Annotated in this window: 55 protein-coding genes; 15 read left to right on the forward strand and 40 right to left on the reverse strand. The window is 51.2% G+C overall.

Annotation, left to right across the window (positions count from 1 at the left end):
- Positions 1 to 286 precede the first annotated feature (286 nt).
- From hemG to ACF8PK_RS13900, 3 genes are read right to left on the reverse strand one after another with little or no spacing between them, the layout of a single operon-like run.
- A complete protein-coding gene (gene hemG / locus ACF8PK_RS13890; protein ID WP_238809745.1) occupies positions 287 to 811 on the reverse strand; it encodes a menaquinone-dependent protoporphyrinogen IX dehydrogenase in 525 nt (174 codons plus the stop codon).
- 10 nt (positions 812 to 821) lie between these two features.
- Entirely contained in the window at positions 822 to 2279 is a 1458-nt protein-coding gene (locus ACF8PK_RS13895; protein ID WP_004728698.1) for a TrkH family potassium uptake protein, read from the reverse strand.
- A 33-nt stretch (positions 2280 to 2312) separates the two neighbouring features.
- Positions 2313 to 2936 carry a YigZ family protein gene (locus ACF8PK_RS13900; protein ID WP_004728699.1) on the reverse strand — a complete coding sequence of 208 codons (624 nt, stop codon included), beginning with the start codon at positions 2934 to 2936 and terminating at the stop codon, positions 2313 to 2315.
- Positions 2937 to 3153: 217 nt separating this feature from the next.
- Between ACF8PK_RS13900 and fadB the strand changes: the two genes are divergently transcribed.
- The gene (gene fadB / locus ACF8PK_RS13905; protein ID WP_392441863.1) at positions 3154 to 5325 is read left to right on the forward strand and encodes a fatty acid oxidation complex subunit alpha FadB; all 2172 of its coding nucleotides are present in this window, start codon (positions 3154 to 3156) and stop codon (positions 5323 to 5325) included.
- Positions 5326 to 5350: 25 nt separating this feature from the next.
- On the forward strand, positions 5351 to 6514 hold the full coding sequence (gene fadA / locus ACF8PK_RS13910; RefSeq protein ID WP_004728701.1) for an acetyl-CoA C-acyltransferase FadA: 1164 nt from the start codon (positions 5351 to 5353) through the stop codon (positions 6512 to 6514).
- A gap of 54 nt (positions 6515 to 6568) precedes the next feature.
- Here the strand turns inward: fadA and punR are convergent, their stop codons facing one another.
- On the reverse strand, positions 6569 to 7474 hold the full coding sequence (gene punR, locus ACF8PK_RS13915; RefSeq protein ID WP_392441865.1) for a DNA-binding transcriptional activator PunR: 906 nt from the start codon (positions 7472 to 7474) through the stop codon (positions 6569 to 6571).
- 153 nt (positions 7475 to 7627) lie between these two features.
- On the opposite strand from punR, the gene punC reads away from it, so the two are divergent.
- Positions 7628 to 8830 (forward strand): purine nucleoside transporter PunC, encoded by a 1203-nt coding sequence (punC, locus tag ACF8PK_RS13920; protein ID WP_004728703.1) that lies wholly within the window; start codon positions 7628 to 7630, stop codon positions 8828 to 8830.
- 91 nt (positions 8831 to 8921) lie between these two features.
- Here punC and ACF8PK_RS13925 read toward each other — a convergent pair whose 3' ends face one another.
- Entirely contained in the window at positions 8922 to 9695 is a 774-nt protein-coding gene (locus tag ACF8PK_RS13925) for a transporter substrate-binding domain-containing protein (protein WP_143680898.1), read from the reverse strand.
- 93 nt (positions 9696 to 9788) lie between these two features.
- Here ACF8PK_RS13925 and ACF8PK_RS13930 point away from each other — a divergent pair, with 93 nt between their 5' ends.
- On the forward strand, positions 9789 to 10526 hold the full coding sequence (locus tag ACF8PK_RS13930; protein WP_014204196.1) for an amino acid ABC transporter permease: 738 nt from the start codon (positions 9789 to 9791) through the stop codon (positions 10524 to 10526).
- Positions 10527 to 10560: 34 nt separating this feature from the next.
- Here ACF8PK_RS13930 and glmU read toward each other — a convergent pair whose 3' ends face one another.
- The 23 genes from glmU to ACF8PK_RS14045 form a co-directional block, all read right to left on the reverse strand.
- Entirely contained in the window at positions 10561 to 11922 is a 1362-nt protein-coding gene (gene glmU / locus ACF8PK_RS13935; protein WP_041942460.1) for a bifunctional UDP-N-acetylglucosamine diphosphorylase/glucosamine-1-phosphate N-acetyltransferase GlmU, read from the reverse strand.
- 153 nt (positions 11923 to 12075) lie between these two features.
- Positions 12076 to 12498, reverse strand: coding sequence for a F0F1 ATP synthase subunit epsilon (locus ACF8PK_RS13940; RefSeq protein ID WP_004728707.1), 423 nt, complete (start codon positions 12496 to 12498; stop codon positions 12076 to 12078).
- An 18-nt stretch (positions 12499 to 12516) separates the two neighbouring features.
- Positions 12517 to 13920, reverse strand: a complete 1404-nt coding sequence (gene atpD / locus ACF8PK_RS13945) for a F0F1 ATP synthase subunit beta (RefSeq protein WP_004728708.1) — start codon at positions 13918 to 13920, stop codon at positions 12517 to 12519.
- A gap of 34 nt (positions 13921 to 13954) precedes the next feature.
- The gene (gene atpG, locus ACF8PK_RS13950) at positions 13955 to 14821 is read right to left on the reverse strand and encodes a F0F1 ATP synthase subunit gamma (protein ID WP_004728709.1); all 867 of its coding nucleotides are present in this window, start codon (positions 14819 to 14821) and stop codon (positions 13955 to 13957) included.
- A gap of 43 nt (positions 14822 to 14864) precedes the next feature.
- Entirely contained in the window at positions 14865 to 16406 is a 1542-nt protein-coding gene (gene atpA / locus ACF8PK_RS13955) for a F0F1 ATP synthase subunit alpha (protein ID WP_038152645.1), read from the reverse strand.
- 13 nt (positions 16407 to 16419) lie between these two features.
- Positions 16420 to 16953, reverse strand: a complete 534-nt coding sequence (gene atpH / locus ACF8PK_RS13960; protein ID WP_004728711.1) for a F0F1 ATP synthase subunit delta — start codon at positions 16951 to 16953, stop codon at positions 16420 to 16422.
- 15 nt (positions 16954 to 16968) lie between these two features.
- Positions 16969 to 17439, reverse strand: coding sequence for a F0F1 ATP synthase subunit B (gene atpF, locus ACF8PK_RS13965; protein WP_041942459.1), 471 nt, complete (start codon positions 17437 to 17439; stop codon positions 16969 to 16971).
- 78 nt (positions 17440 to 17517) lie between these two features.
- On the reverse strand, positions 17518 to 17772 hold the full coding sequence (gene atpE, locus ACF8PK_RS13970) for a F0F1 ATP synthase subunit C (protein WP_002540812.1): 255 nt from the start codon (positions 17770 to 17772) through the stop codon (positions 17518 to 17520).
- Positions 17773 to 17831: 59 nt separating this feature from the next.
- Positions 17832 to 18644, reverse strand: a complete 813-nt coding sequence (atpB, locus tag ACF8PK_RS13975) for a F0F1 ATP synthase subunit A (RefSeq protein ID WP_004728713.1) — start codon at positions 18642 to 18644, stop codon at positions 17832 to 17834.
- A gap of 8 nt (positions 18645 to 18652) precedes the next feature.
- Positions 18653 to 19042, reverse strand: coding sequence for a F0F1 ATP synthase subunit I (locus tag ACF8PK_RS13980; RefSeq protein ID WP_038152649.1), 390 nt, complete (start codon positions 19040 to 19042; stop codon positions 18653 to 18655).
- Between the two features lie 187 nt (positions 19043 to 19229).
- The gene (locus ACF8PK_RS13985) at positions 19230 to 20111 is read right to left on the reverse strand and encodes a ParB/RepB/Spo0J family partition protein (RefSeq protein WP_014204192.1); all 882 of its coding nucleotides are present in this window, start codon (positions 20109 to 20111) and stop codon (positions 19230 to 19232) included.
- A gap of 23 nt (positions 20112 to 20134) precedes the next feature.
- Entirely contained in the window at positions 20135 to 20908 is a 774-nt protein-coding gene (locus ACF8PK_RS13990) for a ParA family protein (RefSeq protein WP_014204191.1), read from the reverse strand.
- Between the two features lie 15 nt (positions 20909 to 20923).
- On the reverse strand, positions 20924 to 21559 hold the full coding sequence (rsmG, locus tag ACF8PK_RS13995) for a 16S rRNA (guanine(527)-N(7))-methyltransferase RsmG (RefSeq protein ID WP_392441870.1): 636 nt from the start codon (positions 21557 to 21559) through the stop codon (positions 20924 to 20926).
- Positions 21559 to 23454 (reverse strand): tRNA uridine-5-carboxymethylaminomethyl(34) synthesis enzyme MnmG, encoded by a 1896-nt coding sequence (gene mnmG, locus ACF8PK_RS14000; RefSeq protein ID WP_004728718.1) that lies wholly within the window; start codon positions 23452 to 23454, stop codon positions 21559 to 21561. Before mnmG ends, rsmG begins: the two co-directional genes overlap by 1 nt.
- A 488-nt stretch (positions 23455 to 23942) precedes the next feature.
- The gene (gene mioC / locus ACF8PK_RS14005) at positions 23943 to 24377 is read right to left on the reverse strand and encodes an FMN-binding protein MioC (RefSeq protein ID WP_392441872.1); all 435 of its coding nucleotides are present in this window, start codon (positions 24375 to 24377) and stop codon (positions 23943 to 23945) included.
- Positions 24378 to 24674: 297 nt separating this feature from the next.
- Positions 24675 to 26036 (reverse strand): tRNA uridine-5-carboxymethylaminomethyl(34) synthesis GTPase MnmE, encoded by a 1362-nt coding sequence (gene mnmE / locus ACF8PK_RS14010; protein WP_004728720.1) that lies wholly within the window; start codon positions 26034 to 26036, stop codon positions 24675 to 24677.
- Positions 26037 to 26130: 94 nt separating this feature from the next.
- Positions 26131 to 27753, reverse strand: a complete 1623-nt coding sequence (gene yidC, locus ACF8PK_RS14015) for a membrane protein insertase YidC (RefSeq protein ID WP_004728721.1) — start codon at positions 27751 to 27753, stop codon at positions 26131 to 26133.
- Positions 27754 to 27755: 2 nt separating this feature from the next.
- The gene (yidD, locus tag ACF8PK_RS14020; RefSeq protein WP_081454181.1) at positions 27756 to 28013 is read right to left on the reverse strand and encodes a membrane protein insertion efficiency factor YidD; all 258 of its coding nucleotides are present in this window, start codon (positions 28011 to 28013) and stop codon (positions 27756 to 27758) included.
- The gene (rnpA, locus tag ACF8PK_RS14025; RefSeq protein ID WP_004728722.1) at positions 27980 to 28303 is read right to left on the reverse strand and encodes a ribonuclease P protein component; all 324 of its coding nucleotides are present in this window, start codon (positions 28301 to 28303) and stop codon (positions 27980 to 27982) included. Before rnpA ends, yidD begins: the two co-directional genes overlap by 34 nt.
- Positions 28304 to 28349: 46 nt before the next feature.
- A complete protein-coding gene (rpmH, locus tag ACF8PK_RS14030; RefSeq protein ID WP_004728723.1) occupies positions 28350 to 28487 on the reverse strand; it encodes a 50S ribosomal protein L34 in 138 nt (45 codons plus the stop codon).
- A gap of 254 nt (positions 28488 to 28741) precedes the next feature.
- The gene (locus ACF8PK_RS14035; protein WP_004728724.1) at positions 28742 to 29479 is read right to left on the reverse strand and encodes an amino acid ABC transporter ATP-binding protein; all 738 of its coding nucleotides are present in this window, start codon (positions 29477 to 29479) and stop codon (positions 28742 to 28744) included.
- Positions 29476 to 30147, reverse strand: coding sequence for an amino acid ABC transporter permease (locus ACF8PK_RS14040; protein ID WP_004728725.1), 672 nt, complete (start codon positions 30145 to 30147; stop codon positions 29476 to 29478). The genes ACF8PK_RS14035 and ACF8PK_RS14040 overlap by 4 nt, the downstream gene beginning before the upstream one ends.
- Before the next feature lie 72 nt (positions 30148 to 30219).
- A complete protein-coding gene (locus ACF8PK_RS14045) occupies positions 30220 to 30966 on the reverse strand; it encodes an amino acid ABC transporter substrate-binding protein (protein WP_004728726.1) in 747 nt (248 codons plus the stop codon).
- Positions 30967 to 31276: 310 nt separating this feature from the next.
- Here ACF8PK_RS14045 and dnaA point away from each other — a divergent pair, with 310 nt between their 5' ends.
- The 6 genes from dnaA (at position 31277) to ACF8PK_RS14075 (ending at position 38987) form a co-directional block, all read left to right on the forward strand.
- A complete protein-coding gene (gene dnaA, locus ACF8PK_RS14050) occupies positions 31277 to 32683 on the forward strand; it encodes a chromosomal replication initiator protein DnaA (protein WP_004728727.1) in 1407 nt (468 codons plus the stop codon).
- A gap of 63 nt (positions 32684 to 32746) precedes the next feature.
- Positions 32747 to 33847 (forward strand): DNA polymerase III subunit beta, encoded by a 1101-nt coding sequence (gene dnaN, locus ACF8PK_RS14055; protein ID WP_004728728.1) that lies wholly within the window; start codon positions 32747 to 32749, stop codon positions 33845 to 33847.
- A 17-nt stretch (positions 33848 to 33864) separates the two neighbouring features.
- Positions 33865 to 34944 carry a DNA replication/repair protein RecF gene (recF, locus tag ACF8PK_RS14060; RefSeq protein ID WP_004728729.1) on the forward strand — a complete coding sequence of 360 codons (1080 nt, stop codon included), beginning with the start codon at positions 33865 to 33867 and terminating at the stop codon, positions 34942 to 34944.
- 18 nt (positions 34945 to 34962) lie between these two features.
- The gene (gene gyrB, locus ACF8PK_RS14065; RefSeq protein WP_038152652.1) at positions 34963 to 37380 is read left to right on the forward strand and encodes a DNA topoisomerase (ATP-hydrolyzing) subunit B; all 2418 of its coding nucleotides are present in this window, start codon (positions 34963 to 34965) and stop codon (positions 37378 to 37380) included.
- 342 nt (positions 37381 to 37722) lie between these two features.
- Positions 37723 to 38139, forward strand: coding sequence for a GreA/GreB family elongation factor (locus ACF8PK_RS14070; RefSeq protein ID WP_014204170.1), 417 nt, complete (start codon positions 37723 to 37725; stop codon positions 38137 to 38139).
- Between the two features lie 410 nt (positions 38140 to 38549).
- Positions 38550 to 38987 (forward strand): Hsp20 family protein, encoded by a 438-nt coding sequence (locus ACF8PK_RS14075; RefSeq protein ID WP_038152653.1) that lies wholly within the window; start codon positions 38550 to 38552, stop codon positions 38985 to 38987.
- 40 nt (positions 38988 to 39027) lie between these two features.
- Here ACF8PK_RS14075 and ACF8PK_RS14080 read toward each other — a convergent pair whose 3' ends face one another.
- From ACF8PK_RS14080 to glyQ, 3 genes are all read right to left on the reverse strand, one after another.
- Positions 39028 to 40278, reverse strand: a complete 1251-nt coding sequence (locus tag ACF8PK_RS14080) for a valine--pyruvate transaminase (protein WP_158107899.1) — start codon at positions 40276 to 40278, stop codon at positions 39028 to 39030.
- Positions 40279 to 40464: 186 nt separating this feature from the next.
- Entirely contained in the window at positions 40465 to 42531 is a 2067-nt protein-coding gene (glyS, locus tag ACF8PK_RS14085; RefSeq protein WP_158107900.1) for a glycine--tRNA ligase subunit beta, read from the reverse strand.
- A 14-nt stretch (positions 42532 to 42545) separates the two neighbouring features.
- Positions 42546 to 43463: a glycine--tRNA ligase subunit alpha gene (glyQ, locus tag ACF8PK_RS14090; protein ID WP_004728737.1), complete on the reverse strand. Its 918-nt coding sequence runs from the start codon at positions 43461 to 43463 to the stop codon at positions 42546 to 42548.
- Between the two features lie 418 nt (positions 43464 to 43881).
- On the opposite strand from glyQ, the gene ACF8PK_RS14095 reads away from it, so the two are divergent.
- Positions 43882 to 44436, forward strand: a complete 555-nt coding sequence (locus tag ACF8PK_RS14095; protein ID WP_004728738.1) for a TMEM165/GDT1 family protein — start codon at positions 43882 to 43884, stop codon at positions 44434 to 44436.
- A gap of 141 nt (positions 44437 to 44577) precedes the next feature.
- Positions 44578 to 44838 (forward strand): hypothetical protein, encoded by a 261-nt coding sequence (locus ACF8PK_RS14100; protein ID WP_014204166.1) that lies wholly within the window; start codon positions 44578 to 44580, stop codon positions 44836 to 44838.
- Positions 44839 to 44872: 34 nt separating this feature from the next.
- Here ACF8PK_RS14100 and tusA read toward each other — a convergent pair whose 3' ends face one another.
- Positions 44873 to 45121: a sulfurtransferase TusA gene (gene tusA, locus ACF8PK_RS14105; protein WP_004728740.1), complete on the reverse strand. Its 249-nt coding sequence runs from the start codon at positions 45119 to 45121 to the stop codon at positions 44873 to 44875.
- Positions 45122 to 45258: 137 nt separating this feature from the next.
- On the opposite strand from tusA, the gene ACF8PK_RS14110 reads away from it, so the two are divergent.
- Positions 45259 to 45444, forward strand: coding sequence for a hypothetical protein (locus ACF8PK_RS14110; RefSeq protein WP_038152659.1), 186 nt, complete (start codon positions 45259 to 45261; stop codon positions 45442 to 45444).
- 103 nt (positions 45445 to 45547) lie between these two features.
- On the opposite strand, the gene ACF8PK_RS14115 is transcribed toward ACF8PK_RS14110, so the two are convergent.
- Both ACF8PK_RS14115 and ACF8PK_RS14120 read right to left on the reverse strand, forming a co-directional pair.
- Positions 45548 to 47044 carry a diguanylate cyclase gene (locus ACF8PK_RS14115; RefSeq protein WP_392441878.1) on the reverse strand — a complete coding sequence of 499 codons (1497 nt, stop codon included), beginning with the start codon at positions 47042 to 47044 and terminating at the stop codon, positions 45548 to 45550.
- The gene (locus ACF8PK_RS14120; RefSeq protein WP_392441880.1) at positions 47041 to 48231 is read right to left on the reverse strand and encodes a diguanylate cyclase domain-containing protein; all 1191 of its coding nucleotides are present in this window, start codon (positions 48229 to 48231) and stop codon (positions 47041 to 47043) included. Before ACF8PK_RS14120 ends, ACF8PK_RS14115 begins: the two co-directional genes overlap by 4 nt.
- A gap of 476 nt (positions 48232 to 48707) precedes the next feature.
- Between ACF8PK_RS14120 and ACF8PK_RS14125 the strand changes: the two genes are divergently transcribed.
- On the forward strand, positions 48708 to 48848 hold the full coding sequence (locus tag ACF8PK_RS14125; RefSeq protein ID WP_199244850.1) for a hypothetical protein: 141 nt from the start codon (positions 48708 to 48710) through the stop codon (positions 48846 to 48848).
- A gap of 173 nt (positions 48849 to 49021) precedes the next feature.
- Complete coding sequence (locus ACF8PK_RS14130) at positions 49022 to 49978, forward strand: LysR family transcriptional regulator (RefSeq protein WP_038152669.1); 957 nt, start codon at positions 49022 to 49024, stop codon at positions 49976 to 49978.
- Positions 49979 to 50012: 34 nt separating this feature from the next.
- Here ACF8PK_RS14130 and ACF8PK_RS14135 read toward each other — a convergent pair whose 3' ends face one another.
- The 6 genes from ACF8PK_RS14135 to ilvG form a co-directional block, all read right to left on the reverse strand.
- The gene (locus ACF8PK_RS14135) at positions 50013 to 50993 is read right to left on the reverse strand and encodes an MDR family oxidoreductase (RefSeq protein ID WP_004728747.1); all 981 of its coding nucleotides are present in this window, start codon (positions 50991 to 50993) and stop codon (positions 50013 to 50015) included.
- Between the two features lie 160 nt (positions 50994 to 51153).
- Positions 51154 to 52686 carry a threonine ammonia-lyase, biosynthetic gene (ilvA, locus tag ACF8PK_RS14140; RefSeq protein ID WP_004728748.1) on the reverse strand — a complete coding sequence of 511 codons (1533 nt, stop codon included), beginning with the start codon at positions 52684 to 52686 and terminating at the stop codon, positions 51154 to 51156.
- A 6-nt stretch (positions 52687 to 52692) separates the two neighbouring features.
- Positions 52693 to 54534, reverse strand: a complete 1842-nt coding sequence (gene ilvD, locus ACF8PK_RS14145) for a dihydroxy-acid dehydratase (RefSeq protein WP_004728749.1) — start codon at positions 54532 to 54534, stop codon at positions 52693 to 52695.
- A gap of 12 nt (positions 54535 to 54546) precedes the next feature.
- Positions 54547 to 55488 (reverse strand): branched-chain-amino-acid transaminase, encoded by a 942-nt coding sequence (gene ilvE, locus ACF8PK_RS14150; protein WP_004728750.1) that lies wholly within the window; start codon positions 55486 to 55488, stop codon positions 54547 to 54549.
- Positions 55489 to 55499: 11 nt separating this feature from the next.
- On the reverse strand, positions 55500 to 55784 hold the full coding sequence (gene ilvM / locus ACF8PK_RS14155; protein ID WP_004728751.1) for an acetolactate synthase 2 small subunit: 285 nt from the start codon (positions 55782 to 55784) through the stop codon (positions 55500 to 55502).
- 11 nt (positions 55785 to 55795) lie between these two features.
- Positions 55796 to 57442, reverse strand: coding sequence for an acetolactate synthase 2 catalytic subunit (gene ilvG, locus ACF8PK_RS14160; RefSeq protein WP_392441883.1), 1647 nt, complete (start codon positions 57440 to 57442; stop codon positions 55796 to 55798).
- Positions 57443 to 57671 lie beyond the last annotated feature (229 nt).

A 57671-nucleotide genomic window follows, 5' to 3' on the forward strand; every position in this document is an offset into this window, starting at 1 on the left:
TATTGTTAAAGAGCTTTGCTTTTCGAAGCTTTCTTCTCAAAGCGGACGGCCATTTTAGCGAGTTAAGTTTTAGTGTCAACCACTTTTTTCAAAACTTTTTTCATCACATTTGATGAAGCTAAATGACCTGCTAATCAAGGACTTTTCTAACGAACCGTTCCCGTGTCAGCGAGGCGGCATTATAGGGAGACCTTGATTTTTGGCAATAGTTTTTTTGCCTAATTTTATGCATTTTTTATCGTTCGACTAAAAAAGAGTCAAAAGGCCACAAATCTGCTGGTTTTCTTTACATCTTTTTAAATTTTAGCGCGAATTGACTCACTTTTTCCCAATTGGTGTACTCCACTTCTTTGGTGGTGTCCGTTTCGCCCCCAGTCATGCTCATGATGAAACGAATCATCATTTTGTCGAAGAAACGGTATCTTGGGTAATACAGCGCCCCTGCAAACACGCCAATCAGTGCAGGCTGCCAAGGTGACTTCTTCAGAAAGGTTTGGATATAGACACTGCCTTCCGGCGTATCTTTACCTTGCTCTTCTTTACGTGCCGTCAGATTCACACAGAAGAAAGCGGCTTTGCTTTGCGTCAGTTGCGTTAAATGGCGTGTGATGAAGTGATAGAGCTTTTTGTTTAGGTGACCGTAACGAATAGACGCCCCAATCAAAACTTTGTCGTACGCAGCGAAATCCACGCGCTCACATTCGTGCAGATTCTGAATGTCACACTCATACTCGCTCATCTGCGCTGCGATGGCGCGAATGATTTTTTGGGTTTGCCCTTCTCGGCTGGAATACAACAATAATGCTTTCACAACTTCTTCCTTAGCTACGCCAGAACGTTGGCGTCAGCAATATTAATAACGTGAAGATCTCTAAACGCCCAAACAACATCGACACCACCAGAATCCATTTGGCCGTATCGTTGACGTTGGCAAAGTGCATTGAGACTTCACCCAAACCGGGGCCAAGGTTATTTAGCGTTGCCGCGACTGCGGCAAATGCGCTCAATTCATCCATCCCCGTCGCAATGAGTGCCAACATGCACACCACAAATACCAATGCGTAGGCAGAGAAGAACCCCCACACCGCATCCACGACGCGTTGTGGCAGCGCACTATCGCCAATCTTGATGTGATAAATCGCGCGCGGGTGCACCAAGCGCTTCATTTCACGTGCGCCTTGCAGGGTCAGTAGGAACACACGAATGACTTTCATGCCGCCTCCCGTCGATCCGGCACAGCCACCAATAAAAGAAGAGAACAACAGTAGCACGGGTAGAAACAGTGGCCAGTCCGCAAACCCTGTCGTAGTAAACCCTGCAGTGGTTGAAATCGACACGGTTTGGAACAACGCCTGGTCAAAGGCATCGTAAAGCGAATCGTAGGAGTGATGTTTGAGTAACATCAAAAAGCAGATGGCAAACAAAATCGCTTGAATCACCACAAAGGCGCGAAACTCTGGATCTTTCCAGTAGTACTTGGGATGCACACCCCCCGTCGCAAAAGCAGCGTAGTGCAACGTGAAGTTACACGCGGAGATCAGCAAGAACACCACCGTAATCATGTTGATGGCATAACTGTCAAAATAACCAATGCTGGCATCGTGCGTGGAGAAGCCACCAATCGCAATGGTCGAGAAGCTATGACAAATCGCATCAAACAGCGTCATTCCCGCCATCCAGAACGAGCCCGCACAAGCGATGGTTAAACTTAAATAGATGTACCACAGCGCTTTCGCGGTTTCCGCGATCCGCGGCGTCACTTTATTATCTTTCACCGGGCCGGGGATTTCGGCGCGATACAGCTGCATTCCCCCGATCCCCAGTACGGGTAAAATAGCCACGGCCAAGACGATGATCCCCATCCCGCCAAACCATTGTAAGAACTGACGATAAAACAGTATTGCCTTGGGAAGGTTATCCAAGCCGACGATCACCGTCGCGCCGGTGGTGGTCAATGCCGAGAAGGATTCAAAAAAAGCATCGGTGACCGAAACATTGGGATTGTCGGCCAGCAGAAATGGCAGTGAGCCAGCGCTACCGATAACCGTCCAGAACAGCACCACAATCAAAAAGCCATCGCGGGCTTTGAGTTCATGACGGTGACGTCGATTGGGAAACCAAAATACGCCACCGCACAACAGCAGCACAAAGAAAGTCGATACGAAAGGAACGCCAGCGCCGTCGCGATAGATCAAAGCCACCAGCGCAGGGGCCAGCATCGATACGCTGAACAAAGCGAGCAACAGCCCGACGATTCGAATAATTGAACGAAATTGCATGAATAGACTTAACGAAGCTGTGCTTCTGACTTCCTAATTGTTTTCCACACGGGCCACCACAATTTTGGCGCCGCTCTTATTGATCAGACTTTGAGTAAAGTCTTCGGCATGAAGACATTCCAGTTCCACCGTCAGTTGAACGCATTCTCCATACTGCGCGTCCACTTCCACCGCGTCGAATTGCGCCATGATCGATTGCGCCAATGCAACTAATCCGTAGTCTAGCGTCAGGTGTCGTTGAGTGGTGATTTTTTTCTCAATAGTTTGAAGCAACTTAAGCGCTTGTTGCACACCGCCCCCATACGCTTTCACTAAACCGCCGGTTCCCAGCCGAATTCCGCCATAATAACGGGTCACCACCGCAGTCATTTCCCCAACGCCCGATCCCGACAACTGCGCCAAAATCGGTTTCCCAGCCGTGCCCGAGGGTTCGCCATCATCACTGAATCCCCACAACATTGAGTCTTGTGGCCGCCCGGCAACAAACGCCCAGCAGTTATGACGCGCGTCCGCATGGCGCGCTTTGATCGCATCCACAAACGCTTTGGCAGCTTCCATATTTGGCGTATGCGCTAAATACGTAATAAAGAGGCTCTTTTTGATTTCTTCTTCAAAACGAACCGGAGCCGCAGGAATGAGATAAGGCTGAACGTTCATATTTCTCGCGCCGTGGTGAAAAGGTCGGCAAGTGTATCACGAGCTGGCAAAAAATGACCTAGGATTGGGATGAGCGCACAATGTTAAACAGATGTTTAAAAAATGTATTGAAATTAACCAATCTCAAGTTCACACTGAGTTTACTGGTCAAACCAGAACATTAATACAACAAAAACTCTCACACACAATCGCGGATTGTATGTCACGGAGATAGACAATGATTTACCAAGCCAAAACCCTACAGGTAAAGGAATTACATGATGGTATTGCGGAGTTAAGTTTCTGCTCACCCGAATCCGTCAATAAGCTTGACCTCGCCACCCTGCAATCGCTTGATGAAGCGCTGGATGCCCTGAGTGCGCATGCCGGACTAACCGGGGTTGTGTTAACTTCAAACAAAGACGCCTTCATCGTCGGTGCCGACATCACCGAATTTCTCGGCTTATTTGCCAAGCCAGAATCCGAGCTCGATGACTGGTTGATCTTTGCCAACCGTATTTTCAATAAGCTGGAAGATTTGCCCGTTCCCACCTTATCCGCACTGAAAGGCTTCACGCTCGGCGGTGGATGTGAGTGTGTACTCGCGACCGACTTCCGCATCGGTGATCAAACCACCAGCATCGGTTTACCAGAAACCAAACTCGGCATCATGCCTGGCTTTGGTGGCACAGTTCGTTTGCCACGCCTTGTAGGCGCAGACAGCGCGATGGAAATCATCACGCAAGGAAAAGCCTGCCGCGCAGAAGAAGCCTTAAAAATCGGCCTGCTAGACGCGCTGGTCGACAGCGACAAACTACTGGAATCAGCGCTGGCGACGTTAACACAAGCCATCAATGAAAAAGTCGACTGGCAAACGCGTCGTCAGCAAAAAACATCGCCGCTGACGCTCAGCAAGCTCGAAGCGATGATGAGCTTCACCATGGCCAAAGGCATGGTCGCGCAATTGGCAGGCCCACATTACCCGGCACCAATGACTTCTGTCGTGACGATTGAAGAAGCCGCTCGCTGCGCGCGCGATGAAGCGCTGGCGATCGAACGCAAACATTTCATCAAGCTGGCGAAATCTCAGGAAGCACAAGCGTTGATCGGTATTTTCCTCAACGATCAATACATCAAAGGCCTGGCGAAAAAATCCGCCAAAGCAGCCAGCAAAGCCACAGAGCGTGCAGCGGTACTGGGTGCCGGCATCATGGGTGGCGGCATTGCTTACCAGTCTGCCAGCAAAGGCGTGCCGGTACTGATGAAAGATATCGCGCAGACATCACTAGATTTAGGCATGACCGAAGCATCCAAGCTGCTGAATAAACAGCTGGCACGCGGCAAAATTGATGGTTTTAAAATGGCTGGCGTTCTGGCTTCCATCACGCCAAGCCTGCATTACGCAGGTATCGAACAAGCCGATGTGATCGTCGAAGCAGTGGTGGAAAATCCAAAAGTTAAAGCTGCGGTATTGAGCGAAGTGGAACAAAACGTCTCTGCTGAGACCATCATTACGTCCAACACCTCAACCATTCCAATTAATCTGCTGGCCAAATCGCTGCAGCGCCCGGAAAACTTCTGTGGCATGCATTTCTTCAACCCGGTACATCGCATGCCGCTGGTTGAAATCATTCGCGGCGAGCACACCTCTGAAGACACCATTAACCGCGTTGTGGCTTACGCCGCCAAGATGGGTAAATCGCCGATTGTGGTCAATGACTGTCCGGGATTCTTCGTCAACCGCGTGCTGTTCCCCTACTTTGGCGGCTTTAGCCTGCTGATGCGTGACGGTGCGGACTTCACTCAGGTTGATAAAGTGATGGAACGTCAGTTCGGCTGGCCCATGGGTCCGGCGTACCTGCTGGATGTAGTCGGTATCGATACCGCGCATCACGCGCAGGAAGTGATGGCGCAAGGTTTCCCGCAACGTATGGGTAAACAAGGCCGTGACGCGATTGATGCCCTGTATGAAGCGAACAAATATGGTCAGAAGAACGGTTCAGGCTTCTATCAGTACACAATTGATAAGAAAGGCAAACCGAAAAAAGCGTTCTCAAGCGATATTCTGCCCGTACTGGAAACCGTGTGTGGTGAGAAAGCGGCATTTGACGCACAAACCATTATCGCTCGAATGATGATTCCGATGATCAACGAAGTCGCCCTGTGTCTGGAAGAAGGCATTATCGCCACAGCACAAGAAGCGGATATGGCGTTGGTCTACGGCCTCGGTTTCCCTCCTTTCCGCGGCGGCGTGTTCCGTTACCTCGACAGCATTGGCCTGGCTAACTATGTCGCGATGGCGAAACAATATGAACACTTGGGTGCCATGTACCAAGTCCCACAACTGCTGATCGACAAAGCGGCAAAAGGCGAAAGCTTTTACCAGTCACAGCAAGCCAGCTCGCTATAACCCCGTTTGGAAAAGGAATGACAAAATGAATAATGTAGTGATTGTTGATTGCCTTCGTACTCCGATGGGTCGCTCCAAAGGCGGGGCATTTCGCCACCAGCGTGCGGAAGATTTGTCGGCGCATCTGATGAAAGGCCTGCTGTCGCGTAACCCTCAGGTAGACCCGCACGACATCGAAGACATCTATTGGGGCTGTGTACAGCAAACTTTGGAGCAAGGCTTCAATATCGCCCGAAATGCCGCGCTGCTGGCGGGGCTGCCGATTGAAATCGGCGCGGTCACCGTCAACCGTTTGTGTGGTTCATCCATGCAGGCGCTGCATGATGCCACGCGTGCGATCATGGTCGGCGATGCGGAAATTTGTATCGTTGGCGGTGTTGAACACATGGGTCACGTCCCGATGACCCATGGCGTGGATTTCCACCCGGGCATGTCGAAAAACGTCGCCAAAGCCGCAGGTATGATGGGTTTAACAGCAGAAATGCTGGGTAAACTGCACGGCATCAGCCGTGAACAGCAAGATGCGTTTGCCGCCCGCTCTCATCAACGTGCGCAGGCAGCAACACTGGAAGGGCGTTTTAAAAACGAAATCCTGCCAACTGAAGGCCATGCGCCAGACGGCACGCTGTTCACGCTCGATTACGATGAAGTGATTCGTCCGGAAACCACCGTGGAAGGCTTGTCGGAACTGCGTCCGGTGTTTGACCCGGCCAACGGCACCGTGACGGCGGGCACCTCATCGGCATTATCGGATGGTGCATCTGCGATGCTGGTGATGAGTGAAGCCAAAGCCAACGCACTGGGCCTAACCATTCGCGCACGCGTGAAGTCGATGGCCATTGCGGGCTGCGATCCCTCCATCATGGGCTACGGCCCAGTTCCAGCGACGAAAAAAGCGCTGCAACGCGCCGGTCTGAGCATCGACGATATGGATGTGGTGGAACTCAACGAAGCGTTTGCAGCTCAATCGCTGCCCTGTGCCAAAGACCTCGGCTTGTTGGACAAGATGGATGACAAGGTGAACCTCAACGGCGGTGCGATTGCGCTCGGCCACCCGTTAGGCTGTTCCGGCACACGCATCTCCACCACGCTGATCAACCTGATGGAAGCCAAGAACGCCAAATACGGCTTGGCGACCATGTGTATCGGCTTGGGCCAAGGCATTGCAACCATCTTTGAACGCCCATAAGCGGCAACTGAAAAGCCAGCAAACGCTGGCTTTTTTATTTCCTGTGATTCTGGCTCAATACGCCTGCAACCAATCTTGATGTAGCTGCTCACTGCTGCCGAGATAGTTCACCATCCACTCAATCAATTTGTGATTGTCGTCTTTACGCCACACCAAGCAACATTGGCTGAGCGGCAGTTCATCCGGTAAGCGTTTTTCCACCAACTGACCGCTGGCCAATAACGGCTGCGCCATATGCCGCGGCATATACCCGACACCCACACCATTTTTCAGGCATTCAATGGCACTGTACCAATTGGGCAGCAGCAGACGTCGCTGCTGCGGATAGTGACCCGTATGGCGTTTGGGCAACACACTCGAAGTATCATCAAGGCAGATCGCCGGAAACTGGCTGACAAATGCTTCAGTGAGCGCTTGCTCACGCACACACGGATGCGCAGACGACATCACAAATGCCCAATCCAAAACGCCCATGTCACGCACTTCGAAATCGCCCCCCACCGGTACGGCTGACGTTGCGCCGATCACGATGTCAGCGCGCCCTTGAGAAATCGCTTCCCATGAGCCGTTGAACACCTCCATGTTGATTTGCAACTCAGCAAATTCAAACGTGCGGTAGAAGTCTTCCACCATCGGCTTCATCCGATCCAATTTCACCACATTGTCTAACGTGACCTTGAGCGTTTTTTGCCAACCGTGCGCCGCCCGCCGCGTTTGCGCTTTCAGCTCTTCCATCTGCCGTAACAGTTGCCGAGCCTCTTGCATAAACAGTTCACCCGCTGGCGTGAGTGCCACCTTACGGGGCAAACGGCGAAACAGCACCACACCAAGTTCAGTTTCAACCTGTCGCACGCTGTAGCTGATCGCAGAAGGCACTTTATGTAGTACATCCGCCGCTGCGGTAAAGCTGCCTAAACGAGCCACCGTATCGAGCAGCTCCAGCGAGGATTTAGAAAACATGGCTTTTACCTATCAAATTTTTTGAACGATAACTAACAAATTTCGCGTTTCATTTCATCTTAAACCAAAAATAAAATAATGACGCTTAGAAATCCTGGTTGGCGCCCAAAGAGACAGGATCAAATTGAATTAATTTTTTTGATGAGAAGAACAATGAAAGTATCGCCATTACAACTGTTTTATTTAGCCGCGCTCTCCATGCTCGGCTTTATCGCCACCGACATGTATCTGCCGGCGTTCAAAATCATGGAACAAGACTTTGCCACCGGGCCGGAACAAATTGCGCTCTCTCTGACGGTATTTCTGGTTGGGATGGCTTCTGGCCAATTGCTCTGGGGCTTGGCATCGGACAAATTCGGTCATCGCAATACCCTGATCACCGGGTTGTTGGTGTTTACTCTCGCGTCGGCAGGCTTGGCGTTCTGCGATCAAGTGTGGCAGCTGCTCTCTTTACGGTTCGTGCAAGCGATCGGGGTTTGTGCGCCCGCAGTGATTTGGCAAGCCATGGTGATCAAACGTTACCCAAGCCAAACCAGCCAACAAATTTTTGCCACCATTATGCCGCTGGTCGCGCTGTCTCCGGCGTTGGCACCTCAGTTAGGCGTGGTGTTGGCGGATCATTTTGGCTGGCACAGTATTTTTATCGCCCTGACAATCATTGGCCTTGCCTTGGTGATCAGTACTGGCATGCAAAAAAATGTCATCAGTGAACCCAAAACGACATCCATTACACAAGACATCAAACACCTGTTGAGCAGTAAATCTTACCTTGGCAACGTGTTGATGTTCGCCACTGCATCCGCCGCGTTTTTTGCCTACCTTACTGGTATGCCAGAAATCATGGCGCAGTTGGGCTATGAAGCAAAAGACATCGGTTTGAGTTTTATTCCGCAAACCATCGCGTTTATGGTCGGTGGTTACATGGGGAAACTGTGCGTTCGTAAGTTTGGCGATGAAGCCGTACTGAAACAGTTATTGGCGCTATTCACGCTCTCCACGGTCCTGATTTTTATTGCGTCACAATGGACACTGACGTCCATCTGGCCAATTCTGGCCCCGTTCTGCCTGATTGCTGTGGCTAACGGCGCGTTGTATCCGATTGTGGTGAACCGCGCATTGTCGAGCGCGAAAGAGAGCCCAGCGACTGCCGCGGGTTTACAAAATAGCCTACAAATCTGTGTGGCCAGCTTGGCCAGTGCCTTGGTGGCCGCTTTTGCCAGCCAAGCACAGATGGTGACGGGGATTGCGATTGTGGTCAGTATGTTCGGCCTGTGGATTGGCTACATTCTGGCAAATCGTGAGTTAAACAAACACTTCACGACGCCAGACAATGCGCGCGTCGTGCAGGACAAATAAAAACGCAGCGCCTCAATCGAGGCGCTTTTTTTGTTTCCGAAAATCGAGAGCTCCCGCTAATCAAAAGTTGCCGCGCATCAAGCAGCACTGTTTAGAGACTTTTCAGCCCCCACTTTTCTGCCGTTTGACGAAAAAAGCCCTGCGTCTTTTTCAGTTCCACCCAATGGTTGATGTAATTGATCCACACCTGATCATCCTGAGGTAACAGCATTGCAATCGGGGTGGGACGGCGCGCCGCTTTCACTGGCACAATCGCCAACTGGCTGAATTTGTCCACCAGCGTGGCGGCCTCTACATTGGAGGTCACCGACACATCAGCACGTTTGGCCAACAGTTCCTGATAATCACGGGCTGGCGCTTCAATCACAATGTGCTGCGCATTGGGGAAAAATTCTTTCACCATCTTCTCTTGCACCGTACCAAGCGTGGCGGCCACTTTCACGTTCGGCTGATCAAAGTCCTGCCAATCCTGATAACGGCTCAGTTCACTTTTTTGCACCACGGGCACAAACGCCAGATAAAAATAAGGCTGACTGTAACCGGCCACTTTGGCCCGCGACATGTTGAGTGAGGCGCTGCCGGTGATGTCATATTTATTGGCCGTGATGCCATTCACCAAAGTTTTCCAATCGGTAGCCACGTACTCGACCGTCACCCCAAGATCGTTGGCCAATTCAGTGGTCACATCGATATCAAACCCTCGATAACGATTGGTCGCCGGATCTTTGATGCTCATCGGATTCCAGTCACCGGTCGTTCCAACACGCAGCACACCAGTATTCAACACCGTCTGCAGACGACTTTGTGCATAACTCGGCACGACAACCAACAAACATAGCCCCAAGAGCGCGATTCGTTTTCTCATCATTTCATCCTTAAACAGCGGGTCATTCAATATCTTGCACTATGGTTAACATAGCAGTATCTCTGCTGTTTTTTTAGTCAACTGAGGTGGTGTGTGATTCGACAATACAGTGTTGGCCTATGTACGCTGCTGCTCACCGGATGCAGCCAATACCAATGGGGCTGGTATGTTCTCGATCCGTTCACGGCTCAAGGTGTACGGAATCTTACATTTCTCATTGCAGGCTTTGGTGACACGCTCAGTCTGTCATTGCTGAGTATGGTACTGGCCATGGGATTGGGGCTGATGGTGGCTCTGCCTGCGCTGTCGCCGCGTCGCACGTTGCGCCAAGCCAATCGCGTGTATGTGGAGGTGGTGCGCGCAATTCCGCTGTTAGTGCTCCTGCTGTGGATCTATTACGGCTTGCCCGTGTTGTTTGACCTGTCACTCAACCATTTTACCGCCGGGGTCATGGCGCTGAGTCTAGCGGAAAGTGCCTTTATGGCCGAAGTGTTTCGAGGCGGGATTCAAGCCATTGATCGTGGCCAGCACGAAGCAGCCCAAGCCTTGGGGTTACGTGATTGGCAAAAAATGCGTTTGGTGATTCTGCCTCAGGCATTGCGGCACATCCTGCCGCCCTTGGGCAATCAGTTTATCTATATTCTGAAGATGTCATCGCTGGTGAGCGTGATTGGGTTGAGCGATCTGACCCGCCGCGCCAATGAGCTGGTGGTGACGGAATATTTGCCGCTCGAAATCTACACCTTTTTGGTTCTAGAGTATCTGATACTGATTCTGCTCGTGTCGTACGGCGTACGCCGCTTGGAGAAGAAACTCGCACTGCCGCAATAAATAAAAAAGCCTGCTTTACAGCAGGCCTTGCGTTTTATTTTTGCTTCACTGGGCGTTGCCACCCCGTGATAATCTTCTCTTTGGCGCGAGTGATCACTAACTCACCCTCACCCACATTGCGCGTCAATGTGGTGCCCGCACCAATCGTGGCGCCATTCGCAATGGTGACCGGAGCCACCAGCTGGCTATCCGATCCGACAAACACATCATCACCAATCACGGTTTTGTGTTTGTTTGCGCCATCGTAGTTGCAAGTGATTGCGCCCGCACCAATATTGACGCGTTGACCAATTTCAGCATCACCTAAATACGTCAGATGGTTGGCTTTTGAGCCCTGACCCAAACGCGCGTTTTTCACTTCGACAAAGTTGCCAACGTGCGCATCGTTTTGCAATTCAGCGCCCGGACGCAGACGAGAGAAAGGCCCCACGGTACAATCTTCACCGACAGTCGCGCCTTCAATCACGCTGTACGGACGAATCACGGTATTGTCGTCGATTTCACAATCTTTCAGAATTGAACCTGCACCGATCACCACATTATTGCCGATCGACACCGATCCTTCGATGATCACGTTCACATCGATTTCAACGTCCGTACCGCACTGCAACTCACCACGCAGATCAAAGCGCGCCGGATCGCGCAGCATCACGCCTTGCTCCAGCAGCTTGTTCGCCTGACGCGCTTGGAAAGCACGCTCAAGACGCGCCAATTGAATGCGATCGTTGACACCTTCCACTTCAATGGAACTCACGGGATGCACGGCTTCGACCGCACGGCCTTCATTGTGCGCTGCTGCAATCACGTCGGTCAGGTAGTATTCACCTTGTGCGTTGTTGTTATTTAACCCAGCCAACCAACGTTTCAGATCGCCGCCTGTCGCGACCATCACACCCGTGTTGATCTCTTTAATCAGTTTCTGCTCTTCAGTGGCATCTTTCTGTTCGACGATCGCCACGACGGGGCCATTCTTACGCACAATACGACCGTAGCCGGTTGGGTTATCCAACACCACTGTCAGTAGCGCAATGCCGCCTGTTGGCTGAGCATCCAATAAACTGTCAATGGTCTCTTCTGAAATCAGCGGCACATCGCCGTACAACACCAGAATTTTTTCATCATCTTCAAACTGAGGCGACGCTTGATCCACCGCATGACCGGTGCCCAACTGTTCTGCCTGCAATACCCAGTTGACGTTTTCATCCGCCAGCGCTTGCTTCATTTGATCACCACCGTGGCCGTACACCAGATGGATGTTGTGCGCACCTAAACTATTACAGGTGTCGATGACGTGTTTCGCCATCGGTTTGCCCGCAAGCGTATGAAGCACTTTGGGCATGTTGGAATGCATACGGGTGCCTTTACCCGCAGCAAGAATCACTGCACTAAATTTCATTGGGAACCTAACTTACCTGACGTAAACACAAATAATGTCAGCATTTTAGCGGCTTAATTTGAGGGTGTTAAATGATTGGCGTAAATTTCTGATAAAAATTAAGCAAAAAGGCGACCGAACGGTCGCCTTTGGGTCTCAACATCGTTAATGGGATTAACGACGTTTCTTTGTCAACTCGATCACTCGAAGCTGAGCAATGGCTTTAGCCAGTTCACTGGCCGCTTGCGCGAAGTCCATGTCGCCATGCTGATTCTGAATGTGTTCTTCAGCGCGACGTTTGGCTTCTGCTGCCTTCGCTGCGTCTAGGTCTTCACCACGGATTGCTGTATCAGCCAGCACAGTCGCTGTGCCAGGCTGAACTTCAATGATACCACCAGAAACATAAATGATTTCTTCGTGGCCGTGCTGTTTCACAATACGCACCATTCCCGGCGTAATAGCGGTCAGCAGCGGAGTGTGGCCGTGGAAAATACCCAGCTCACCTTCGCTACCGGTCACCTGGAACGTTTCAACGAGACCGGAGAAGATTTTCTTCTCAGCACTCACGACATCCAGATGAAAGGTTATTGCTGCCATATCGCCTCCTAGTTAGCCTTATAGCTTCTTCGCATTCTCAAGAGCATCTTCGATTGCACCGCAGTACATGAACGCTTGCTCTGGAACATCGTCGTAGTCACCAGCTAACAGGCCTTTAAAGCCACGTAGAGTTTCTTTTAGTGGTACGTAAACACCTGGGTCGCCTGTAAAGACTTCCGCTACGTGGTAAGGCTGAGTAAGGAAACGCTCAATCTTACGCGCACGAGCCACGACTTGCTTATCGGATTCAGACAGTTCGTCCATACCCAAAATCGCAATGATGTCTTTCAGCTCTTTGTAACGTTGCAGTGTTTGCTGCACGCCACGCGCGATGTCGTAGTGCTCTTGACCCACAACCAGTGGATCAAGCTGACGAGATGTCGAATCCAATGGGTCGATCGCTGGGTACAGACCCATCGCTGCGATGTTACGGTTCAATACAACCGTTGCATCCAAGTGCGCAAACGTTGTTGCTGGTGACGGGTCGGTCAAGTCATCCGCAGGTACGTATACCGCCTGTACAGACGTGATAGAACCTTTTTTGGTTGACGTGATACGTTCTTGAAGTACACCCATCTCTTCAGCCAGTGTTGGCTGGTAACCTACCGCAGATGGCATACGACCCAGAAGTGCCGATACCTCTGTACCCGCAAGGGTATAACGGTAAATGTTATCGATGAACAGCAGTACGTCACGACCTTCGTCACGGAAGCGCTCAGCCATCGTCAGACCAGTCAGAGCAACACGCAGACGGTTGCCTGGTGGCTCGTTCATCTGACCGTAAACCATCGCTACTTTTGATTCTTCAGGTTTCTCGATGTTAACAACACCCGCTTCCTGCATTTCGTGGTAGAAGTCGTTACCCTCACGAGTACGCTCACCAACACCCGCAAATACAGACAGGCCGGAGTGTTGCAGTGCGATGTTGTTGATAAGTTCCATCATGTTAACGGTCTTACCTACACCTGCACCACCGAACAGACCGATTTTACCACCCTTCGCGAATGGACAAATCAAGTCAATGACTTTTACACCCGTTTCAAGCAGCTCAGTTGCGTTAGACTGCTCTTCGTAGCTTGGTGCTTCACGGTGAATCGAGTAAAGCTCTTCAGCACCGATTTCACCGCGTTCATCAATCGCATCGCCAAGGACGTTCATGATACGACCTAGCGTTTTAGTCCCTACTGGTACTGAAATTGGAGCGCCAGTGTTTTCAACTGACATTCCACGACGTAAACCATCCGAGCTACCCATTACGATTGCGCGTACTACGCCACCGCCAAGTTGTTGCTGAACTTCAAGAACCAGACGTTCTTTTGCTTCTGCAACTGTCAGAGCATCGTAAACACCTGGTACTGCGCTCTGTGGGAACTCTACGTCGACTACTGCACCGATGATCTGTACGATCTTACCTGTAGCCATCGTTAATCCTCTAAACTGTTTGTTTTACCTAAGCTTAAACCGCTGCTGCGCCGCTCACGATTTCCGACAGTTCTTGTGTAATCGCCGCCTGACGGGCTTTGTTGTACACAAGTTCTAAGTCATCAATCAGATTTGAGGCGTTGTCTGTTGCAGCCTTCATCGCAACCATTCGAGCCGCTTGCTCACAAGCAAGGTTCTCCACTACACCTTGGTAAACCTGAGACTCTACGTAGCGCAGTAGTAGCGCATCCAGCAGAGGTTTTGGTTCAGGCTCATAGATGTAGTCCCATGAATGCGCACGCTGCATATCTTCGCTGTCCGATTTAGGCAAAGGTAGCAATTGATCGATCTTTGGTTGTTGTACCATGGTGTTCACGAATTCGTTGAACACTACGTACAGACGATCCAACTCGCCGTTATCATATTTCTTCAGCATCACGCCAACAGAACCGATCAGGTCTTCCAGCGTTGGGCTATCACCCAAACCAGACACTTGAGCCGCTACTTTTGCGCCGCTGTTGTTGAAGAATGCAGTTGCTTTAGAGCCAATAATGGCCAACTCCAGCTCTGCACCCTTCTCTTTCCACGTTTGCATGTCTGTGATCGCTTTTTTGAACAAGTTAATGTTCAAGCCACCACACAAACCGCGGTCAGTTGAAATAATGATGTAACCAACACGTTTCGCTTCACGCTCTTCTAGATACGGATGACGATACTCTAGATTCGCGTTGGCGACATGACCGATCACTTTACGCATAGTTGCCGCGTATGGACGAGAAGCTTCCATGGCGTCTTGAGAACGACGCATTTTTGAAGCTGCTACCATTTCCATCGCTTTCGTAATTTTCTGAGTGCTTTTCACACTACCGATTTTATTACGTATCTCTTTTGCGCCGGCCATCGTTACTCTCCATTAGTTGGTGGCAAAATTTGCCACCGACCTATTACCAAGTTTGGGTTGCTTTGAAATCGTCAACCAGCTTCTTCAGCTGTGCTTCGATGTCATCGTTGTAAGCACCCGTCTTGTCGATCTGCGCTGCAAGTTCAGCGTATTGACCGCGAGCGTACGATAGTAGAGCTGCCTCGAAATCTAGAACTTTGCTCAGTTCTACATCGGCAAGGTAACCGCGCTCTGCTGCGTAGATAGTCAGAGCCTGATCAAAAACAGACATTGGAGCGTACTGTTTCTGTTTCATCAGTTCTGTTACTTTCTGACCGTGCTCCAGCTGACGTTTTGTTGCATCATCCAGATCCGATGAGAACTGCGCGAATGCTGCCAGTTCACGGTACGCTGCAAGTGCAGTACGGATACCGCCTGACAGTTTCTTGATGATTTTCGTCTGTGCTGAACCACCTACACGAGAAACTGAGATACCTGGGTCAACTGCTGGGCGAACACCCGCGTTGAACAGTTCAGTTTGTAGGAAGATCTGACCATCGGTAATCGAGATTACGTTAGTCGGTACGAATGCGGATACGTCACCAGCTTGGGTTTCGATGATCGGCAGCGCCGTTAGAGAACCGGTCTTGCCTTTCACTTCACCGTTCGTGAAACGTTCTACGTAATCAGCGCTTACGCGAGCAGCACGCTCAAGTAGACGTGAGTGGAGGTAGAAAACGTCACCAGGGAATGCTTCACGGCCTGGCGGACGACGTAGCAGTAGAGAAATCTGACGGTAAGCAACAGCTTGCTTAGACAGATCATCGTAAACAATCAGTGCATCTTCACCGCGATCGCGGAAGTATTCACCCATTGCACACCCAGCGTATGGCGCAAGGTATTGCAGAGCTGCAGACTCAGAAGCAGACGCTACCACAACGATAGTGTTCTTCAGAGCGCCATGCTCTTCAAGTTTACGAACCACGTTTGCGATAGTCGAAGCTTTCTGACCGATCGCGACGTAGATTGAGTAAATGCCTGAATCTTTTTGGTTGATGATCGCATCGATCGCCATCGCTGTTTTACCAGTTTGGCGGTCACCGATAACCAGCTCACGCTGACCACGGCCGATTGGAATCATCGCATCCACTGATTTATAACCAGTTTGAACAGGTTGATCAACTGATTGACGGTCGATTACGCCTGGTGCAATCACTTCTACAGGAGAAGTTAATTTTGCTTCGATTGGACCTTTACCGTCGATTGGCTCACCCAGTGTGTTCACTACGCGGCCTAACAGTTCAGGACCTACTGGTACTTCTAGAATACGACCTGTACCAGTAACTTTTTCGCCTTCCTTCAGGTCAGCATATGGGCCCATGACAACTGCACCAACCGAGTCACGCTCAAGGTTAAGTGCGAGTGCATAACGGCCACCCGGTAATTCAATCATTTCACCCTGCATCACGTCCGCTAGGCCGTGAATTCGGATAATACCATCGCTTACCGAAACGATAGTACCTTCATTGCGAGCTTCACTAACAACGTTGAAAGACTCAATACGCTGTTTAATTAGATCGCTAATTTCCGTGGAATTAAGTTGCATGCTCCAATCCCCATTAAGACTGCAAGGCATCGCTCAGGCGGTTCAAACGACCACGCGCTGAGTTATCGATGACTAAGTCTCCGGCTCGAATTACTACCCCACCAAGTAGGGTCTCATCTACACTGCAATTCAGCTGAACTTTGCGTTCCAGACGCTGCTCAAGTTTGTTGCTGATGTCTGCCAGTTGCTGCTCTGAAAGTTCAGATGCTGAAATCACTTCAACGTCGACTTTCTTCTCATGCTCTTGTTTCAGAGCATGGAATTGAGCACAAACATCCGGAAGGGCCTGTAAGCGGCCATTCTCAGCCATTACCTTCAGCAGGTTCTGACCATGTGCATCAAACTGTTCGCCACAAATTGCGACAAAGATTTCTGCCATTTTATCGGCAGAGGTCGAGCTGGTTAACAGCTCTTTCATCTGGTCGTTCTTTGCGACTTCGGCAGCGAAAACAAGCATCTGGCTCCATTGATCCAGTTGTTGTTTTTCCACCGCAAATTCAAATGCTGCTTTAGCATAGGGGCGTGCAATTGTAGTCAAATCAGACATTCGGCGCCCCCAGACTTAAAGTTTTGCAGTAATGTTGTCGAGAATATCTTTGTGCGCATCTTTATCGATCGTACGCTCAAGGATCTTCTCAGCACCAGCAATCGCCAGAGTTGCAACTTGTTTGCGCAGCTCATCGCGGGCACGGTTACGTTCGGCTTCAATCTCAGCATCAGCTTGAGCAAGGATTTTCTGGCGTTCTGCCTGAGCTTCCTCGCGCGCTTCATCCAAAATTTGCGCTTTACGTTTGTTCGCTGCCTCAATGACCTCAGTTGCTGTGCGCTTCGCTTCTTTCAGTGAATCAGAAGCGTTGGCTTGTGCTAGGTCCAAATCTTTCTTTGCACGCTCAGCAGCTTGCAAACCGTCAGCAATTTTCTTCTGACGCTCTTCAATCGCTTTAATGATTGGCGGCCATACATATTTCATGCAGAACCACACAAACAGTGCGAATGAAAGTGCTTGACCTAGCAGAGTTGCGTTCATATTCACAACAGCTACCCCTCTATATGGACTTCGTGTTAATCAAAGACAAACCACCTTGCGGGGTTTGTCGCTGGCAAAACGTGATTAACCTAGTTGACCAACAAATGGGTTCGCGAATGTGAATAGCAGTGCGATTACGATACCGATCATTGGAACCGCATCCAGCAGACCTGCAATGATGAACATCTTAACTTGCAGCATAGGAGCCATTTCTGGTTGACGAGCAGCGCCTTCCAGGAATTTACCACCTAGAAGTGCGAAACCAATCGCAGTACCAAGAGAAGCAAGACCGACGATGATACCTACGGCGATTGCAGAAAAGCTCAGTAAAGTTTCCATTACTATCTCCAATTATTGTTGTTGGCTTATGAGCCCAAATAAAAGCTAAATATTTTTTATTAATGATCACTATCTTCATGTGCCATAGACAGATAGACGATTGTCAACATCATGAACACGAAAGACTGAATCAGAATTACCAGAATATGGAAGATAGCCCACGGTAGTGAACCCAACCATTGTAGCCACCATGGTAGCATCGCTGCGATAAGAATAAATACAACCTCACCCGCGAACATGTTACCGAATAGACGCATACCCAGTGAGAGTGGTTTAGCCAGTAGCGACACCACTTCAATAAGCAGGTTAAACGGAATCATAATTGGGTGATTGAATGGGTGTAACGCCAATTCTTTCGCAAACCCACCTAGACCTTTCACTTTGATGCTGTAGTAAATCATCAGAGCGAACACGCCTAGAGCCATAGCCATGGTGATGTTCACATCAGCAGACGGGACCACTTTTAAGTAAGGGATACCGAGCCAATGCTGTGCTGGATACGGCAAGAAATCAATTGGCACTAAGTCCATGATGTTCATTAGCAATACCCAACAAAAGATAGTCAGTGCCAGCGGTGCTATTAGCGGATTGCGTCCATGGAAGGTGTCTTTGACGTTGGTATCGACAAATTCAACCACTATTTCAACAAAACACTGTAGCTTGCCTGGTACACCCGCTGTTGCTTTCTTGGCCACAGAACGGAACACCCAAAGGAAGATCAGTCCAGTAAACAAAGAAAAAAACAGGCTATCGATATGTACGTTCCAGAAACTTGTCTCCTCCGCAACCAGACCTAACTTGTACAACGATAGGTTGGAAAGGTGGTGTTCAATGTATCCGGACGATGTTAGCGCTTCACCTGGCGCAGCCATAACTCATCCTATTTTTTGTTGTTAATGAAAAGCACTGGCGCACAGATATTAATACCTAGAGCCAGCAAATAGGTTAGTTTTAGGGGAACAAGTTCCACCTGCATATACATGTAGGCGACAGAGAACAGTGCGATAGTGATGAGGATTTTAAGTGTTTCACCTGTGTAGAAAGAGGCCGTAATTCGCTTTGCAGCACGAGCTCCACTAAACATAAAAGCACACAGCGCAAAAACTGCATTAGCGAAGACAAAAATGCCCCCACCAATCAGCGCTGAAATTCCCCATTCAGCATTTACGGCAATCGCCATCCCTGCTGCCACAACCATAACCGCGCCGAACTGGATCATTAACAATTGCTTTGCAAGCGCTCGTCCTGGCCTAGCTAACGCAGCTACCATGTATTCGTACCTCTAGTAATGTCCAGCACACAACATATTGCTGGAGCCGGAAATTGGCGAAAATTATACGGTGACATCAATTGATTGCAATTACAACGCTGCAAAAAGTTACAATTTTGTTTACACACCGACATATTTCGCTAAAGAAATCTTATTTTTCACAATTGATTTAAATCAATTATCTCACTTAGCCTTGTAGCTTGGCAATTAGTTGCTCGAATTTGTGAGGCTCATCAAGACTTATCGTGACTTTTGACTTTCCGCTTTTTGAACGGACGATTGACACTTTTGCCCCGAGTTTTTCACTCAGATTTTGTGACATTTGTTGTATTTCTACGTCTTCTGGCACATTTTTTACATCAGAGTGCTCTGAGAGGCATTTTTTTACGAGTTGTTCAGTTTGGCGCACCGTCAGTTGTTTCTTCGCAACCCGAGCAGCCACTTCAATTTGCTGCTCACCGTCGAGCATCAACAGCGCGCGAGCATGGCCCATTTCTAACTGACGCGTCTCTACCAAACGTTTCACGCTGTCGTCCAGTTGGTTCAAACGCAGCAAGTTACTCACCGTGGCGCGCGACTTACCGATCACATCCGCAACTTGTTGATGAGTCAGTTTGAATTCATCCTGCAAGCGTTCTAGCGCTTGTGCCTCTTCGATCACATTCAGATCTTCACGCTGAATATTTTCGATCAACGCCATGGCGATCGCCGCACGATCGTCGACGCGCTTCACCAAACACGGCACTTGCTTGAGGCCGGCTTGACGCGCCGCTCGCCAGCGACGTTCACCGGCAATAATTTCGTAACCACCCAACGCCAGTGGACGCACCACGATCGGCTGAATGATGCCTTGAGATTGAATGGAGGCAGCCAGTTCTTCCAGCGCCTCCGGCGACATATCTTTACGGGGTTGGTACATACCCGGCTTCAGGTTGGTGATCACAAGATCGGTCAACTCACCCTCGCTAGACATAGCTTGGCTTTGAGAGGCCACGTGTTGTTTCTCACGAGCCAGAGAGCTGGTGGACAGCAGTGCGTCCAGCCCTTTTCCTAAACCACGTTTAGTCATGCACACGAATCCTTTAGTTGGTGTTATGCGGGTACTTCTTCACGACGTAACATTTCGCCTGCCAACGCGAGATACGCTTTGGCTCCGGCCGAATACTTGTCGTAATACATGGCAGGTTTGCCATGACTTGGCGCCTCAGCGAGGCGAACGTTGCGAGGGATAACTGTGCGGTACACCTTGTTGCCAAAGTGTTTTTTTAATTGATCAGAAACTTCGTTAGCGAGTCGGTTGCGTGGATCGTACATGGTACGAAGCAGACCTTCGATCTTCAGATTGTCATTCACCACCGCAGCTAACTTACTGATGGTATCCATTAACGCCGTTAAACCTTCCAAGGCAAAGTACTCGCATTGCATCGGTACTAAAACCGAATCGGCTGCCGCCATCGCATTGATTGTAAGGAGGTTTAAAGAAGGAGGACAATCGATAAAGATGAAATCATAGTTATCACGAACTGACGCGAGAGCGTTCTTCAAACGCACCTCACGCGCAAACACTTCCATCAGTTTGATCTCGGCTGCCGTCACGTCGCCATTGGCTGCAATCAGGTCGTAATGACCTGTGGTCTTACGACACACCACTTCTTCAAATGGGGCTTCTTCGACCAACAGCTCGTACGCAGTGGCATCAACCTGATATTTATCCACACCGCTGGCCATAGTTGCATTGCCTTGCGGGTCGAGATCAATCACCAGCACTTTGCGTTTGGTGGCCGCCATTGAGGCCGCCAAATTAATACAAGTTGTTGTTTTTCCTACGCCACCCTTCTGGTTAGCGATCGCTACGATTTTACCCACGGCCGTGCCTCGTTATTATCCCTTGCGCGATAAGATTACAAGATGACGCTCACCTTCCAACTCAGGAACTTTCAAAGCTTTGATATCGATCACAGAACACCATTCCGGCAGCTGTTCAATCTCATCTTGCGGTAATTGCCCTTTCAGCGCTAAGAAGACACCGGTTTTAGCACGCGGTAAGTGATGGCACCACTCCACCATGTCCGTGATGGAAGCGAACGCACGACTCAACACACCGTCAAAACCGTCTTCACCACCGTCAAACTCTTCCACGCGGCTCTGAACCGGCATGACATTGGTGATGTTCAGTTCATGCAAGACCTGTTTGATAAAGCGAATCCGCTTACCCAAACTATCCAACAAAACAAAGCTCTTGGTCGGGTTCATGATCGCCAAAGGAATCCCCGGCAGACCTGGCCCCGTCCCTACATCAATAAAACGCTCCCCCACCAACAGCGGGCTCACCACAATACTATCCATAATGTGCTTCACGAGCATGTCAGACGTGTCGCGTACGGATGTCAGATTATAGGCTTTGTTCCATTTGTTGAGCAGCTCGACATAACCAACCAACTGCTCACGTTGACGCTCAGACACGTCAAGGTCGGTCTGAGCAATCAGGGCATCAAGTTTAACGCGTAGTGAATTCATTACGCGGCTTCTCCTTTCTTGAGTAGGCCGTGTTTTTTCAGGTGCACCAGCAGAATGGAGATCGCCGCAGGAGTGATTCCCGAAATGCGTGACGCAATACCGATACTTTCCGGTTTCGCGTTATTGAGCTTCATCACCACTTCGTTTGACAAACCTTTGACCGCTTTGTAATCGAGGTCGATGGGCAGTTTGGTGTGCTCATGACGCAGAGATTTTTCGATCTCATCTTGCTGACGCTGAATGTAACCGTCGTATTTCACTTGAATTTCAACTTGTTCCGCGGCTTCACGATCCTCAAGCGCAGGAGCAAAGGCCGACAACGAAGTCAGCAAGTCGTACGTCATTTCAGGGCGACGTAGCAGATCTTCACCACTGGCTTCACGCGACATCGGCGTTTTCAGCAGTGCGTTAAGCGCGTCAACACCGTCAGAATTCGGGTTCATCCAGGTCTCTTTCAGACGTTGACGTTCGGTTTCCATGTGTTCAATCTTCTGATTGAAACGTGCCCAACGCGCATCGTTGATCAAGCCCAGTTCACGGGCTTTTTCAGTCAAACGTAGATCGGCATTGTCTTCACGCAGCAGCAAACGGTATTCCGCACGCGATGTGAACATGCGGTACGGTTCTTTGGTGCCCATGGTTGATAAATCGTCAATCAGCACGCCGACATACGCTTGGTCACGACGTGGGCTCCAGCCCTCTTTGTCTTGGCTAAACAAGCTCGCGTTCAGACCCGCCATCAGGCCTTGCGCTGCCGCTTCTTCGTAACCGGTGGTGCCGTTGATCTGGCCAGCAAAGAACAAGCCTTGAATAAACTTGGTTTCAAAGGTCTGTTTTAGATCGCGTGGATCAAAGAAATCGTATTCGATCGCATAGCCCGGACGGACAATATGCGCATTTTCAAACCCTTTCATCGAACGCACGATCTGCACTTGCACGTCAAAAGGCAAACTGGTGGAGATGCCGTTTGGATACAGTTCTGTGGTTGTCAGACCTTCCGGTTCGATGAAAATTTGGTGGCTGTTTTTATCCGCAAAACGCATGACTTTGTCTTCAATCGACGGACAGTAACGCGGCCCAATCCCTTCAATCACACCCGCATACATTGGGCTGCGATCGAGGTTGGCACGAATCACGTCATGCGTTTTCTCGTTGGTGTGCGTGATGAAACATGGAATCTGACGCGGATGATGCTCGCGTTTGCCCATGAATGAGAACACCGGTGTTGGATTGTCACCGTGTTGCGCTTCCAATATCGAGAAATCGACACTATTGGCATCGATGCGAGGAGGTGTGCCGGTTTTCAGACGATCCACGCGGAATGGCAATTCACGCAGACGCTGTGCTAAAGCGATCGATGGTGGATCGCCTGCGCGGCCACCAGAGAAGTTTTCCAAGCCAATGTGGATCTTTCCGCCCAAGAAGGTGCCCACGGTCAATACCACGGCTTTGGCGCGGAATTTGAGCCCCATTTGGGTCACCACACCACGCACTTGATCGTTTTCAACGATCAGATCATCCGCCGCTTGTTGGAACAGCGTCAGATTGGGGGTGTTTTCCAACGTATGGCGAACGTACGCTTTGTACAGTGCACGGTCGGCCTGAGCACGTGTCGCACGTACCGCTGGCCCTTTTGAGGCGTTCAGTGTGCGAAATTGAATACCCGCATGATCGATGGCTTCTGCCATCAGACCACCCATCGCATCCACTTCTTTAACTAAGTGGCCTTTACCAATACCGCCGATTGCTGGATTACAGGACATCTGTCCCAGTGTGTCGATATTGTGAGTGAGAAGTAACGTACGTTGGCCTGTACGAGCGGCTGCGAGCGCGGCTTCCGTTCCTGCGTGACCGCCACCAACCACAATGACGTCAAATGTTTCGTGATAAAGCATGAACGACCTCAGGTATTCATTGAGCGAAGAGATAAAATAAAAGAGACGTATTCTACCTTCTTTCCATTGGCTAGAAAATCGCTTTTCTGCTTTTTTCCATCCCGAGTGTTTAACTAAATAATATATAAAGATCTATTTAGAGATCTTTTATTGGATCTATTATTAGGATCGACGATCTCTGTGGATAAGTGAAAAATGATCAACGAGATCATGGATCTTCTCTTGATCAGAACATGTGATCATCACCTGATCTGTTCGAGGATTAGCTGGGATCAAAAATGGCAGTTATTCACAGAGGGTAATTTGGATCTAAGTTGTTATTTGGATAACTATAGGTTGATCACCGGATAAGCGCAGAGTTATGCACAGCCCTTCGCGTGAATCGATACTGCCTTTTTCTGACGAAAGCGTGAAAAAACATTCACAGCGGGGCACGTTCCCTTTCTTGAGATTTAAAAAAAGCGACCGATGGCCGCTTCACAGACCGATTAGAACGCTTCCATGCGCTCATTGAGCCACACTTCGGCGGCATCTTCCGGCACGGGATACTCTTGCACATCGATGGTAAAGCAGTCCGCAAGCGGTGTTGCCCCAATATCTTCGAGCAAATCAAACGCGTGTTGGCCCGCGGCACAGAACGTGTCATAACTTGAGTCGCCTATGGCCACCACGGCAAATGTCAGATCGCGGGTGTTGGGGGGGGTGGCTTGTAGCGCCTGAATAAACGGTTGGATGTTGTCTGGGTAATCGCCTGCGCCGTGCGTCGATGTGATGATCAACCACGTTCCTTGCACAGGAATCTCTGCCAATTGTGGCTGATTGTGAATCGTGGTCTCTTTTCCCTGCGCCTGCAGCAAATCGCTGAGGTGATCTCCGACGTATTCTGCGCCGCCTAAGGTACTGCCTGTGATGATGTGAATCATATAAAACCCCGAGCTGTTTCGTCTTAAACGAAAGAAGTGAATAATCGACTTGGGTGAGAAGAATACAGGGGTAAGCTGTGGATAGTAAAGGGCAAGATCGTGTACCCACGCTATCAAGAAAGGATCCTGCCTGTGCACAAGCTTCTCCACAAGGGGGATCGCGCCTAAGGGATCATTCTCGGTCAAAGGTCATGTGGTGCAGGGAAGGCGGGGAAAATGAGTTGACAAAAAGGCAAAGAAACGCGGGCGTATCACAAAAAATAGGCTAAGCGCTGAGTCACGCTTAGCCTTCATCAATTACTTGCCGATACAGAATGAGGAGAAGATGCGCCCGAGTAGGTCGTCTGAACTGAATTCCCCGGTGATCTCATTGAGATGTTGCTGCGCCAGACGCAGCTCTTCTGCCAGAATCTCTCCCGCCATGTAGCCTTCCAGTTGCTGCTGACCAATGCTCAGGTGTTCTGCGGCACGTTCCAGCGCATCGAGGTGGCGGCGGCGCGCCATAAAGCCGCCTTCTTGATTGCCGGTAAAGCCCATGCACGCTTTCAAGTGTGAACGCAGCGCATCGACGCCTTCACCGGTTTTCGCCGATAGGCGGATCAGCGTGGGTTGATTCACGTGGCAGATCCCCAGCGTTTCGCCGGTTTGATCGACTTTATTGCGGATCACGGTCATGCCCATGCTGTCGGGTAGGCGATCGACAAAATCGGGCCAAATGTCTTTGGGATCGGTGGCGCTGGTGGTGGTGCCGTCAACCATAAACAGAACACGGTCCGCTTGCGCGATTTCGTCCCACGCTCGCTCGATGCCAATTTTTTCCACTTCATCCGACGCTTCCCGCAAACCGGCGGTGTCGATGATGTGCAGTGGCATGCCGTCGATGTGAATGTGTTCACGCAAGACATCACGCGTGGTGCCGGCAATATCGGTCACAATCGCAGACTCTTTGCCAGATAGCGCGTTCAGCAGGCTGGATTTCCCGGCGTTCGGACGGCCTGCAATTACCACTTTCATCCCTTCACGCATGATGGCACCTTGATTGGCTTCTTGGCGCACCGCGTTGAGGTTGTCGATGATGGCTTGTAGGTCGCCGGAGACTTTGCCGTCGGCAAGAAAGTCGATTTCTTCTTCCGGAAAATCAATTGCTGCTTCGACGTAGATGCGCAGATGGATCAGCGATTCCACCAGCGTATGGATGCGTTTGGAAAACTGCCCCTGCAGCGATTTGAGCGCTGATTTGGCTGCTTCTTCGGAGCTAGCGTCGATTAAGTCGGCAATCGCTTCCGCTTGTGTCAGGTCCATCTTGTCGTTAAGAAACGCGCGCTCAGAGAACTCGCCCGGACGCGCCGGACGCACGCCAGGAATCATCAGAATGCGTTTGATGAGCATATCCATGACCACAGGGCCGCCATGGCCTTGCAGCTCCAGTACGTCTTCACCGGTAAACGAGTGCGGGTTTGGGAAGAAGAGCGCGATGCCCTGATCCAGTTCAACCCCCGACTCTGTTTTGAAAGGCAGGTATTCTGCGTAACGTGGCTTGAGCGTGCGGCCGGTCACTGCCAGCGCCACTTCCGTGGCTTTGGGACCTGAAACGCGAATAATGCCAACGCCACCACGACCCGGAGCCGTGGCTTGCGCGACGATAGTATCGGTAGTCATAACCTTACCTGTAAAAAAATCGAATTAGCGTCATTGTAATCAGCAAGCAACAAAAAGGCGACCTTTTGGCCGCCTTTGCTGATTCGCTTCGTGCTTACTTGGAGTGTAAGCCTTTTTTCTCCAGACCTTTGTAAATCAAAGTCTGTTGAATCAGAGTCACGATGTTCGATACCAACCAGTACAGCACCAAACCTGACGGGAAGAACAGGAAGAAGAACGTAAACATAACCGGCATAAAGGTCATGATCTTCTGCTGCATTGGATCCGTCACGGTGGTTGGGCTCATTTTCTGGATGAAGAACATACTTGCACCCATCAACAATGGCAGGATGTAGTACGGGTCTTGTGCTGACAAGTCGTGAATCCAACCAAAGAATGGTGAGTGACGCAGTTCAACCGATTCCATCAGGGCCCAGTACAGCGAAATGAAGATAGGCATCTGTAGGAAGATAGGTAGACAGCCACCCAGCGGGTTCACTTTCTCTGTCTTGTACAGTTCCATCATTTCTTGGCTCATGCGCTGACGGTCATCGCCGATGCGCTCACGCATGGCTTGCAGTTTTGGTTGCAGCATGCGCATTTTCGCCATGGAGGTGTACTGCGCTTTAGTCAGCGGGTACATCGCACCACGTACGATGAAGGTCAGACAGATGATTGCCACACCCCAGTTACCAACGAATGACTGAATCACAGACAGTAGCCAGTGCAGTGGTTTCGCGATGAACCATAGCCAGCCGTAGTCAACCACGAGGTCAAGGTTTGGCGCAGTGGCCGCCATTTGGTCTTGTAGTTTAGGACCAACCCACAGGGTGGCTTTGAAATCAGCTTGTTGGCCATCTGCGATGGTTTTGTTTGGCATGCGGACGCCAATGTCACCTAGGTTGCCGATCACGCGAGAGTACAGGTTGGTGCCTGGCTCGTTGCGTGGAATCCATGCAGACGCAAAGTAGTGTTGGATCATCGCTGCCCAACCTTGACCGTTGGCGAGGTTCATCGCAAGGTTGCGATCCTGCATGTCGTCAAAGCTGTATTTTTTGTAACGCGTATCTTCAGTTGAGTAAGCGCCGCCACGGTAAGTTGGCATCGCTAGGCTACCGCCAGAATCGAGCAGGTTTTGACGCAGGTGTGCGTACATGCCCAGAGTGGCGTTGTTGCCTGAGTGGTTCACCACGTTGAATTCAACGTCAACCGCGTAGTTCCCACGTTTGAGCACGAATGTTTTGGTGTATTCAAGGCCGTTGGCTTGGTAAGTCATCGGAATGCGCAGTTCATCTTGGCCGTCAGCCAGCGTGAAGCTGTCTGCGTCAACCGTGTAGGTTGGGCGATTGTTGCTGCTCAGATCGATCCCTTGAGGGCCGATCAGGCCGCTTTGTGCGATGAATTGATGACCTTGTGTATTTTTCAATAGGACGAATGGGTTTTCTGAGTCCAATTCGTCAGAGTATTGGTTCAGTTTTGCTGTGACCACATCACCACCAACTGTGTCGATAGACAGAGTCAGTACATCTGTAGTGACGGTAATCACTTTGGCCGCAGCACTGTTTTGCGATGGTGCTGGATCGAACTCATCGGCTAAAGACGGTGCAGGGACGGCACTGCTGGTTTGAGCCTGCTCAACCGCTTGAGGTGCTGGGTTCTTCGCTACTTGCCACTGTTGGAAAAGTAAAAAAGAAACCAGAGCCAAAGCGATTAACAGGATATTACGTTGAGAATCCATCGTTATTTATCTCTGTCGTGTTTTTGGACTGGTGGAACGGGGTCAAATCCCCCTTCGTTCAAAGGGTGGCATTTTAATAGACGTTTGCCGGATAACCAACACCCTTTTACAAATCCGTGAGCTCTCAACGCTTCTATCGCATAAGTAGAGCAAGTGGGAGTAAATCGGCAACGCGGGCCGATCAGCGGACTAATAAACCACTGGTATAGTCGGACTAAACCAATGGCTAGCCACGTGAAGGGCGTGAAAGGCGATGCCATAACTTGTCGAACAAAGTGAACATTTCCTCATTGCTCAAATCTTGGGCGCTTTTCTTCGCAATGACAACATAATCTTTGTGTGCAAGTTTGTGTTGATTGAGACGAAAGCTTTCGCGGGCCAAACGCTTGAAGCGGTTACGACCAACGGCTGTCTTGATTTGTTTCTTAGGAACCGCTAACCCTAAACGAGGATGAGAAAGGTTATTATCGCGTGCAATGATGGTGAAATGGGGGGAGCCTGCTCGGTGAGCTTGCTGAAAGACATTTTGATAATGCTCGGGAGTTAACAAACGTAACTCCCGATTAAATGCGTACGTACTCAAAATAAGCTAGCGATTATTTTGACAGGCGCTTACGGCCTTTTGCACGACGTGCATTAATTACTTTACGACCGTTCGCAGTCGCCATGCGTGCACGGAAACCGTGAGTACGCTTGCGCTTTAGAACTGTAGGTTGAAAAGTGCGTTTAGACATGGTTATTACCTTTACTGATCAGTAGTTTTTAGGTTCATAAAACCCGGCGTGGGCAATACGTCTTCTCTGTATATAAAAGAAAGGACATTCCGACGCCTCTCAACAAAGAGGCGGAATTGTAATCACAGTCACAAAAGGTGTCAATGATTGGGTTTGCCGAAACTCGATTCCAACGAACGAAAAACGTTCAGGCTCGGGCTTCATACTTTCCGGTCGGCCGATTATACGGAGTCTCGATAAAATCTCAAGGATCCTTAATCGATCCCGACCTGATTCAGGAATTTTCTGAGGCGTGGATCCTGTGGATGGTCAAAGATATCCTGTGGAGAACCTTGCTCAACAATATTCCCTTCCGCCATAAAGATCACGCGGTCGGCGACCTCTTTGGCAAATTGCATTTCGTGAGTCACCACCAGCATGGTTTGGTGCTGGGTGGCGAGTTTTTTCATGAGCCCCAGCACTTCGCCCACCCATTCTGGGTCTAGCGCAGAGGTGGGTTCATCAAACAGCAGCAGTTCCGGCTGCAGCGCCATCGCACGGCCAATACCGACGCGTTGCTGCTGGCCGCCCGAAAGCGCTGCTGGGTAGCTGTCGCCGCGATCGCCCAGACCAATGTCTTCGAGGATCTGCTGCGCACGCTGTAGCGCTTGATCTTTTTTCCAGCCACGCACGGTGATGAGGCCTTCCGCAATGTTCTGACGTGCGGTGAGGTGAGCAAACAGCGCGTAGTTCTGAAACACGAATCCGGTTTTGCGGCGCAGGGCCAGCACTTCGGCTTTGGTGTGTTTTTGGGTATCGACGCTGACATCATCAATGGTGATGGTGCCTTGGTCGGCCTGCTCAAGAAAGTTCACGCAGCGTAGCAGAGTGGATTTACCGGTGCCGCTGGAGCCGATAATCACAATGATTTCACCCTGATTGATGGTGATATCGATGCCTTTTAGTACCTCGGCATCGCCAAAGCGTTTATGAATGTTGGATAACGTGATCATCGTACATACGCCTTATTCAGTTTGTTCTCTGCCCAAATCTGCACGCGGGTCAGAACCATCACGACCGCCCAGTAAATCAGTGCGACGGCCAGGAAGGCTTCAAAGAAGCGAAAGCTGGAGGAGGCTTCCATCTGCGCTTTGGCCATGATTTCCGCCACGCCGAAGGTAAATGCCAGTGAGGTCGATTTGATCATGTCGATGAAGTAGTTCATCAATGACGGCAGCGCGACGCGGCTGGCTTGCGGCAAAATAATGCGGCGCATCGCTTGCCCCGTGGTCATGCCGACCGACAGGCTGGCTTCCATCTGGCTGCGGTCGATACCGATGATCGCCGCGCGAATGGTTTCGGCCATGTAGGCAGCAAAGTGCAGCGTCAAACCGATTACGGCCGCGCTAAACGCATCAATGCCGATTAATAGTGGGAAAATCTGCGGTAGGCCGTAGTACAACAGAAACATTTGTACCAGCAGCGGTGTGCCACGAAAGAAGCTGATGTACAACTGGCTCAGGGCGTTCAACACCGGCACTTTGAACACGCGGATGTTGGCCAGCAGCACGGACAAAATCAGCGCAAAGAACATGCCCCACACCGCCATTTCCATGGTGGTGCTCAGATACTTGAGCAGGATCGGCATCAGCCCCAGCATGTATTGAAAATCAAACCCCATTTACGTCCCCCTAAAGACAACAAAAGGCGGAATCCTGCGATTCCACCTTATTGATTCGGCTGTTGGTCTCAGTTATTTGGTAATATCCGTACCGAACCATTTCTCAGAAATCTGGCTCAGTGTACCGTCTGCACGCATCGCAGCAAGTGCTTGGTTCACTTCCGACTGCAATTTATGGCCTTTCTCGTTGTTCAGGAATGGCCACGCGTTGGCGATGGTTTCAAATGGAGACCCTGCCAATTGCAATGGCAGACCTGTTTTATCAATTACTTCCAGCACAGAGAGGCGGTCCATCACGAACGCATCGATGCGGCCCAGCGCGACATCACGTTCAAAACCGGTATCGTAGGTTTTGATGTTGATTTTGCCGTCTTTGTCGTGCGCACGCAGCAGTTGTTCGAAGTTTGACCCCAAGTTCACCGCCACGGTTTTACCGGCCAGGTCTTCGATGCCTTGAATGCTGTCGTTGCCTTTACGCACGGCGATTTGCGCGCCATCGATGACATACGGTGCCGAGAACAGGTATTTCGCCTGACGCTCTTTGGTCATGGTGATCTGATTCGAGATGGTGTCAATGCGGCCAGTTTCCAGCAAACCAAACAAACCTGAGAAGTTTGAGGTCACGTATTCCACATGGTAATCGTTGCGTTTACCGATCTCGTTCCACACATCCACTTCAAAACCTTGCAGTTGGTCTTGCTTGACGAAGGTGAATGGGAAGTAACGACCCGACATCCCGACTTTGATGTCTGTTGCGGCTTGTACAGTCGCGGCGGATAGAGCAAGCGCGGCCACTGCCAATTTAATCCAGTTTTTCATCTTGTGACTCCTTATGATTATAGGGCGTGATATTACTGGTAAATAACTTAATAGAATAAATAACCAGTTGTTATTAACCATAACTGGACGATCACCCATTTTTGGGGATAACTCCGGTTGATCATTGAATCTGTGGATCACTGTGTGAGTAAATTTAGGACGTGCTGTGTGGATCTTGCCAACTGATGAGAAAATATTGTGAATAACTTGGATCTTATTCACTGGATCGTGGATCAATCGCTGGCGATCTGAGTTATCAACAGGTAGAATTGCCAATCTTTACCGATCATTGATTTAGAGTGAGAGAATCGTGTCATCTTCGCTTTGGTTGCAGTGCCTGCAACAGCTTCAAGAGGAGCTACCAGCCGCAGAATTCAGCATGTGGGTTCGTCCGTTACAAGCGGAGCTCAATGACAATACTCTCACTTTGTTTGCACCCAACCGTTTTGTGCTCGATTGGGTTCGTGACAAATACATCAACAACATCAACCGCCTGTTGAAAGACTTTTGCGGTCATGATGTGCCGAGCCTACGGTTTGAAGTGGGCAGCCGCCGGGTGGTGGCGCCAAAACCGACTCAAAAACGCACCGCTGCGGATGTGGCGGCAGAGTCTTCTGCGCCTGCGCAACTGGCACAACGTAAACCGATTCACAAAACCTGGGACGATGATGCGGCCAATGCGCCGGAAATTACCTATCGTTCCAACATGAATCCAAAGCACAAATTCAATAACTTTGTCGAAGGTAAGTCGAACCAGCTCGGCCTTGCGGCTGCGCGTCAGGTCTCCGACAATCCGGGGGCGGCCTACAACCCACTGTTTTTATACGGCGGGACCGGTTTGGGTAAAACGCACTTGCTGCATGCGGTGGGCAATGCCATCGTCGACAACAACCCGAACGCCAAAGTGGTCTACATGCACTCGGAACGTTTCGTGCAGGACATGGTGAAAGCGCTGCAAAACAACGCGATTGAAGAGTTCAAACGCTATTACCGCAGTGTGGATGCACTCCTGATCGATGACATTCAATTCTTTGCCAATAAAGAGCGTTCGCAAGAAGAATTTTTCCATACTTTCAACGCGCTGTTGGAAGGAAACCAGCAAATCATTTTGACATCCGACCGTTATCCAAAAGAGATCAACGGGGTGGAAGATCGCCTCAAATCCCGCTTTGGCTGGGGACTGACTGTTGCGATCGAGCCACCTGAGCTGGAAACGCGCGTCGCAATCTTGATGAAAAAAGCCGAAGATCACCAAATTCATCTGCCGGATGAAGTGGCGTTCTTTATTGCAAAACGTCTGCGTTCAAACGTGCGTGAGTTGGAAGGGGCGCTGAACCGCGTGATTGCCAATGCCAACTTTACCGGTCGCCCGATCACCATCGATTTCGTGCGTGAAGCACTGCGCGATCTGTTGGCGCTACAAGAGAAACTGGTCACCATCGACAACATTCAAAAGACCGTTGCCGAATACTACAAGATTAAAGTCGCGGATCTGCTCTCCAAACGTCGTTCACGCTCAGTGGCGCGCCCTCGTCAATTGGCGATGGCACTGTCGAAAGAGCTGACCAACCACAGCTTGCCGGAAATCGGCGACGCGTTTGGGGGGCGTGACCACACGACCGTGCTGCATGCGTGTCGTAAGATCGAACAACTGCGCGAAGAAAGCCACGATATTAAAGAAGACTATTCGAACCTGATTCGAACCCTGTCTTCGTAACATCACGCGATACTGAGCGCGGATGTGTCACGTCGTTTATCCAATCTCGTTTAAGAGCACACTATGAAATTTACGATTGAACGTAGTCACTTCATTAAACCACTGCAACAAGTATCCGGCACGTTAGGCGGGCGAGCAACGTTGCCGATTTTGGGTAACTTGCTGCTGAAAGTGGAAGACAATCAGCTCTCCATGACCGCGACGGATCTGGAAGTTGAACTGGTCAGCCGCGTGACGCTGGAAGGTGATTTCGAAGCGGGCACCACCACGGTGCCAGCGCGCAAATTCCTCGACATCTGCCGTGGTCTGCCGGATGCGGCGGTGATCACGGTGGTGCTGGAAGGCGATCGCGTGCAAGTGCGCTCAGGGCGCAGCCGCTTCTCTTTAGCAACCTTACCCGCCAGCGATTTCCCGAACATTGAAGATTGGCAAAGCGAAGTGGAATTGTCGCTGACCCAAGGCGAACTGCGTGGCCTGGTTGAGAAAACACAGTTTTCGATGGCCAACCAAGACGTGCGTTACTACCTCAACGGCATGCTGTTTGAAATTGACGGCAGCACGTTGCGCAGCGTGGCGACCGATGGTCACCGCATGGCGGTGTCGCAAACCGAACTGGGCGCAGATTTCGCCAACAAGCAAATTATCGTACCGCGCAAAGGGGTACTGGAACTGGTGAAACTGCTGGATGCGCCTGAGCAACCAGTGGTGCTGCAAATCGGTAGCTCAAACCTGCGTGCTGAAGTGAACAACTTTGTGTTTACTTCCAAGCTGGTTGATGGCCGTTTTCCGGATTATCGCCGCGTATTGCCGCAAAATACCAACAAAACGCTACAAGCGGGCTGTGATGAATTGCGCCAAGCGTTTTCGCGTGCCGCGATTCTGTCAAACGAGAAATTCCGGGGCGTACGCGTCAATCTGGATGGCGGCGAAATGCGCATTACCGCCAACAACCCAGAACAGGAAGAAGCCGAAGAGATGCTTGACGTCAACTTCGACGGCGAAGCGATCGAAATCGGTTTTAACGTCAGCTACGTGCTGGATGTACTCAACACCCTGCGGTGTGAAAACGTGCGCGTCTCGATGTCCGATGCAAACGCCAGTGCGCTGATTGAAAACGTCGATGATGACAGCGCCATGTACGTGGTGATGCCCATCCGCCTGTAATTCATGACGATTGCGCTATGCCGCTTACTCGACTGATTGTTCAGCAATTTCGCAACATTAAAGCCTGTGATATTCCGCTATCATCAGGCTTTAACTTTCTTATTGGCCCCAACGGCAGTGGCAAAACCAGCGTGCTGGAAGCCATTTATCTGCTCGGTCATGGCCGCTCGTTCAAGAGCACTCTGACGGGGCGTGTGATTCAGAATGAGTGCTCAGAACTCTTTGTTCACGGTCGTTTTTTGACCTCGGATCAATTTGAGCTACCGATTGGCATTAATAAGCAGCGCGATGGCTCAACAGAGGTTAAAATAGGCGGTCAATCTGGGCAAAAGTTAGCGCAACTGGCTCAGGTGTTACCGCTGCAATTGATTCACCCGGAAGGGTTTGAATTGCTGACGGACGGACCGAAACAACGTCGTGCGTTTATCGACTGGGGCGTGTTTCACACTGAAGTGGCATTCTTTGATGCCTGGGGCCGATTCAAACGGCTCAACAAACAGCGCAATGCGCTGCTCAAGACCGCGAGCAGTTATCGCGAGCTCAGCTATTGGGATCAAGAACTGGCCAGACTGGCGGAAAACATCGACCAGTGGCGCGGGGCCTATGTTGAGCAGATGAAACGTGTGGCAGAGGAGTTATGTCGCACATTTTTGCCGGAATTCGAGATTACATTGAAGTATTATCGAGGCTGGGAAAAAGAGACGCCGTATCATGAGATACTGCAAAAAAACTTCGAACGTGATCAATTGCTTGGATACACGTTCAGCGGTCCTAACAAAGCAGATTTAAAGATAAAAGTGAACGGAACACCAGTGGAAGATGTTCTGTCACGAGGCCAGCTCAAATTGATGGTCTGCGCCCTGCGTGTCGCGCAAGGGCAGCATTTGACCGAGCTGACCGGGAAGCAATGCATCTATTTGATTGATGATTTTGCTTCCGAACTCGATAGCCAACGTCGTAAGCGTCTCGCTGACTGCTTGAAAGCGACGGGGGCACAAGTTTTTGTAAGTTCTATTACTGAAAGCCAGGTTGCCGACATGGTCGAGCCGAACAGCAAGATGTTTCATGTGGAACATGGCACAATAGGGCAAGGATAAATAGTGAGAGAGTAACTCATGTCGAATAATTACGATTCATCGAGTATTAAAGTACTGAAGGGTCTAGACGCGGTACGTAAGCGTCCGGGTATGTACATCGGCGACACTGATGATGGCACCGGTCTGCACCACATGGTTTTTGAGGTGGTGGATAACTCGATTGATGAAGCGTTAGCGGGTTACTGTAAAGACATCATCGTGACCATTCACGAAGATAACTCGGTATCGGTCAGCGATGACGGTCGTGGTATTCCGACCGAGCTCCACCCTGAAGAAAAAGTGTCTGCGGCAGAAGTCATCATGACGGTTCTGCACGCCGGCGGTAAGTTTGATGACAACTCCTACAAAGTATCCGGTGGTCTGCACGGGGTTGGTGTGTCGGTGGTGAACGCCCTGTCGGAAAAAGTGGTCCTGACCATTCACCGCGGTGGCAAAGTGCACACCCAAACCTACCGTCACGGTGTTCCTGAAGCGCCATTGGCGGTCGTGGGTGATACCGATCGCAGCGGCACCATGGTCCGTTTCTGGCCAAGCGCTGAAACCTTTACCAACATCGAATTCCATTACGAAATTCTGGCGAAACGCCTGCGCGAGCTGTCGTTCTTGAACTCTGGCGTGTCCATCAAGCTGGTGGATGAGCGCGAAGACAACAAACAAGATCACTTCATGTACGAAGGCGGTATTCAAGCGTTTGTAAACCACCTGAACCGCAACAAAACGCCCATCCACGAGAAAGTATTCCACTTCAACTCTGAACGTGAAGATGGCATCAGCGTGGAAGTGGCGATGCAGTGGAACGATGGTTTCCAAGAAAGCATTTACTGTTTCACCAACAACATTCCACAGCGCGATGGTGGGACGCACTTGGCCGGTTTCCGTGCGGCGTTAACGCGTACACTGAACACTTACATGGACAAAGAAGGCTACAGCAAGAAAGCCAAAACCGCGACGTCGGGTGACGATGCGCGTGAAGGGTTGACGGCGGTCGTGTCGGTGAAAGTGCCTGATCCAAAATTCTCGAGCCAAACCAAAGACAAACTGGTGTCTTCAGAAGTGAAATCTGCGGTTGAATCGGCCATGGGCGAGAAGTTGAATGACTTCTTGGCAGAAAACCCATCGGAAGCGAAAATCGTGTGTAGCAAAATCATCGATGCAGCACGTGCGCGTGAAGCGGCACGTAAAGCACGTGAAATGACACGTCGTAAAGGCGCACTGGATCTCGCGGGCCTACCCGGCAAACTGGCGGACTGTCAGGAAAAAGATCCAGCGTTGTCTGAACTCTACATTGTGGAGGGTGACTCAGCGGGCGGTTCTGCAAAACAAGGTCGTAACCGTAAGAATCAGGCGATTCTGCCGCTGAAAGGTAAAATCCTTAACGTAGAAAAAGCACGTTTTGACAAGATGTTGTCATCGCAAGAAGTGGCCACGCTGATCACAGCGCTGGGCTGCGGTATCGGCCGTGACGAATACAACCCAGACAAACTGCGTTACCACAACATCATCATCATGACCGATGCGGACGTCGATGGTTCTCACATTCGTACGCTGCTGCTAACGTTCTTCTACCGTCAAATGCCGGAGCTGATTGAACGTGGCTACATCTACATTGCTCAGCCACCTTTGTACAAAGTGAAGAAAGGCAAACAAGAGCAGTACATCAAAGATGAAGAGGCGATGAACCAATACCAGATCGCACTGGCGATGGACAACGCAGAGCTGCACGTGAACGCTGACGCACCAGCATTGGCGGGCGCACCGTTGGAGAAATTGGTTCAGCAATACAATGCTGCCATCAAACTGATCGAACGCATGAGCCGTCGTTACCCGCATTCTCTGATCCATGAATTCATCTACATGCCACGCATGACGGCTGAAAAATGTCAGGATGAAGCTGGCGCGCAAGCGTGGACGCAACAACTGATTGATCAGTTGAACGCCAAAGAAGTGGGCGCGAGCCAATACAGCTTCACGCTGGAACACAACGCGGAACACAACGTCTACTCACCGCGCATCAAAGTACGCACACACGGTGTGACGCACGAATACCTGCTGAGTGTGGATCTGCTGAACTCCAAAGAGTACGGCAAGCTGGCTGAATTGTCTGAAGCGATGCATGGCCTGATCGAAGACGGTGCATACATCAAACGTGGCGAGCGTACACAACCGGTGGCGAGCTTTGCAGCGGCCCTTGATTGGCTGATCAAAGAATCACGCCGTGGCTTGTCTGTACAGCGCTACAAAGGTTTGGGTGAGATGAACCCGGATCAGCTATGGGAAACCACCATGGATCCAGAAACACGTCGCATGATGCAAGTCACCATCGATGATGCCGTGGGTGCGGATGAGCTGTTTACCACACTGATGGGGGATCAAGTTGAACCTCGTCGTGCGTTCATCGAAAACAACGCCCTGAAAGTGGCGAACCTCGACGTATAGTCGGTTTAATCCAGGCACAAAAGCAGCGACAGGTTCGCTGCTTTTTTATTTCTTGTTGCAGACAAATTGCAACTTTATCCCTCTTTTCACCCCTTTTCGATGCTTCCTCCTTCCTTTCTGAGCCCTGTTGCCACTTTGTGTCTTTTCTTAGGGTGGGGCGCCATTTTGTTCCGCTGGGCGCTTTTGCTTTCTATGGTGAACTCGCTATAGTGCAATGAGTTGGATAACAAAGCATCAAGGAGGCAGCAGATGGTTACGTTCCTGGCTTAAGCCGGGAGTGGCGTCACTTCCGGTTTACCTACCCAAGATTGTTGAATCGGTAATGCGTTCAAAGGAGCCATCATGTTCGCTCGTTTTATCATGGCATGTGGTGATGCCATACGCACCTGGTGGCTGACCAGCCGCTTTGTGACGTATCAGTCACCGCTGCGTTTGTTGCAACTGCAACACACCTGCGCGCTGCAGAAACGCTGTCGCAATGCCACGCGTATTGCGCTGGGAGATACGGTGCATTTGGTGGATACCGAACGTTATCATCAGTATCGCATGACGCTGGTGGCGTCTCATCAGCATCAACCGCTGTCTGGCCAGTTGGCTTGGGATTCGTACCTAGGCTCTGCGCTCATGGGGCGGGCGCGCGATGACGTGTTGGAACTCCGTATTCTCGGTCGTTCTCGCCGATATGCGATTACCGAAATTGTCTATGAAGTTCAGCCGCCAGCTCGTCCTTTGCGATGTGGCTGCGTCTTATGTCAGTGAACGGAGATCCTCATGAGTAAGCAGATGCAAAAGAAACCTCAAATGACCCTGAAAGAAAAACGTCGCCAGAAGCAGGAAAAAGCGCAGGAGAACGGCGTGATTAAATTGCGTAAATCACGCGGTTAATCGCCTCGAGTCTGGATAAAGTGCGAGAAGCCCGATCAATGATCGGGCTTTTTGATGATTGAAAAAAATTTTTGGTACATGGCTTGAAAGTACGCTGCGCGACCTTATATATGAAACTGAAGGGGATGCCGAATGGATTCCCACACCGTGGTGACGCGGGATCGCTCCGATGAGGATCAACGCCACTACACCATTAACCAATCAATGGCCTCATGTCTGAAGAATGAGGACCGTGCCTTAACCGATCAAGGTTAAGACTATTGCTTAATCAAGAGGATAGTATGATGAGAACTGTAGATTTCACGCCTTTATACCGCAACGCAATTGGCTTTGACCGTCTGTTGAACATGATGGAAGCCAACACCGCCAAAAATACACAGGGCGGTTACCCTCCATACAACATTGAACAGCAAGAAGAGAACAAATACCGCATTACCATGGCGGTGGCTGGATTTGCGGAGGATGAACTGGACATTACGCAGCAAGAAAATACGCTGATTGTGCGTGGTGAACGCCAGCCGGAAGAGAATAAAAACTACATCTACCAGGGCATTGCGGAACGCGATTTTGAGCGCAAGTTCCAACTGGCAGATTACGTCAAAGTGATTGGCGCAGTGATGGAAAAAGGGTTACTGCACATCGACTTAGAACGTGAAATTCCGCAGGCAATGCAACCGCGCAAAATTGCCATCAACGGCACCCAGTTGCTTGAGAATCAATAATGAAAAAGCCCGCTTCGGCGGGCTTTTTTATGCGCGGTGGTTAACCTTCCAAGTACGCTTTTTTCACTTCCTCGGCGATGATAGCAATGCCTTGTTGCATCGCGTCATCGTTCTGCACGTAGTTCATGCGAAGGCACTGATGGGCATGCGCCCAGTCTTCTTTTTGGCCGATGAAGAAATACTCTCCCGGCACGATCAGCACGCCACGTGCTTTAAGGCGACGGTAGAGTTCTAGGGTCGTGATGGGCAGTTCATCAAACCACAGCCACAGAAAAATTGCGCCTTCAGGCTTATGAATGCGAAAACGTGGGTCGTCGATCGCCTGTTGCAGCAAGGCCACCGCGCGCTGTGATTTCTGGCGGTAGAACGGCTTGATCACGTCTTGGCTAAGACGCAGCAGATCGCCTTTTTCAATGATGCGATGCGCCACCGCTGGGCCGACACTCCCCGGCGCCAAACTGATGATGCCATTCATGTTGGTCAGCGCTTGGGTGATGGCTTCGCTGGCAATCACAATGCCGCAGCGCACGCCCGGCAGCCCTAGCTTGGACAGACTCATGCACAAAATGGTGTTGTCGTTCCAAAAGGGTTCCACGTCTTCAAAAATGATGTTGGGAAACGGCACGCCGTAAGCGTTGTCGATGATGAGTGGAATGTTGTTGTCGCGCGCCAGTTGGTCCAGCTTATGGATTTCTTCTTCCGTCAGCACGTTGCCAGTTGGGTTGGTTGGTCGGGAGGCACAAATCGCCGCCACCGATTCATCGACGGAAAGCTGCTCAAAATCGACGTGGTATTTGAACAGGCCGTTATCGAGTAGTTCGATTTCTGGGTGGTAGGAGACAAAAATATCTTCGTCGATGCCCGCATCGCCATAGCCGATGTATTCCGGGGCCAGTGGCAGCAAAATTTTCTTGAAGCTGCCGTCCGGTTGGCGCCCGGCCAGCAAATTGAACAGATAAAAGAAGCCGCTTTGGCTGCCGTTGGTCAGGCTGATGTTTTTTTCGCTGATGTCCCAGCCGTACGTGTCGCGCAATAGTGTGGCCAGTGCTTTGACCAGCACATCTTTGCCTTGTGGGCCGTCGTAGTTGGTCATGGCAGCAATCAGAGAGCCGTCGGCCAGCATCTCTTCACTGGTGAGTTTAAAATAATCGAGCATTTCCGGAATCGCGGCCGGGTTGCCGCCACCGAGCATGATGGCGCCTGGCGTGCGCAGACCATCGTTTAAATCGTCCATTAACTGGGTTATTCCGGAGTACCGATTAAATTTCTCGCCAAAAGTAGAAAACTGCATGATTCGACTGCCTAAAGTGTTGTGTTTGTATCTTGTTGGTTAGCGGGAGGAATCTCCGCCATTTAGAGTAGTTCTTGAACATACCGCAATGTTTTTGACAGGCAAAGTACTATTTTGTTTTCGATCAAAAAACAAAGCCCGACTCCAGAGAGTCGGGCTTTGAACAAACCAAGTCGAAGAACGACGTTATTTCTGCAACAGGGAGATATCCGCGATTTGCAGGAACAGGTTACGCAGGTTATTCAGCAGCGTCAGACGGTTTTTCTTCAGCGCTTCATCATCGGCCATGACCATCACGTTGTCGAAGAACGCATCGACCGGTTCACGCAGACCCGCCAGTTGGCTCAGTGCCTGCTGGTAGTTACCGGTGGCAAATGCTGGTTCCAGTGCTTCAGTCATCACTTCGACCGCTTCTGCCAACGCTTTTTCTGCGTCTTCTTGCAGTAGTGCCAAGTCAATCTCTTGCGCCAGCTCGCCGTCGAATTTCGCCAGGATGTTACCCACACGTTTATTCGCTGCTGCCAACGCTTCGGCCGCGTCGAGGTCACGGAAGTGCGACACCGCTTTCACACGGCGGTCAAAGTCAGCCGGTTTGGTTGGGTGACGTGCCAACACCGCTTGAATGATGTCCACGCTGAAGCCTTCGTCTTGGTACCAAGCACGGAAACGGCCCAGCATGAATTCAATCACGTCTTGCTCAACATTGTCGTTGCTCAGGCGATCACCAAACAGTGATTTCGCTTTGGCGACAAGGTCGACCAAATCCAGGTTGTAACCGTATTCCACGATGATACGCAGTACACCCAGTGATGCACGGCGCAGGGCAAACGGGTCACTGCCTTTCGGCGCTTGGCCAATACCAAAGATACCCACGATGGTGTCCAGTTTGTCCGCCATCGCGACAGCGGCAGACACGCCATTGGTTGGCAGGCTGTCGCCAGCGAAACGCGGCATGTACTGCTCGTTCAGTGCCACAGCTACTTCTTCGGCTTCACCGTCGTGGCGGGCGTAGTGCATGCCCATCACACCTTGGGTGTCGGTAAATTCGAACACCATGGAGGTCATGAGGTCACATTTGGCCAGCAGACCAGCTCGTTTGGATTTCTCGACATCGGCACCGATTTGCTCAGCAATGTAACCTGCAAGCTCGGTGATACGATCGGTTTTGTCTTTGATGGTGCCCAGTTTTTGCTGGAAAATTGCCGTTTCTAGCTGAGGCAGGCGATCAACCAGTTTGCTCTTCAGGTCGGTGTTGAAGAAGAACTCGGCGTCAGCCAGACGTGGGCGAACCACTTTCTCGTTCCCTTCAATAACATGGCGAGGCTCTTTGGACTCGATGTTGGACACGAAGATGAAGTTAGGCAGCAGGTGCTTGTTGGCGTCGTAAACTGGGAAGTATTTCTGGTCACCTTTCATGGTGTACACCAGGGCTTCCGCTGGCACTTTGAGGAATTTCTCTTCAAATTTCGCCGTCAGGACCACTGGGAATTCAACCAACGAGGTCACTTCTTCAACCAGATCGTCTTCCAGGTCGGCAATGCCGCCCAGTTCTGCAGCCGCTTTTTGGGCGCCGTCGATGATCATCGCTTTACGGGTTTCGTAATCAGCAATCACTTTACCGCGCTCTAGCAGAATCGCAGGGTACTGCGCTGCCGAATCGATGGTGAATTCAGGTTCACCCATGAAGCGGTGGCCACGGATGATGCGGTCTGATTTCACGCCGAGAATTTCGCCGTCGATCAGGGTGTCGCCAAACAGAATGGTCAGGGTTTTGACCGGACGGATGAATTGCGTTTCTTTATCGCCCCAACGCATCGGTTTGGCGATCGGCAGATGAGCCAGTGCTTTGGCAGCCATGTCGACAACCACGGCAGCGGTGTCTTGGCCTTTCACTTGCTCTTTAAACAGCAGCCATTCACCTTTGTCGGTGACGAGGCGTTCAGCTTGCTCAACGGTAATGCCATTGCCGCGTGCCCAGCCTTGTGCGGCTTTGGTTGGGTTGCCGTCGGCATCAAACGCGACGCTGACCGCAGGACCCCGTTTTTCAACCACTTTGTCCGGTTGACCTTCTGCCAAGTTGGCCACTTTCAGTGCCAGACGACGTGGGGTGGCGTACCAAGTCACGCCATCGTGTGCGATGCCCGCATTGTTCAGTTCTGCAGTAAAGTTTGCTGCAAACGCTTCTGCCAGTGTACGCAGTTGTTTTGGCGGCAGCTCTTCCGTACCCAGCTCAATCAAAAATTCTTTTGCCATGTGACGTCTTCCCCTTACTTCTCTTCGGACTTTTTGCACATTGGGAAGCCCAGTGCTTCACGGGATGCGTAATAAGCTTCAGCCACTGACTTCGTCAGGTTACGAATACGCAGGATGTAGCGTTGACGTTCCGTGACGGAAATCGCTTTGCGTGCATCCAGCAGGTTGAACGCGTGTCCGGCTTTCAGAATGCGCTCGTATGCTGGCAATGGCAGTGGTTTTTCCAGTGCTAACAGGTGGAGACACTCTTTTTCGCATTGGTCGAAGAAGGTGAACAGGAAGTCGACATCGGCGTGTTCGAAGTTGTACGTGGACTGTTCGACTTCGTTTTGGTGGTAGATGTCACCGTAGGTCACTTTACCTAGTGGGCCATCGGTCCATACCAAATCATACACAGAATCTACGCCCTGAATGTACATCGCTAGACGCTCGATACCGTACGTGATTTCGCCGGTAACTGGCTTACACTCAAGACCACCCACTTGCTGGAAGTAAGTGAACTGCGTCACTTCCATGCCGTTTAGCCACACTTCCCAACCCAGACCCCAAGCACCGAGTGTTGGGTTTTCCCAGTTATCTTCCACGAAGCGGATGTCGTGTACTTGTGGGTCAACGCCCAGCACTTTCAGAGAACCGAGGTACAGCTCTTGAATGTTGTCTGGTGACGGTTTAATGATGACCTGGAATTGGTAGTAGTGTTGCAGACGGTTCGGGTTTTCACCGTAACGACCATCTGTTGGACGGCGTGAAGGTTGAACATACGCTGTAGCGATTGGCTCTGGGCCAAGAGCTCGTAAGCACGTCATTGGGTGAGACGTACCTGCGCCCACTTCCATATCTAATGGTTGAACAATGGTACAGCCTTGTTGGGCCCAATAATCCTGCAGCGCGAGGATCATACCCTGAAAGGTTTTGATATCGTATTTTTGCATAGTCAGGTTCGCGCGATTCTTCTGTCTGAATTGATAAAAAATAACGATCAAGTATACCGAGTTATTCCCCGACAAAGTAGAGGAAATCTTGCTTAATTAATCGGCGAAATTCTCTTTTCATGGAGTTTTTTGCCTTTAAGCTGCGCAAATTTCCTCGTGTTGACGCTTTTCGTCATCTTGGGGTTGAGAATTGTGCCGAGGCTGGATAGAATTCCCCCGTCTTTGGGGAGTAGCTTCTCGATCAAATGCCCTCATTTGATCGGTTCGTTCGTCAACACAATTGGTGCACAATCACCATGGCGTTCGAGACTCGGTGCCGACCGGGTTTAGCAAGACCTTAGACAAACATCACGAACCGGGGTGGGGCGTGTCTGTTTGTCTATGGTTATATAATTATCCCTGCCCCAATGAGCAAGTCGTGAGCGTTTTAGCTATCTCTATTACTACTGTTGCACTGGCCGAAATCGGGGATAAAACCCAGCTTTTGTCGTTATTACTCGCCAGTCGATACCGTAAACCGATCCCTATTATTGCTGCTATCTTTCTGGCAACGATTGCCAACCATGCTTTGGCGGCGTGGCTTGGGGTGGTCGTGGCCGATTATCTGTCGCCTGAGGTGTTGAAATGGGTGCTGGTGGTGAGCTTTTTGGCGATGGCCGCCTGGGTGCTGATTCCCGATAAAATTGATGATGACGAAGAGATTTCCAATCGGGGACCGTTTGTGGCCAGCTTCATTGCCTTCTTTGTGGCGGAAATTGGCGATAAAACGCAAATTGCGACCTCCATTTTGGGCGCGCAATATGCTGATGCATTGTCGTGGGTGGTTCTGGGCACCACCATCGGTATGTTGCTGGCGAACGTGCCCGTGGTGCTGATCGGTAAATTATCGGCCGACAAAATGCCACTGGGTCTGATTCGGAAAGTGACTGCGGCGCTGTTTGCGGCATTGGCCGTGGGCGCGGCGGTTTTTTAACCGACAAATATGCTGTGAAACAAACGATTAGCGACGGTCAGGCGCACGCAATTTCCGCTCCATAGCGTGATATTCGCCATATTCGTGTCATACTTGTCATGCTAGTGTAAAGGGCAACCATCATCGCGAGAGGGTAGGTGTATGCTGACACGTTATATGGGTATGAGCGCCAAAAGTCAGAGTTACCTGTTTACTTTGGGTCTGGCGTTAACTTTGCTTGGCATGTCGCTAACGGACATGTGGTTACCGATGGTGGCGGGGGCCATCATTATGACGGGACTCACGGTGGAGTCGTGGATTCGTGTGGCGCACATCATTCCGTTGCATGAAGAAGTCCGTGCGATGCAAAAGCAGATTCATCGATTGCAAGCGGAAGTCCGCGCCATCGAACATCAGGAATAAACCAAAGGCTGCCTCGGGCAGCCTTTTTTGTCTGCTAGTCCAGCCCTTTCTTAATCAGGTACTGGTACGGCAGTTCGTCGGTTTTCGCACCGAGCAACTGATGATCCATAAATCGGCAGAAGCTTGGAATGTCACGCGTGGTCGAGGGATCGTCGGCCTTAATCAACAGGACGTCACCGTCGTTCATGGTACGAATTGTCTTCCTGACCATCATCACTGGCTCTGGGCAGCGTAATCCTTCCGCTTCTAACACCAATGTGGCTAATTCAGGATTAAAAGTCATGGTCAAACCTAATGGATGTCACAAATCAGGTCTAGATAATACTGGCGAAGAAAAAATATTCAATAAGCGCTTGGCAAAGTGATCTTTTTGTTTTAATTTAGTTAACAAGTTGGTAACAAATAACGAGGGAGTGCAATATGTTGACAGCACTAGACAGACTGACCATCTACTCGGTTCTGTGTTTTATTTCCTTTTGCGCCCTTGTGATGCGAACGCCAACCGAAACCTCATTGATGCCGCTACTCGGCGTGAGTGCTTCGCTATTTGGGATTTGGCTCGAGATGCATCGCTGGCAAGGTGCATCTGGTGAGCAAGAACACTAACACACACTTGTCAAACTACGCTCAATTACATTCCGACACTATCCCCATTTTTCTTGGGCTTCCCCGCTGAAAGGCGGGATTTTTTTGCCTACGATTCGGCGCTTTAACCAAGGGACGGTTCATCGCCCGGCCTCGAGACGTCGTCATGGATAATGCGGTTACGGCCGCTGCGTTTGGCCTCATATAAGCGCGCATCGGCAAGGGAGATGGCATCAGCATCGGCGCAGGAGGCGAGCCCTGCACTGAACGTCACTTGGGGCGGGCCTTGATGCCATTGGTATTGCGCGATGCTCAGGCGCAGTTGCTCCAACATCTCCAGCGCTTGCGATGGGGTTACGCGCACAAACACAATGATGAACTCTTCGCCGCCGTAGCGATAAATGCGCGTACTTTGCGGGGGGAGTTGTGCCTCGGCAATCGCGGCAAATGTTTTGAGTACGGTGTCGCCGGTCTGATGGCCATAGGTATCATTGATGGACTTGAAATAATCGATGTCCAACATCGCCACGAGCGTTGCCCCATCCTCGATGAGTGATGGCAGGTCGTTGTCCAGCGCACGTCGATTGTTCAGGCCGGTTAAGCCGTCGATCAAACTCTCTTTCCTCAACGTGTTGCGTCGCTCAGAAACCAAGTGAATGGCGTCGGCGATATTCAGATTGCCGGGCACCTGCGTAGCTTTCATTAAGCCGGTCACGAGATGCTTTTCGACCTGCTGGATTCTTCTTCTCATATACAGCCAGCACAGGGTGTTGATTGTCAGTGAGAAGGTCAGAAAATAGACAATGCTTTTGCTCTCATGAAACACAAAGCGGTTTAAGCTGCGTTTGGGCACTTCGTAGATCACATACCATTCCGGGTTGGAGAGGTTGGAATAGTAATAAAAGGCGGAATGGCCCTCATGGATGCCTGAATAGGCCGTGAGATCCGCGGCGGTGAGCGATGCGGCTGGGGGAATGCCCGCAATCAAGGTGCCTTCGGTGTCACTCAAAGACAAGCGTCCGCTGGAGGGGCCTTGAATGGTCTGAAAAAAATGGGTGATCAAGGATGGGCGAATCGATAACGCAATCATGCCTTTGGGTTTTAAGGCCTGAGAATAAATCGGCAAAGAGACGTGAATGGCATGACCGCCTACGTCACTCGCGCGCGTGGAAAAGCTAAATTGCGCAGGCGAGCCATACGAGATGACCTTTTTAAACCACGGCTGCTGCTGAGGCGCGTCATTGTGCGGGGCGGCGGCGTTGGGTAACGCTGCCGTCATGAAGGTTTGCCCCTGTAGATCGCTAACGGTGATCGATTCGACATACGGCAATAAATGCAATGCATCTTGCATTTTCGCGTGATGATGGCTGTTTGGGTCGGGGAATAACGTCTCGCGCAATTGGGTGGTGATCAGCACTTGATTGAGATTTTTTTCGTAGATCGACAGTTTACGCGCGGTGGTTCGGCTCAAGTCGAGGACGAAATCGAGATTCAAGTTGTGGTAAGAATCGACAATCACTTCACGCTGAATCCAATAGGCACTGATGCCGCCGATGATGAGTATCGAGGTCATCAACCCAAAGAGTTTGTTCACCTTGGTGGAAATGCTTAAGTGTTTCATGATTGCGCGCTCGGGGTTATCGCTGACCCGTTAATGTTGTTCTTGCCGGACTGTTTCGCGTGATAGAGCAATTGGTCCACCGCCGAGATAAATTCGGGGAGTGTTTCGCCATCCCATGATTTGAGGCCGGCGCTAAACGTAATGCTAGGCATGCCTTCACGCCATGCACGTGAGGCAAATGAGTGGCGGAAATTGTCCAACAAAGCGTGCGCGCGTGCGGCGCTGATGCCTCTGAACAGAATGGCGAACTCCTCTCCACCATAGCGATAACTGCGCACCTGAATGTGATCAAAATAGCTTTTGGCCATGGCGGCAAACGCGCGTAAAACGTCATCGCCACACTGGTGACCAAAGGTGTCGTTGATGCGTTTGAAGTTATCAATATCGATCAGCGCCAGCAACGTCCCCCCCTCATCAGACAGCGCGCTGGCGAGGTCTTTGTCAAAGGCGCGGCGATTGAGGGCGCCAGTCAGTTCATCGAGCAACACACGGCTGGCCATCAGATCTGCGGCTTTATGGCTGTCATTGATGGTGGTGTCGACGAATTTATCAATCGATTGATTGTTGTCGTTGAGTTTTCGAATCACGTGGAAATAAAACAGCTTTAATTCTTCACACAGACTCCACCAAAAAAAACACAGCAGCGAAAGAGTGATCCCGACGACCACAAACAGAATAAGGCTCTCTTTGAACAGTGAACTGGTGAGTACGTCACCGTCCACGGCCATGATGATCGTCCAGTTGAGGTGATTTAATCGACTGTAATAGATTTTTTTGTGCTGTTGGTGATCAAAATACGCGCCGTCCTCACCGAGTTGGGTTTGGCTTAAGTCAAACAGGGCATTTTTGCTGCCCCAAACCACGGCACCGACGTTATCGACGACATACACATTGGTGGGTATGGTTTCTTGCATTTTGTCGAACAAGACATTCAGCCGCGCGGGCACGATATCAATCCCGATCACCGCGTAATTGGATGGCTCGTTAAAGATCACTTTGGAGAGCGTGGCGATACGTTCTTGAGAAAATTTATCCACGTAGAGATTGGTGTATTTAATCTGTTGATGATTTTCTGTGGGATCAATAAACCAAGGCCTGGACGCATGAGCATATATTTTATTGCGATTGATGATGGGCGCGTTGCCAAGCATTTTTTCTTTATCACTAATATATATCGCTGACGCCATGGGAATTAAATCCAAATAAAACAACAGCAATTCATTTAAATGAATGGCATTGTCTGTTGGGCCATATTTTGATTCCAATAAATGAATCATGACCTCAAGTTTCATTTCAATGTTAGAAAAAACATGTTCAACTTCAACTTTATAATCATTCAGCATTCGATGGGAAATATCATCATAAATACGTTGTTGATGGTGCCATTGAAATAAGCTGGACGTCACACCAACCGTCACGGTCAGGACAAGTAGACTTAGAAAAAATCTGCTCTTCATTTAGGTCGTTAATATGTTTTTAAGCGTCGATAAAAACCACGCATGATATTTAGTTTCATGTGTGGCGTACTCTTTTTCGAGTGGAGAAAAAGGCGGCAAATATAAACGAATTTTGGTGATTTTAGAAACATTATCGATCGATATTCGCTATTTTTTGCGTGATATTAATAACTCATATTGATCATATGGGGGCATGTAATTTGATTATGAAACGCACAGCATTCGATGTGGTGATTGATGGCGTTTTCATCATTTTTAGACAAGATATTGCGCATGATGATCCGTATTTGTCGCCGGTTAAAACGGCTACTCATGTGACGGTTTTACACGGTGTACTTGATGATTGAGCGCTGATTCACGTCATCTGTAGAGGATTGTGCGCGTTATCGTTTGCGTAGCGAAAAATACATGTCGCAGGACGATGAGATTGAAGCCGCTTTTTACCCAACGTAAGGTTGCGTGGTTTTTTCTACGCGATTGGTTACACTCGAGTCAATCGAACTTGATGCTGGAAAAGAGTGTGGAATTAGAAGACATCTACCGTCGCGATCTCAATTTGCTGGTGGCGCTGCGCGTGTTGGTTGAAGAGTGCAGTGTCAGCAAAGCGGCGGAGCGGCTGAACCTCAGCCAATCGGCGATGAGTCGTGTGCTTGGCCGTCTGCGTGAGCTGCTGGGTGATCCGCTGTTTACTCGTCAAGGACAGCACCTGATCCCGACGGAAAAGGCGTTGGCGTTTAACCGTGAACTTGGTGAGCCGCTGGAAAGCCTGCGTCAGTTGTTGTCACCGACGGAGTTTAATCCGACATCCTGCGATCAAACCTTTACCATTGCCACCACCGATTATGCGATGCAGACCATTTTGCCGTTTGCGTTGCCGCGTATCTATCAGGAAGCGCCCAATGTGGCATTTGAGTTTCTGCCGCTGCAACACGAGCGCTTGGTGGATCAGCTCACTTACGATGGCGCCGATCTGGCGATTTGTCGTTTGATTCGTTCGGTCGAACCACTGCAAAGTGAAGTGTTGGGGCGTGTCGGGGTGTTGTGCTTGCTTTCGCGTCACCATCCGCTGGCACAGCAGTCGATGACCTTGCAAGATTACCTCGATTTTCCCCATGCGATGATTGCCATCAGTGATGGGGTGAAAGCGCTGCTTGATCAGGCGTTGGAAGGATTGCCCCCGCGCCGTATGGTGCTCAGGGCGTATCATTTGGAAGCAGCGCTGGCGATTATCGACACCATGCCGCTGATCATCACGGTACCAGCTGACTTGGCATATCTGGTTGCGGAACGCTATGACTTGGTGGTGAAGCCGCTGCCGTTTTCCTTTACGCCGTTTGATTATTCGATGATTTGGCACCCGCGCTGTGAGCATTCGCCCGCGCAGGAATGGCTGCGTAGTATGGTGAAGGAAGAGTGCAGTAAATTGATTGCCAAGCGGGTTGAAGACATGGGCTTGGACGAATCAAGGCCCGATTAGGGCCTTGAGATAGAGAATGTCGCGAGCGCGCAGATTACAGCTTAATCACCACGCGGCCGGTCACTTGACCCTTGGTGATGTCTTCTGCGTATTGCGGTGCTTGCGCTAGGTTAATTTCAGTGCAGGCTTGCTCGAAGTAACTTGCCGGCAGCAGCTCAACCAATTTTTCCCAAGCGGCGATGCGTTTTTCGCGCGGGCAGTTCACGGAGTCAACCCCTTGCAGGCGAACGTTGCGCAGAATAAATGGCATCACCGTGGTGGGCAGATCAAAGCCACCCGCCAGGCCACACGCGGCCACGGCGCTGTTGTAGTCCATCTGCGCTAGCACTTTCGCCAGCACTTTGCTGCCGACGGTATCGACGGCGCCTGCCCACACTTGTTTTTCCAGCGGGCGTGCTGGCTCTTCAAATTCACTGCGATCGATGATGCGAGCTGCGCCCAGTTTTTGCAGCAGCGGACCGTTTTGTGCCACGCGACCGGTCACTGCAGCCACTTGATACCCCAATGAGGCCAGCAGGGTGACGGCAACCGAACCCACGCCACCACTGGCGCCAGTCACCAACACTTCGCCATCTTGAGGTTGAATGCCCGCATCAAGCAGGGCTTGGACACACAACATTGCGGTGAGGCCTGCGGTGCCGATCATCATCGCTTGTTTACCATCAAAGCCTTGTGGCAGAGGCACCAGCCAGTCGCCTTTTAGGCTCGCTTTTTGCGCCATGCCACCCCAATGGTTTTCACCCACGCCCCAGCCGGTGAGGACCACATTGTCACCTGCCTGATAGCGTGCATCTTGTGAGCGGATCACTTTGCCTGCCAGATCGATACCCGGCACCATCGGAAACTGACGAATGATTTTGCCTTTGCCTGTGATGGCCAACCCATCTTTGTAGTTCAGAGACGAGTAGTCGACAGCGATCAGCACGTCACCTTCCGGCAATTGCGCTTCATCAATCTGCTCAATACTGGCCAGCGTACGTTTATCTTCTTGATTCAAAATCAGAGCTTGAAACATGGGGGTCTCCACACATGGTAAACATTGACTGTAGTCTAAATCTGATAGGTCTATGAAATAAATGAAACTTTAGCATGATATCTATGCGCAAAAAGCATAGTCAAAGTAAGGATATGGCGAAGAGAGAAAAAACAAGCCACCGCAGTGGGTGGCTTGAGTCTTATTTAGCGAGGAAGAAACGATAGGCTGGGTTGTCGGTTTCATCTTTCGACTGATAGCCCAGTTCCACCACGTGCGCCGAGAAGCGTGCCAGATCGTCGTCACTGAGTTCAAAACCACATAACACGCGGCCGTAATCGGCGCCATGGTTGCGGTAGTTGAACAGGCTGATATTCCAGTGAGTCCCCAACGTGCTGAGGAACTTAAGCAGCGCGCCCGGGTATTCCGGAAATTCAAAGCTGTACAAGCGCTCACGAAGGGGTTTGGATGGACGTCCGCCAATCATGTAACGAATGTGCAGTTTGGCCATTTCATCATCGGACAGATCTTGCACCGGATAACCGGACTGACGCAGTTCGTGAATGATGGTTTTCAGCTCTTCCTGACCGCCCATCAGCCGCACACCAACAAAGATGTTGGCCAGTTGGTCATCACTGTAGCGGTAGTTGAACTCGGTGACTGCACGGCCGCCGATGATTTGGCAAAATTCAAAGAACGCGCCTTTGCGCTCAGGAATGGTGACCGCCAGCAGGCCTTCCCGTTTTTCACCCAGTTCGCAACGTTCGGACACGTAACGCAACCCGTGGAAATTGGTGTTGGCACCGGACAGCACGGTCGCCAGTTGCTGGTCTTGCAGCCCATGTTGCTCGGCAAATTTCTTCAGGCCCGCCAGTGCCAGCGCGCCAGACGGTTCGGCAATCGCACGTGTATCTTCAAAGATGTCTTTGACTGCTGCGCAAATCTCATCGCTGGACACGGTGATGTGGCCATCGAGGTATTTCTGGCACAGACGAAACGTTTCATCACCGATGCGTTTGACCGCCACGCCGTCGGCAAACATGCTGACTTGATCGAGCACCACCGGTTCACCGGCATCGAGCGCGGCTTTGAGGCAGGCTGAATCTTCCGGCTCGACCGCAATCACTTTGATTTCCGGCATCAGCTGTTTGACCAGCACCGCGACACCCGCCGCGAGGCCGCCACCGCCAACCGGTACAAAGATGTAATCGAGATGGCCGTTTTGCTGCAGCATTTCCATGCCGATGGTGCCCTGACCGGCAATCACCAACGGGTGATCGAACGGCGGCACAAAGGTATAGCCAAATTCTTCAGACAAACGTTCCGCTTCGGCTTTGGCTTCATCGAAGTTACTGCCAAACAGCACCACGTTGCCGCCAAATCCGCGTACCGCCTCGACTTTAATGTCCGGCGTGGTGCGCGGCATGACGATGGTGGTTCGAATGCCCAGTTTGGTGCCCGACAGCGCCATGCCTTGCGCGTGGTTACCTGCCGATGCGGCGATCACGCCCGCATTTTTCTGCTCTTCCGTCAGGCTGGCCACCATGTTGTAGGCGCCGCGCAGTTTGAATGAATGCACCGGCTGGCGGTCTTCCCGTTTGAGTTGCACCTGATTGCCAATGCGCGCCGACAGACGCGGCATGGCTTGCAGGGGGGTCACGTTCGCGACTTCATACACTGGCGCGCGCAGGATCTGGCGCAGGTAATCTGCGCCAGTTTGTTGAGTGAGCGTCATAGATGATTAGCCCTCAAGTTTGGATTTATCGCGCACCGCTCCTTTGTCAGCACTGGTTGCCATGCTGGCGTAAGCTTTAAGTGCAAATGAAACTTCACGTTGGCGATCAACGGGTTTCCAGCCGAGTTGGTCTTGCGCTTCACGACGCGCCGCCATCTCTGCATCAGAAATTTGCAGCACAATCGAACGATTGGGAATGTCGATCGCGATGGTATCGCCGTTTTTCACCAAACCAATTGCGCCGCCGTTGGCCGCTTCCGGAGAGGCGTGACCAATCGATAGGCCAGACGTCCCGCCGGAGAAACGACCATCGGTTAGCAGCGCGCACGCTTTGCCAAGGCCCATGGATTTGAGGTAGGTGGTCGGGTAGAGCATTTCTTGCATGCCCGGGCCGCCTTTGGGGCCTTCGTAACGAATCACCACCACATCACCGGCTTTGACTTTACCGCCCAAAATGCCTTCAACCGCATCTTCTTGGCTTTCAAACACCACGGCTGGGCCTTCAAATTTGAGAATGCTCGCGTCCACGCCGGCGGTTTTGACGATACAACCATCAAGGGCAATGTTGCCTTTCAGCACGGCCAGACCGCCGTCTTGGCTGAAGGCGTGTTCTTTGGTGCGAATACAGCCTTCCTGACGGTCATCATCCAGCGTATCCCAACGGCAATCTTGCGAGAATGCCTGCGTGGTACGAATGCCCGCAGGGCCTGCGCGGAAGAAAGTTTTCACCGCGTCAGAGTCGGTTTGTTTGACGTCGTATTGCGCCAACTGCTCGGCCATGGACAATCCCAGCACGGTGCGTGTGTCATCGTGCAGTAGGCCTGCGCGTTGCAGTTCACCCAGAATGCCCATCACGCCTCCGGCGCGGTGCACATCTTCCATGTGATATTTCTGTGTCGACGGCGCCACTTTACACAGGTGTGGCACCTGACGTGACATGCGATCGATGTCGGTCATGTCGAAATTCACTTCACCTTCTTGCGCTGCGGCTAGCAGGTGCAGCACGGTGTTGGTCGAGCCGCCCATCGCGATGTCCAGCGCCATGGCGTTTTCAAACGCATCTTTGGTGGCGATGTTGCGTGGCAGTGCGGTGGCATCGTCTTGCTGGTAGTAACGCTTGGTCAGATCGACGATGCGACGACCCGCGCTCAAAAACAGTTCTTTACGGTCTGCGTGCGTGGCCAGCAGAGAGCCGTTACCCGGCTGAGAAAGGCCCAGCGCTTCGGTCAGACAGTTCATGGAGTTGGCGGTAAACATGCCCGAGCACGACCCACATGTTGGACACGCAGAGCGTTCCACTTGCTGGCTCTGCTCGTCCGAAACGTTTGGATCGGCACCCTGAATCATGGCATCGACCAGATCGAGCTTGATGATTTGATCGGACAGCTTGGTTTTACCCGCTTCCATCGGACCGCCAGAGACAAAAATGGTCGGAATGTTGAGGCGCATGGACGCCATCAGCATTCCCGGGGTGATTTTGTCACAGTTGGAGATACACACCATGGCGTCAGCGCAGTGGGCGTTCACCATGTATTCCACCGAGTCGGCGATCAGTTCACGGGAGGGCAGCGAGTAAAGCATGCCGCCGTGGCCCATTGCGATGCCGTCATCGACCGCAATGGTATTGAATTCTTTGGCGATGCCGCCCGCGGCTTCGATTTCCCGCGCCACCATCTGACCAAGGTCTTTGAGATGGACGTGCCCCGGCACGAATTGGGTGAACGAGTTCACCACGGCAATAATCGGTTTACCGAAATCTTCTTCTTTCACACCGGTTGCGCGCCACAGTGCGCGTGCACCGGCCATGTTGCGTCCATGGGTGGTGGTGGCCGAACGATACTTAGGCATAATCTTGTCTCCTTACTTCGCTTGCTCAGGGTATACGTAATCCAACCAGCCCCACTTGTCTTCGGTGGTGCCGTTGAACAGGCCGAAGTAGGCCTTCTGCATCGCTTCGGTCACCGGACCGCGTTTGCCGATGCCCACGGTGATTTGGTCAATGCTGCGTACCGGGACGATTTCCGCCGCCGTGCCGGTCATGAACACTTCGTCGGCTAGGTACAGGGCTTCGCGGGAAATATTGGCTTCACGCACGTTGTAGCCCATGTCTTTGGCCAGCGTCATGATCGAATCACGCGTGATGCCCGGTAGGATGGAGCTGGTGGTCGGTGGCGTGAGGATCTCACCGTTTTTGACCACAAAAATGTTCTCGCCCGCGCCTTCAGACAGGTAACCATCCACGCTCAGTGCAATCCCTTCTGCGTAGCCGTGACGACGCGCTTCGCCGCCCACCAGCAGAGAAGATAGGTAGTTGCCGCCCGCTTTGGCCGCAGTTGGAATGGTGTTCGGCGCAGCGCGATGCCAGCTGGAGATCATCGCATCGACGCCATTTTCCAGCGCTTCTTCACCCAAGTACGCGCCCCAAGGGAACGCCGCAATGATGACATCCATTTCGGTGCCGGTTGGCGGACATACGCCCAGGCCCACGTTGCCGACAAACGCCAGCGGACGAATGTAGGCGCTGTCGAGTTTGTTGGCGCGCAGTGTTTCGCGGGTCGCTTCCATGATCTCTTCTTGAGAATACGGGATTGGGAAGCGGTAGATCTTGGCCGAATCAATCAGGCGCTGAGCATGCTCACGGTGACGGAAAATGATCGGACCTTTAGGCGTGTTGTAGCAGCGCACGCCTTCAAATACGGAGGTGCCATAGTGCATGGCATGGGTCAACACGTGAACGGTCGCGTTGGCCCATGGCATCAGTTCTCCATTGAACCAAATGTAATCTGCAGTTTTTGTTGCCATGATTGCCTTCCTTAAGCACAAATCTTTTGTTGTAAGTTGTTATTGGGGAGTTCGTTGCCCTTGATGGGCGTCACATCAACGCTGCGAATGTCCCATAATTTTTCAATCTGATTAATCAGTGTCGAGATCGGACGATCGCTGTCGACGATGATCTCCACACTGGCAATTTTGCTTTCGTGGTTTTGCGTTGCCGCAACCTGCTTGATGATGAAGCCACGGTGACGAACCACACGCAGAACACGCTCCAGCAGCACCGGTTTATCGTCTGCTTTGATGTCGAGTAAATATCTTTGCATGAGGGCGTCTCCTAGGTGTTCTCTAACATATCATTGTTGGACGCGCCTGGCGGGACCAACGGCCACACGTTCTCTTCTTCATCGATCGCAACGTGCAACAGGTAAGCGGTTTTGCTGGCCAGCATCTCTTTCAGCGCCGGTTCCACTTCCGCTTTCGTGGTGATGGTTTTGCCCGGAATATCGAAGGCTTTCGCCAGCATGATGAAATCTGGGTTGTCATCGAGAATGGTTTCACTGTGGCGACCATCAAAGAACAGTGATTGCCACTGGCGCACCATGCCCAGACGTTGGTTATTCAGCAGCACCATCTTGACCGGGATCTGGCGACGCTTCAGCGTGCCCAGTTCCTGAATGTTCATCATGAACGAGCCGTCACCGGTGATGAGAATCGATGGGTCATTCGGGCGAGCCACCGCCGCGCCCATCGCGGCTGGCAGGCCAAAGCCCATGGTGCCAAGACCCGCCGATGAGATGAAGTTTTGCGGATCGCGTGGCTGAATGTGCTGCGCGGCCCACATCTGGTGCTGGCCGACGTCGGTCGAGACGATGGCGCTGTCTGGCATCATGTCTGACAGTTGTTTGAGCAGTAGTGGGGCAAAAATCGCATCGCCCGGGTGGTCGTAACGCCATTTGAATCCGCTGCGCAGGCTTTCACTGTGGTGAACCCAAGGCGAGATATCGTGGCTCAGTTCAAGCTGAGGCAAAATGGTGTTGATGTCACCGCGCAGCGCCGCATTGGCTTGACGCAGTTTGTTAAATTCCGCCGCATCGATATCGATGTGAATGACTTTGGCGTGGGGCGCAAAGGTATCCAGCTTTCCGGTCACGCGGTCATCAAAGCGCGCGCCGACGACGATCAACAGATCGCTTTCCTGCACCACTAAGTTTGCTGCCTTGGTGCCGTGCATACCCAGCATGCCCAAATAATGCGGATCGTGACGCTCGATGGTGCCGAGGCCTTTCAATGTGCTGACGGAGGGCATCGGGTTAAGGCGCAAAAACTCGCGCACCGTGTCGGTGGCTTTGGCCAGTTGTACGCCGCCGCCGACATATAACACCGGGCGCTCGCTGTGCACTAATAACTGCTGCGCATTCGCCAGTTGTTGGGCATCGACCTGCGGGATCGCAGGCGGTGTAAACGCCGGCAAAACGGAAACTGGCGCTTGCCCCAATTGCACATCTTTGGCGATATCGACGATCACAGGGCCGGGACGACCTGCTTTGGCGACTTCAAACGCTTCCGCCAGCGTGGGGGCGAGTTCATGAATATCGGTCACGAGGTAGCTGTGTTTGGTACACGAGAGTGACATACCAATCACATCCATTTCTTGGAAGGCGTCAGTGCCAATGTGAGAACTGGCGACCTGACCGGTAATTGCAACGAGAGGGACTGAATCGAGGAAGGCATCGGCAAGGCCGGTGACTAGGTTGGTGGCGCCTGGGCCAGAAGTGGCCATACATACCGCCACGTCCTGTGTGGCTCTGGCCATGCCGATGGCTGCCATGGCGGCTCCCTGCTCGTGCCGACACAAGATGTGTTCGACACCGCCATCATACAACGCATCATAGATGGGCATGATGGCGCCGCCGGGGTAACCAAAAACGGTTTTGATTCCCTGTTGTCTTAATGCGGCTACGACTAATTGAGCTCCGGTCATCGTAAGCCTCCTGTACAGCGATCCGACTCGCTGTCTGTTGTGTTGTGTTTGCACCTCATGTGCGGCTCCCCATTCTTCCTGCCATGTCTGGTGAGAGATTCATCAGCATGTGCTTTTTTTAAGTCTAACAGTTGTAAAAAAACCCCCGGACTTTTCAGTGCGGGGGTTTTTTGAATCTGGTGTCTATTTTGCGCCCACAAGCCCCCGCGCGGTCATAATCAGGACCACG

This window comes from Vibrio sp. CJQ_6, assembly GCF_043106745.1.
GTDB lineage: Bacteria > Pseudomonadota > Gammaproteobacteria > Enterobacterales > Vibrionaceae > Vibrio > Vibrio furnissii.

Excerpts from the sequence above, each read along its gene's own strand:
- atpE (WP_002540812.1), bottom strand. The coding sequence starts at position 17,772 with ATGGAAACTTTACTGAGCTTTTCTGCAATCGCCGTAGGTATCATCGTC.
- glyQ (WP_004728737.1), bottom strand. The coding sequence starts at position 43,463 with ATGCAAAAATACGATATCAAAACCTTTCAGGGTATGATCCTCGCGCTG.
- mioC (WP_392441872.1), bottom strand. The coding sequence starts at position 24,377 with ATGATTCACATCATCACAGGCAGTACCTTAGGCGGCGCAGAATACGTC.
- ACF8PK_RS14080 (WP_158107899.1), bottom strand. The coding sequence starts at position 40,278 with ATGCAGTTTTCTACTTTTGGCGAGAAATTTAATCGGTACTCCGGAATA.
- ACF8PK_RS13940 (WP_004728707.1), bottom strand. The coding sequence starts at position 12,498 with ATGGCAGCAATAACCTTTCATCTGGATGTCGTGAGTGCTGAGAAGAAA.
- ACF8PK_RS13895 (WP_004728698.1), bottom strand. The coding sequence starts at position 2,279 with ATGCAATTTCGTTCAATTATTCGAATCGTCGGGCTGTTGCTCGCTTTG.
- ACF8PK_RS14040 (WP_004728725.1), bottom strand. The coding sequence starts at position 30,147 with ATGGGGTTTGATTTTCAATACATGCTGGGGCTGATGCCGATCCTGCTC.
- punR (WP_392441865.1), bottom strand. The coding sequence starts at position 7,474 with ATGTTTTCTAAATCCTCGCTGGAGCTGCTCGATACGGTGGCTCGTTTA.
- ACF8PK_RS14125 (WP_199244850.1), top strand. The coding sequence starts at position 48,708 with ATGAAACGCACAGCATTCGATGTGGTGATTGATGGCGTTTTCATCATT.
- ACF8PK_RS14135 (WP_004728747.1), bottom strand. The coding sequence starts at position 50,993 with ATGTTTCAAGCTCTGATTTTGAATCAAGAAGATAAACGTACGCTGGCC.
- tusA (WP_004728740.1), bottom strand. The coding sequence starts at position 45,121 with ATGACTTTTAATCCTGAATTAGCCACATTGGTGTTAGAAGCGGAAGGA.
- mnmG (WP_004728718.1), bottom strand. The coding sequence starts at position 23,454 with ATGCTTTATCACGAAACATTTGACGTCATTGTGGTTGGTGGCGGTCAC.
- yidD (WP_081454181.1), bottom strand. The coding sequence starts at position 28,013 with ATGGCATCGCCTTTCACGCCCTTCACGTGGCTAGCCATTGGTTTAGTC.
- ilvE (WP_004728750.1), bottom strand. The coding sequence starts at position 55,488 with ATGGCAACAAAAACTGCAGATTACATTTGGTTCAATGGAGAACTGATG.
- gyrB (WP_038152652.1), top strand. The coding sequence starts at position 34,963 with ATGTCGAATAATTACGATTCATCGAGTATTAAAGTACTGAAGGGTCTA.
- ACF8PK_RS14075 (WP_038152653.1), top strand. The coding sequence starts at position 38,550 with ATGAGAACTGTAGATTTCACGCCTTTATACCGCAACGCAATTGGCTTT.
- ACF8PK_RS13925 (WP_143680898.1), bottom strand. The coding sequence starts at position 9,695 with ATGAGAAAACGAATCGCGCTCTTGGGGCTATGTTTGTTGGTTGTCGTG.
- recF (WP_004728729.1), top strand. The coding sequence starts at position 33,865 with ATGCCGCTTACTCGACTGATTGTTCAGCAATTTCGCAACATTAAAGCC.
- ACF8PK_RS14110 (WP_038152659.1), top strand. The coding sequence starts at position 45,259 with ATGTTGACAGCACTAGACAGACTGACCATCTACTCGGTTCTGTGTTTT.
- ilvD (WP_004728749.1), bottom strand. The coding sequence starts at position 54,534 with ATGCCTAAGTATCGTTCGGCCACCACCACCCATGGACGCAACATGGCC.
- punC (WP_004728703.1), top strand. The coding sequence starts at position 7,628 with ATGAAAGTATCGCCATTACAACTGTTTTATTTAGCCGCGCTCTCCATG.
- dnaN (WP_004728728.1), top strand. The coding sequence starts at position 32,747 with ATGAAATTTACGATTGAACGTAGTCACTTCATTAAACCACTGCAACAA.
- atpH (WP_004728711.1), bottom strand. The coding sequence starts at position 16,953 with ATGTCTGATTTGACTACAATTGCACGCCCCTATGCTAAAGCAGCATTT.
- fadA (WP_004728701.1), top strand. The coding sequence starts at position 5,351 with ATGAATAATGTAGTGATTGTTGATTGCCTTCGTACTCCGATGGGTCGC.
- ilvG (WP_392441883.1), bottom strand. The coding sequence starts at position 57,442 with ATGACCGGAGCTCAATTAGTCGTAGCCGCATTAAGACAACAGGGAATC.
- ACF8PK_RS14115 (WP_392441878.1), bottom strand. The coding sequence starts at position 47,044 with ATGAAACACTTAAGCATTTCCACCAAGGTGAACAAACTCTTTGGGTTG.
- rpmH (WP_004728723.1), bottom strand. The coding sequence starts at position 28,487 with ATGTCTAAACGCACTTTTCAACCTACAGTTCTAAAGCGCAAGCGTACT.
- ACF8PK_RS14120 (WP_392441880.1), bottom strand. The coding sequence starts at position 48,231 with ATGGCGTCAGCGATATATATTAGTGATAAAGAAAAAATGCTTGGCAAC.
- atpD (WP_004728708.1), bottom strand. The coding sequence starts at position 13,920 with ATGGCTACAGGTAAGATCGTACAGATCATCGGTGCAGTAGTCGACGTA.
- ilvM (WP_004728751.1), bottom strand. The coding sequence starts at position 55,784 with ATGCAAAGATATTTACTCGACATCAAAGCAGACGATAAACCGGTGCTG.
- fadB (WP_392441863.1), top strand. The coding sequence starts at position 3,154 with ATGATTTACCAAGCCAAAACCCTACAGGTAAAGGAATTACATGATGGT.
- atpA (WP_038152645.1), bottom strand. The coding sequence starts at position 16,406 with ATGCAACTTAATTCCACGGAAATTAGCGATCTAATTAAACAGCGTATT.
- mnmE (WP_004728720.1), bottom strand. The coding sequence starts at position 26,036 with ATGACTACCGATACTATCGTCGCGCAAGCCACGGCTCCGGGTCGTGGT.
- ACF8PK_RS14070 (WP_014204170.1), top strand. The coding sequence starts at position 37,723 with ATGTTCGCTCGTTTTATCATGGCATGTGGTGATGCCATACGCACCTGG.
- atpG (WP_004728709.1), bottom strand. The coding sequence starts at position 14,821 with ATGGCCGGCGCAAAAGAGATACGTAATAAAATCGGTAGTGTGAAAAGC.
- rsmG (WP_392441870.1), bottom strand. The coding sequence starts at position 21,559 with ATGAATTCACTACGCGTTAAACTTGATGCCCTGATTGCTCAGACCGAC.
- glmU (WP_041942460.1), bottom strand. The coding sequence starts at position 11,922 with ATGAAATTTAGTGCAGTGATTCTTGCTGCGGGTAAAGGCACCCGTATG.
- ilvA (WP_004728748.1), bottom strand. The coding sequence starts at position 52,686 with ATGACGCTCACTCAACAAACTGGCGCAGATTACCTGCGCCAGATCCTG.
- atpB (WP_004728713.1), bottom strand. The coding sequence starts at position 18,644 with ATGGCTGCGCCAGGTGAAGCGCTAACATCGTCCGGATACATTGAACAC.
- ACF8PK_RS14035 (WP_004728724.1), bottom strand. The coding sequence starts at position 29,479 with ATGATCACGTTATCCAACATTCATAAACGCTTTGGCGATGCCGAGGTA.
- ACF8PK_RS14045 (WP_004728726.1), bottom strand. The coding sequence starts at position 30,966 with ATGAAAAACTGGATTAAATTGGCAGTGGCCGCGCTTGCTCTATCCGCC.
- ACF8PK_RS13980 (WP_038152649.1), bottom strand. The coding sequence starts at position 19,042 with ATGGTAGCTGCGTTAGCTAGGCCAGGACGAGCGCTTGCAAAGCAATTG.
- yidC (WP_004728721.1), bottom strand. The coding sequence starts at position 27,753 with ATGGATTCTCAACGTAATATCCTGTTAATCGCTTTGGCTCTGGTTTCT.
- ACF8PK_RS13985 (WP_014204192.1), bottom strand. The coding sequence starts at position 20,111 with ATGACTAAACGTGGTTTAGGAAAAGGGCTGGACGCACTGCTGTCCACC.
- ACF8PK_RS13900 (WP_004728699.1), bottom strand. The coding sequence starts at position 2,936 with ATGAACGTTCAGCCTTATCTCATTCCTGCGGCTCCGGTTCGTTTTGAA.
- glyS (WP_158107900.1), bottom strand. The coding sequence starts at position 42,531 with ATGGCAAAAGAATTTTTGATTGAGCTGGGTACGGAAGAGCTGCCGCCA.
- ACF8PK_RS14100 (WP_014204166.1), top strand. The coding sequence starts at position 44,578 with ATGCTGACACGTTATATGGGTATGAGCGCCAAAAGTCAGAGTTACCTG.